Below are 55,258 nucleotides of genomic sequence, written 5' to 3'. Positions count from 1 at the left end.
CGGGCTCCCGCGCTGGCGGCCGCTCAACGGCGCGGCGAGCCTCGTCGACCCGGACGGAACGCTCAGCGACGATCCGCTGGCCCTCGGAGCCCGCGGCGAGGCCCGGGACGTCATCGGGGAGGCGGAGGCGCAACTGCACTGGATGCGCGACCGAGGCCCCATGCCCGAGGCGGCCGACTCCCACGCCGGCACGCTCTACGGCCTGCACGGCCGATCGTGGCTCGCCGAGGCGCTCGACTGGTGCGCGCGCCACGGCCTGGCCTTCCGGCTGCCCCGTGACCCGGAGCCGTACTTCGGCGGGCCGCTCCCACCGCCGCTCGCGGCGGCGCACGAGCGCGCCGTCGCCCACGCCGACGCGCTCGGCGTGTCCATCCCGCAGACGATCGCGACCAACCGCCGCACGGCACACGAACTCGGCGCCTACGAGCGGCTGCGGGCGGACTACCTCCGCCGGCTCGCGGCCCTCCCCGAGGGCACCAGCGAGTTGTTCCTGCACCCGTCCCGCGAGGACGCGGTCACGGGACCGGACGGCATCGTGCGGACCTGGGAGGCGCGGCTGCTGCGCGACCCGGCGTGGCACGACGCCCTCGAACGTGAGGGTGTCGAGGTCGTCGCGGGCTGGTGGACCTGACCCATGAACTAGTCGCCGGTTTCCTTCCGTGCCGATGTCAAGAAGCTCTCGACCGCTCCGACCAACGGGCGAGAAGTCGAGAGAACGGAAATTACGGATATGCGAATCAACCGGGCATGGCTGGGACTGCTCCTCCTCATGGTGCCGACATTGGCCTGCTGCTGGTCGGGGTCGGGGTCGGGGTCGGCGTCGGCGGTGCGGGCGCCCTGCCGCTGGTGATGATCGGCATCACCGTGCTGGCACTGGGCACCGGCCCGCTGTTCGCGCTGGGCACCGGGCTGGTCATGGGGTCCGTACCGCCGCAGCGTGCCGGATCGGCGGCGTCGATGTCGGAGACCGGCAACTACTTCGGCGGCTCCCTCGGCTTCGCGCTGCTCGGTGTGATGGCCGCGGTGGTCTACCGCAGCGGGACGGACGGCACGTCCGACTCACTCGCCGGCGCGGTCGCCGCCGCCGGGCGTCTTCCCGCCGGCCAGGGCGCGGAGCTGCTGCACACGGCGCGGGAGGCGTTCACCGCCGCCCTCCACGTCACCGGCGTGGTCGCCGCGGTCATCTTCGCGGGGCTGGCCGTGCTGACGCTGACCATGCGCCCGGCGGCCCGGACCACCCAGGCCGCACTTCCCGACTACGAGACGGCCCGCTCATAGCCCGCAACCCGGTCGCCGGCGACCGGGATGGCAGGTTCGTCCAACGCGAAACCGCGCAGGGATTCACTGGGCCGGCCGCGTGCGAGTCGTGGTCCGGCCCAGTGAGCCTGGCCGTCAGGCGACGGTCACGCGGTCGATGTCGGGAGCCCAGCCCGTGGGGTTGGCGATGGTCAGGCTGTTGGACGAGCCCGAGTTGAGGGACAGGGTGGCGGTGACGGTTCCGACGGTGTTCCAGCCGCCGGTCGAGGGGGCGCTGACGGTGACGGGGGCGCCGCCGCCGGCCGCGATGGTGAAGGTGCGGGCCTCCGCCGTGGTGTAGGCGATGGTGATGGTCCTGGTCCCGCCGGTGCCGCCGGCGACGCCGTTGACCTTGAGGGTGTCGCCGTTGCCGATGTAGCCGACCTTGGCGCCGCCGGAGCAGGCCGTGCAGGCGGCGGTCACGGCGCCGCCGGTCAGGGTGTTGCCCGCGGCCTCCGCCTCGTACTGGGCCGCCGTGCCGCCGGTGCCGACGGTGACCGGGCCGAGGCCGAGCCAGCCGTCGGCGCCCTGGGTGGCGTTGGCGAAGCGGAGCTTCTTGGCGTTGGCGGAGACGGTTTCCAGCGGGTTCTTCACCCGCAGGACCCACTGGTAGCTCCCGTTGGGCACGCCGGAGAGGTTCACGCCGGTCTGGAAGTACTGCGGGTAGCCGTAGTCCCGGTAGGTCGGGTCCGAGCCCACGCCCCAGTCGGGGAACGCGCGGATCTTCAGCGGCATGACCGTGCGCAGGTCCCAGGGCGTGTCGAAGGTCTTGACCACGCTCCCGGCGCTGTTCTTCAGCCCGAGGGTGACCGTCCACGGGTAGTAGAACGGCGCCACGCCGTTGTTGCTGATCCGGACGCCCACGTTCGTGGTTCCGCTCGCGGTGTTCTTGAAGTAGGCGTTGCCGACGGTGAGGTCGTAGCCCATGAGCCGGACGGCCGCCGCGACGTTCGGGTCGCTCGGCGAGTAGCTCTGGCTCCCTTCGTTGATCTTCCAGGTGGTGTGCTCCAGCTCGATGCAGGCCTTCATGTCGTCCACCTGGCCGGAGCCGCCCGGCCAGGACACGAACGCCGAGGGCTGGATCTCGGGCCGCACCTCGCCGCCCATCGAGGCGGTGATCCACTTGTTCTCCGCGCCCGCGCTGAGTGCCCGCTGGAGCTGGGCCCAGCCGGCCCCGCCGAGCGACTGCGGCAGCGTGACGCCTGCTAGCGGCGAGCCCTCCCGGTAGCAGAAGGAGTCGTCGTGGTAGCCGATGTCCCGGTTCGTCGCCGCGCCCGCCGCCGCGTCGGGGTAGCGCAGCTCCAGCTTGGTCTTGCCGAAGGCGTTGTCGTACGCCTGAAGGATCTGCGCGGCGTGCGCGTCCGTCGGCATGTAGTTCGGGAGGCCGTCGGCGGTGTCGGTGTCGTACGGCCAGGTGTGCCACTCACCCCACAGCCCGATCAGGCCCAGGTGGATGAAGCCGATGCGGGGGTCGCCGTCGTAGCGGGCGCCGAACGCCGCGACGAAGCCGCTCAGCGCGCTGAGCAGGTAGGCGTTGTCGTAGTCGGGGCTCGTCGTGCCCCAGGAGCTGTTGGTCCGGTACGTGACGTGCCCGTCGAAGCAGTGCGGGATGGCGTTGCCCGGGTGGCTCCCGCTGCCGCCGGGATACTCCAGGTACAGCCGCACGGCCGCCTGGTTGCCGTACGAGGCGATCTCGTTGAGCGCGTCGTCGATGATCGACCAGTTGTACTTCGAGCAGTCGGCCGCGTCGGTCATCACCTCTGACAGGCCGAAATAGCTCCACGTGAGGGAGCGCGGGTAGCCGGTGTTCTGGTCACTCCCGGGCGAGTAGAAGCGGGCGAACCCCTTGAGCGGATTGTCCAGCGGCGAGGACGCGGACGCCAGCGGATGCGCCTGGAGCGCCGGGTCGGGTGAAGCGGGGGCCGAGGGCCGGGGCGGCACTCCGCCGGGGACCGGCGCGAGCGCCCACGCCTGGGCGGTGGGCAACAGGGCCAGCGCGACGGCGGCGAGGGCCGCGAGAACGGCCCGGTGAAGCCGCCGCGATGGCAGAACAAGGGCAGGCATGACTGAGGAACCTCCGAGATACGTGGACGGCCGAAGCCTGCCGCGGGCCGCTGAGGACCCGCCGCATGGGGGTTGACGTGGGACGGAATGGTTCGGGGGCGCTGCCGTACGCTCGCCAAGATATGAGGAGCTATTGACAAACTTCCGATGCCTTACATCATTATTCGGGAGTCACCCCGTGGCAAGAGGGCAATTTCACCGAGCGCCGAGGACGATGATGAGAACGATGCGGACCGCGGAACGGTCGCAGGTCGCCGAGCCGAGCGATGCCGGCGAACCCCGGCGAAGACGGACCCGGCCGCGTGACGATCGCCGGGCCGCGTGGATCTTCCTGATCCCCGCGCTCGCCGGTTTCGTGATCTTCTACGGCTACCCGACCGTCCGCGGGATCTGGTACTCCCTGACCGACTACAACCTGCTCACGGACCCCGCCTACGTCGGCGCGGACAACTACGCCCACCTCGCCACCGACCCGCAGTTCTGGCACTCGCTCGCGGTCACCCTCTACTACGTCGTGATCAACATCGGCTCACAGATGTTGCTCGGGCTGCTCCTGGCCGCGCTCATGCACCGCCTCACCCGGTCGGTGGTGCTCCGCGCGATGTTGCTGCTGCCGTGGCTGGTGCCGAACGTCACCGTCGGCCTGCTCTGGATGTGGCTCCTCGACGCCGACCTCGGCTTCGTCAACCACCTGATGAAGGCGCTCGGTCTCGGCACGGTCGGCTTCTTCGTCTCGCCCGACTGGGCCATGCCGACGATCGGAATGGTCAACACCTGGGCCTACACCGGCTACACCGCGCTCCTGCTGTACGCCGGCATGTTGCAGATCCCGCCGCACCTGTACGAGAGCGCCGCCATCGACGGCGCCGGCGAACCGCGCATGTTCCGCTCGATCACGCTGCCGATGTTGCGGCCCGTCCTCGCCCTGGTGCTGGTGGTGTCGCTGATCGGCTCGTTCCAGATCTTCGACACGGTCGCCGTGGCCGCGGGCGGCAGAGGCGCGACCAGCGCGATCAGAGTCATCTACTACTTCATCTACCAGCAGGCCTTCCAGTACTTCCACATGGGCTACGCCTCGGCGGCGGCACTCGTGCTCGCGCTCATCCTCGGCGTGCTCACGGTCGTGCAGATGCGGCTGCTGCGGGCCTCCCGCTCGGACCTGGCCTGAGGAGGCACACCACCTTGCGGCGCATCACCGACATCGGCCGGCTGCCGGCCTGGGTCACCCTGGCCGTGGCCCTCGTGCTCACCGTGTTCCCCTTCTACTGGATGGTCCGTACGGCGCTCACCCCGGCCGCCGACCTCTACGCCGACAGCGCCGCCCTGTTCCCGCGGCACCCGACGATGGTGAACTTCCTGCGCATCCTCGGGCTCACCAGCCAGGAGGAGGCCCGCGCGGCGGGCGGGTCAGGCGCGCGGATCGACTTCGCCCGCTACCTGCTCAACTCGGTCGTCTACAGCGGCCTGATCGCGACGTTGCAGACGTACTTCTGCGCGATGGCCGGGTACGCGTTCGCCCGGCTGCGCTTCCCCGGGCGCGAGTTCGTCTTCGGCGTCCTGATCGCCGCGCTCATGGTGCCGCCGATCTTCACGCTGCTGCCCAACTTCGTGCTGGTCAAGAACCTCGACCTGATCAACACCTTCGCCGGGATGGTGGCCCCGACGATCCTGATGACCCCGTTCGCGGTCTTCTTCCTGCGGCAGTTCTTCCTGTCCATCCCGCGCGACGTGGAGGAGGCGGCCCGGCTGGACGGCAACGGCCCGTGGGGCATCTTCTGGCGCATCGTGCTGCCGATGAGCCGCGGGCCGCTGATCACCATCGGGCTCACCACGACGGTCTGGGCGTGGAAGGACTACCTGTGGCCGCTGCTGGTCGGGCGCGAGGAGCAGACCCGCCTCCTCACCGTCGCGCTCGGCGTCTTCCTGCAGCAGTCGCCCAACACCCGCCCGGACTGGACCGGGCTCATGGCCGGCTCGACCCTCTCGGTCCTGCCGGTCCTGCTCGTGCTGATCTTCCTCGGCCGGCGGCTGGTCCAGTCGCTCAACTTCTCCGGCATCAAATAACCCCCCGTAAGAGAGGCATCGACCCATGAACACCACCAAGCGTGCGGGCCTGGCACTGCTGGCGCTGGCGCTCGCCGGCACGCTCGCCGCGTGCGGGTCAGGCGGCGACGCGCAGGACGACGCGGCCGGCGGCAACGTCACGATCGACTACTGGCTCTGGGACGACAACCAGCAGGCGTCCTACCAGGCCTGCGCCGATGCCTTTCACACGGCCAACCCGAACATCACCGTCAAGATCACCCAGACGGCGTGGGCCCAGTACTGGCAGAACCTCACCACCCAGCTCGCCGCCGGCCAGGCCCCGGACGTGTGGACCGACCACGGCTCCTACTACCCGCAGTTCGTCGGCAGCGGGCAGATCCTCGACATCCAGCCGTTCGCCGACCGGGACAAGGTGGACCTGACCCAGTACCAGGAGGGCCTGGCCGACCTGTGGGTGAAGGACGGCAAGCGGTTCGGCCTTCCCAAGGACTGGGACACCGTGGCGCTCGTCTACAACACCACGATGCTCGCCGACCAGAAGGTCAAGGCGGAGGAGATGGCCAACCTCACCTGGAACCCCGCCGACGGTGGCACGCTCCAGCAGGTCATCGCCAAGCTCACGGTCGACGAGAGCGGGCACAACGGCCTCGACCCGGCGTTCGACAAGAACAAGGTCAAGGTCTACGGCTTCCTGCCCGAGTGGGCGGACGGCTCCCAGGGACAGAACGGCTGGGGCGACCTGGCCGTGGCCAACGGATGGACCTACCTGGACAAGAACCCCTGGGGAACTCGGTACAAGTACGACGACCCCAAGCTCGCCCAGGTCATCGACTGGTTCAAGCAGCTCACCGACAAGGGGTACGCGCCGAAGTTCGACAAGCAGTCCACCCTGGGCAGGGACGCCGTGCTCAACGCCGGCAAGGGCGCGATGTCCTTCGCCGGGTCGTGGACGATCAACACCTTCCTCGGTGCCGCCGCCGAGCAGAAGTTCGCCCTCGCCCCGATGCCCCTCGGGCCGGTCGGCGCGCGCAAGACCGCCATCAACGGCCTGTCCGACGCGATCTTCGCCGGTACGCGGCATCAGGAGGAGGCCTGGAAGTGGGTCAAGTTCCTCGGCTCGGCCGACTGCCAGAACATCGTCGCGGGCAACGCCGTCGTCTTCCCCGCGATCAAGGCGGCGACCGACAAGGCCGCGGCCGCCCACGAGGCCAAGAGACATGACGTGAAGGCCTACCTCGACGCGACGAAGACCGAGGGCGGCACGTTCCTGCTGCCCATCACCGACCACGGCAACGAGGTGAGCCAGATCGTGCAGGATGCCATCCAGTCGATCGTCCTCGGCCAGATCGGCACCGCCGAAGGCCTGAAGCAGGCCAACGACCAGGTCAACGCGTTGTTCACCTGATCACACCGACGTACGGAGAAAGGAGCATTCATGCCGCTGCTCGTTGAGCTGGCAGGCCGTACCGTAGCCCTTGAGCCGACCGGTTCCGAGCCGCCCCAGAAGATCGAGGGCGGGGTCGTGCTGCCACCCGGCCGGGTGGCCGTGCTGCACGGCCTCGGCGACGCGCTGTTCTACCGGCACGGGCAGAACTCGTGGAGCCCGTGCGGCTGGCGGCGGCTGTCCGAGCCGCCGCTGCGCATCGCCGACCCGCGCCGCCGCGTCACCGCGGACGACACCGTATGGGACGACCCGTCCCGCCACCACTCCTCGGCCGTCGCCGCCCTGCAGGGCGACGACGGGCGGGTCCTGCTGCTCGGCGCGCTCGGCCTCGGCACCCCGCGCCTGGCCGCCGACCGCGACACGCTCGCCGGCTGGTACGAGGACGACGGGGCGCCGTGGTTCCTCGCGTACGGGGAAGAGGAGGAGGTCTTCGGCGCCTACACCCGCGCGCTCGCCGCCCGCCTCGGCAGCGGCGAACGGCGCGCGGGCAACGTCTGGTGCAGCTGGTACGCCTACTACGAGGGCATCACCGAGACGGGGCTGGCCAAGGACATCGTCGCGCTGAACGGGCTGCCCTTCGACGTGGTGCAGGTCGACGACGGCTGGGAGGAGATGGTCGGCGACTGGGAGCCGAACGCCAAGTTCCCGTCCGGGATGCGCGCGCTCGCCGGCCGGATCGCCGACGCCGGGCTGACCCCGGGGTTGTGGCTGGCTCCGTTCATCGTGCTGCCGGGCTCGCGCACCGCCCGCGAGCGGCCCGAACTGCTGCTGCGGGACGAGCGGGGCGAGCCCGTGGTCGCCGGCTACAACTGGGGGACCGGCTACTGGGCGCTGGACCTGTCCAGGGCCGACGCGCTCGACCACGTGGAGCGGCTCATCCACCGGGTCGTGCACGAGTGGGGCTTCGGCTACCTCAAGCTCGACTTCATCAACGCGGGCGCCGTCCCCGGCGTACGGCAGGGCGGGGCGGGACGTGAGCAGGTCTACCGCGAGGCGCTGGAGCTGATCCGGCGGACGGCGGGGGAGGAGGTGTACCTGCTGGGCAGCGGCGCGATCCTGCTGCCCTCGCTCGGCCTGCTCGACGGGCTGCGCAGCGGGCCTGACGTGGCGCCGATGTGGCAGAACTACGCCAGCGAGGACCCGTCCGACGCGATGGCGCGCAACGCCGTCGTCAACACGCTGCACCGGCTGTGGCACGCGCCGCTGGCCGAGGTCGACCCGGACGTCGTGTACTTCCGCAGCCGCCTCAACCTGCTCAGCGACCAGCAGCTCGGCTGGCTGCGCGACCTGGCCACGGTGTGCGGCTTCCGGGCGGTGTCCGACCCGCCCGGGTGGCTGCGCCCGGAGGAGCTGGCGGACATGACGGCGTACCTGTCGGCCAGGCCCGCCGTCGTGCGCAAGAGCCGGTACGTGTTCGCCGTCGACGGCCGTGAGGTGGACTTCGGCCCGGCCGTCGAACCCGACGGGCAGTGGTATCCGATCTCCTGACTTCGCATTACCCTTTCGTAAAGAGCGAAGCGTAATTAAGGAGACCAAGGGGGAGACGGTGACCGAGCAGCTCACGACCGGGACGGACGTGACCCGGATGCGGGAGCTCAACGCGCTCAGCATCGTCCGGGCACTGCGGGGCAACCCGCCGTCCACCGTCACGGAGCTGGCCGGCCGCACCGGATTGTCCAGGCCGGGCGCGGACGTCATCGTGCAGGGCCTGGTCGCCGACGGCTGGATCACCGTCGTGGAGCCCGACGGCAGCAGCGTCGTCGGGCGTCCCGCCCGCCGCTATCGGTTCAACGCCGGCACCGGGCACGTGCTCGGCGTCGACGTCGGCGCGCACAAGGTGCTGGCCATGCTCGCCGACCTGGACGGCACCGTCGCGTGGACCAGCCGGCTGCCGGTCGACCCCGGCGCGGACCCGGCGGCGAGGCTCGCCGTCGTCGACGCGGCCGTGGACGAGTGCCTGGCCGCGGCGAGCCTGCGCCCGGAGGAGCTCTGGGCGATCACCGTAGGGGTGACAGGGCCGGTCGACGCCAGTGGCCGCACCACGTTGTTCACGCCGCTGCCGGGGTGGGCCAGTGTGAAGCCGGCCGAGCACCTGGCCGCGCGCTTCTCCTGCCCGATCCAGGTGGAGAACGACTGCAAGCTGGCCGCGCTCGCCGAGCGCTGGCAAGGGGCGGCCAGCGACGCCGACGACATCGTCTACCTGCTGGCGGGCATGCGCACCGGCGCCGGGCTGATCGTCGACGGCACGCTGCGCCGCGGCTACGGCGGCGCCGCCGGCGAGATCGGCGCGCTGCGCGCCGTCCGCTGGCTCACCGCGCCCTCCCACCTGCAGAAGTGCGCCAGCCTGCCCGCGGGCATCGACACCGACGACGCGGCCGCCTGGGTGTTCGCCGCCGCCCGCGCCGGGGACAAGGCGGCCAGGACCGCCGTCCGCCGCTACACCCGCGACCTCGCAGTCGGCACCGCCGCACTGGTCCTCACCCTCGACCCGCAGGTCGTCATCTTCGGCGGCGGCTTCTCCCGCTCCGCCGATCTCATCCTCGACCAGCTGGCCCGCGAGCTGCGCCGCACCTGCCTGCGCGTCCCCGAGATCCGCGCCTCCACCCTCGGCGCCGAGAGCGTCGCCCTGGGCGCCCTGCGCCTGGCCCTCGACGAGGTGGACGCCCGCCTGTTCGGCGAGCGGCTGTCCACGCCGGTCGCCCCGCGCGCCTGACCGGATCTCTCAGTGGGGTGCCGTGAACTCGCCGCTGTTGGCCGCCCTGGCAGGTAGCAGCAGGGCGGTGACGACCACGGCCACGGACAACACCGCGCCGATGATGAAGGCCAGCCGCATGCCGCCGAGGGCGGCGAGCGCCTCGGTGGCTCCCGCGGACCGCAGGGCATCGGCCCGCACGCTCATCACGGTGATCGCGAACGCGGTGCCGAGGGCCGCCGCGACCTGCTGCAGCGTGCTCAGGATCGAGCTGCCGTGGGAGTAGAGCCGCGGGGGGACCGCTCCGAGCCCGAGGGTGAACACCGGGGTGAAGGTCGCGGCCAGGCTCACCATCAGCAGCGCGTGCAGGCCGAGGATCTGCCAGAAGGGCATGGTCATCGAGACCTGGGTGAAGCCGGTGAGCGCGAGCATGATCCCGATCGCGCCGGGGACGACCAGCACCCGGCCGCCGAACTTGTCGAACAGGCGGCCGACGACCGGACCGAGCAGGCCCATCGCGAGGCCGCCCGGCATCACCAGGAGCCCGGTCTCCAGGGCGCTGAGCCCGCGGACGCTCTGCAGGTAGAGCGGCAGCAGGATCATCGAGCCGAGCATCGCCATGAAGGCCACCGCCATCATGATCAGCGCGACCGTGTAGGTGCGGTGGCGCAGCGTGCGCAGGTCCAGCAGCGGCACGCCGCGCTTCTGCAACGCCAACTGGCGGAAGACGAAGACGGCGATGGTGACCAGCCCGGCCGCCACGATCGCGGCGGCGACGCGGACGTCACCGCCCTCGAACCGGCTGAGCCCGTAGACCAGGCCGCCGAAGCCGGCCGCGGCGCTCACCACGCTGAACCAGTCGATGGTGCCGGTGCGGGGCTCGCCGATGTTCTCGAGCTGCTTCAGGCCGCGCCACGTGATCACGGCGGCGATGGGGAGCACCACGGCGAACAGCAGGCGCCAGGACCCGAACTGGAGGATCACCCCGGAGACCGTCGGGCCCATCGCCGGCGCGACCGAGATGGCCAGGCTGACGTTGCCCATCACCCGGCCCCGGTCCTCCTCCGGCACCACCTGCATCAGCGTGGTCATCAGCAGCGGCATCATCACGGCCGTCCCGCACGCCTGGACGATGCGGGCGCCCAGCAGCACCTCGAACGACGGCGCGACGATGGCCAGCGCCGTGCCGAGCAGGAACAGGCCCATCGCGGTGGCGTAGGCGCTCCGGGTGGACACCCGCTGCAGGAACCACCCGGTGATCGGGATGACCGCGGCCATGGTCAGCATGAAGGCGGTCGAGAGCCACTGCGCGGTCTGCTCGGTGATGTTCAACGCGCCCATCAGCCGCGGGATCGCATTGATCATGATCGTCTCATTGAGGATGACCACGAACGTGGCCAGCACCAGCAGCCGGATCACGGGCGGGGTGCGACCCGGGGCGGCGGCCGCGGGCCTGGCGAGTGAGTCGGGCTGTGAGCTGGGCACGGCACCTCGATCGGGGTCGTCGGGCGAAACGCGGCTATCGCCGGCGTTCCGGCCTTCGGTCTCACAAGAAGTTGTGGTCATACACAGACTGACCGGCACCACTGACAGAACTCATCGACCGAACCCAACATTGCGGCAAGAGATGCGAAATGTCACCTGGTTTTCACCGGCGGTGAACAGGGCGAAGTGCCGCTAGGAGAACCAGTTGGCGCCGAGCTCCTGGATGGTCCTGCTGCCCCTGGGCACCAGCAGCGCCTCGCTCAGCACCTGGTTGACGCTCTTGGTGTCATTGACCATCGCGAACAGGAAGAACGAGCCGTTGTCCGCCGTACGGAAGCCGAAGACCGAGCCATGGCCGGCGAACGCGACGTACATCCCCTTGTTCACCGCGGGGAACGCCTTGCGGCTGTAGCTGTTCCTGGCCAGGCGGTAGCCGGAGTCGCCCTCCTTCTTCCGCTTGTTGTTCCAGAAGTTCAGGTACTCCTCGGCCACGGAGCCCGCCATGGCGTTGTCCATGTCGGTGATGTAACCGCCGGCGTCGAGCCGCGGCTTGGGCATCCGCTGTCCCCAGTGAATCGGGGCCGCGACGGCCAGCTTGAAGGACTTCCCGGGGGAGCGGAAGAACGCGAGCACGTGCGGGCGGGCATAACCCTTGGTGTCCTTGTAGGTCGCCTGCGCGATGAACCAGTCACCGATCGGCGGCTGCCGCTCCGGCCTGGGCAGGTAGACCGCCGGGGCGGCGGTCAGGTTGATCGGCTTGTGCTCCGTCTTCCACCCGAAGTCCTCGTGGTTGCGTTCGAGCACGCCCTCGTGCAGCGCCCCCTCGATGAACAGCGCGTCGAGCAGGGAGTTCTGCTTCCACCACTTGCGCTTCTTGAGCATCGCGTTGTACGCGCCCACCCACTTGCGCATGGCCTGCCCGGCCTGGGGGATGGTCAGCGCCGCCCTGGTCGCGGAGGGAGTGGGAGTGCTCGGCGACGGAGACGGTGACGTGGTCGGCGACGGGGTTTTCGACGTGGCTTTCGACGGGGCCGACGCCGGCGTGGGCAGGCGGAGCAGTCCGGGGATCGCACCGCAGCCGGACAGGATCAGGACAAGAGCCACGATCAGTGGCATTCCACGCACTGGAACCGACCTCCATCAAAGACACGACCGAAAGAGAACATATCGGACGCCCGGATACGGCTGCGCGGGTAAGGGCGAGCCAGGCGCCCTCGCCGTCGAGGAGCGCCTGGCCGCCGGATCGAGGGCTCAGACGGTGCGCTTGGCCCAGAAGTGCCCGCCGATCGGCCCGAACAGCGACAGCGGCGCCTGGACCGACGCGCTCTGCCCCAGGTGCGTGAGGGTGGCGACGTTCTTGGTCGGCAGCGTGCCGCCAGGGCCTTGCACCGCGGTGGGGTGGAACCACTTCTGGCTGTCGCTGTTGTTACAGACGGCCACGACCACCTCCACCGTGTTCCTGGCGGTCAGACACAGTGGAGAGCCCCCGTTCTCCAGGCTGGCCCGCAGCGTGTAGATGAAGGCGGGCTGCCCGCCGCCGGACGAGACGGTCGCCGTCTGCGCCCACACCAGCGGGGCCTACCGCGGGGTGGAGCGGCGGAGGGAGTCGAGCACAGGGCAGGTGCCGTGCGCGAGGTAGTGCAGTGCCGAGCCGCCCCCGGTGGAGCGCGGCCCCTGCCAGGGCAGTTCGGCGGTGGTGTCCCCGCCCAGCAGCAGCGCGTCCACGCCCGGCGCGCCGAACGCCGCCAGCAGGGCGTCGGCGGTGTCGCGGAAGCCGTCGGTGTAGCGGCACGGCGTGCCCGCGAGCAGCGCCCGCCCGCCCGCGGCGGCCAGCGCGTCTAAGCGGGCGCGGACGCCCAGCTCCAGCACGAAGTCCACGATCATGTGCCCCGCCGGTACGCCCTCCGCGATCGGGACGATCCGCCCCCGCGCACCCAGAACCGGCATCCGCCCCCGCGCGCTCAGAGCCGGTCCCTCGGCCGATCCCTCCGCCGGTCCCACGGCCGGTTCCTCCGCCGGTCCCATGGCCGATCCTTTAGCCGGCCCATTGGTCGGCCCCTCGGCCGGTGCCACGATGACCTCGGACGGGACGTACAGCTCGGCCCGGTTCGCGCGGCCGAGCACGGTGCGCGCCACCTGTGCGCACTGCTCCGGCCGGTCGCCGAGGGCGGAGCGGCCGATGTCGTGCCCGAGCACGCGCAGCACCGTGTTGAGCACCACGCCGCCCGGGATGACGAGATCGTAGGTCCTGGTGAGGGCCTCCAGGCCGATCAGCGTCTTTTCCGGCTTGACCCCGCCGACCACGGCGACCGAGAGCCGGTGCGGGACGATGCCGGCCCAGGGCGCGAGCAGCGTCGGCTCGCTGACCAGGCTGCCGGCGGCGAAAGCGGGCAGCCGGTCGAGGAGGCCGGCGTTCGAGGCGTGCGCGCGGTGGGCCTTGGAGAAGCCGCCCACCGCGACGAGTTCGCCCAGCCGGGCGAAGCGCCGGGCCAGCGCGGGATCGTTGCGCTCCTCCCCGGCGTGCGCCCGGGTGTTGCCGAACACCGCGATCTCGCCGTCGCGCAGGGCCCGCGCCTGCCGCGCCGCCCCGGCCGAGGCGTTGCCGGGTACGTAACGCACCGGCCGGCCCAGCCGGGCGCCCAGGTAGCGGGCGGCGAAGTCCAGCGCCTCGGCGCTCCCGTCGCCGTGCCTGCCCTGGTGGGACAGCAGGGCGACGCGGCAGCCCGCGGCCGCCAGCAGGTCGAGGTCCGCCAGCTCGGCGTCGATCCTGGAGGTGTCCGGCAGGTCGCGGCCGACGTTGAAGCCCGCCGAGTAGATCCACCGCTCTCCCCGCCGCAGGCGCCGTTCGCGCAGGAGCGGCACCCCGCGCAGCGAGTCAGAGGGCATAGTGGCGCAGCCCCCAGGTCTCCTCCATCCCCAGCATCACGTTCATGTTCTGGATGGCCGAGCCGGCGGCGCCCTTGACCAGGTTGTCGGTGACGGCGACGACCTTGGCGATGGACCGGTCGGCGTCGTGATCGAGCCCGATGTGGCAGTAGTTGGAGCCGGTCACCGATCCGGGCGCCGGGTAGACGTCGTAGTCCTTGTCGTTCCGCGCGCCCTGCTTGGGCAGGTCGTTGACGAGCACGAAGGGCTCCTTGTCATGGCCGGCGCCGTAGAACGCCACGTACGTGCGGAGCAGCTCGTCCCGGTCCCACGTCCCGCGCAGCCGGAGGCTGGCCTGCAGGTGGATGCCGCGGGCGAAGGGGCCGTGCGCCGTGTTGAGGTCCACCGGCACCGGCACCCCGGCCAGGGCGGTGAAGTACGCCTCCAGCTCGGGCCCGTGCCGGTGCCCCTCCAGGTTGTAGGAGAGCATCGAGCCGGTCATCTCGGCGTGCATCACGGCCTGCTTCGGGGAGCTGCCCGCGCCCGTGGTGCCGTTGACCGCGTGGATCGAGACGAGGCCGTCAGGGGCCAGGTGGCCACCGGCGAGCAGCGGGGCGAGGCCGAGGATCGCGGTGATCGCGTAGCAGCCTGGGTTGGCGACCAGCCGGGCGTGCCGCAGGCGGTCCCTGTTCAGCTCCGTGACCCCGTACACGGCCTCGGTCAGCAGTTTGCTGTCGCTGTGCTCCTCGCCGTACACCCGCCGGTACTCGGCGGGGTCGGCGAAGCGGAAGTCGGCGCCGAGGTCGATGACCGGCACGCCCAGGTCGGTGTAGTGACGCGCGGACCGCATCGCCTCTCCCGCGGGCGCGCAGAAGAAGACCGCGTCCAGCTCGGCGGCGCGCTCGGCGAGCCGTTCCTGGCGGACGAACTCCAGCCCGCTGCCGAGGAGGTTGGGGTGGGCACGGGCGAAGCACTGCCCGCCCCGCGAGACGGGCACGATCTCCGTCACGGCGGGGTGGCCGAGCAGCAGGCGGCACAACTCCCCGCCGGCGTGGCCGGCCGCGCCGACGACGCCGACCGTGAGCCCGGCCGATGGTGAGCGGTTCATGGGAGGCTCCTCAGCACAGCTGGTTCGCGACCGCGCCGCCGTCCAGCGCGGTGATGATGGAATCGGCCACGATGTCGCCGATGAGCCGCTGGACGTCCACGGACATGGCGCCGATGTGCGGGGTGAGGACGACGTTGTCGAGCGCGGCCAGCGCGCCCGCGTCGCCCTCCTGGGTGAACACGTCGAGTGCGGCGCCGGCGATCGTTCCGTCCCGCAACGCGGCGGCCAGCGCGTCCTCGTCCACCACGTCCCCGCGGGAGACGTTGACGAGGTAGGCGGAGCGCCGCATCGCGTGCAGTTCGGGCGCCGCGATCAGATGCCGGGTACGCGCGGTCAGCGGCACCGCCAGGCAGACCACGTCCGACTCGCGCAGCAGCGCCGGCAGCTCGACGAGGCGCGTCCCCTGCCGGGCCAGCGCACGCCGCCGCTCCTCGCCGCCGTGCTCGGCCGCGGCCAGCGTGCGCATCGAGAAGCCCTGGGCCAGGGCCGCGATCCTGGAGCCGATGCCGCCGTACCCGACGACGCCGAGTGTCCTGCCGGCGAGCTGCGGGCCGGCGAGCGCGGGCTTGTCCCAGACGCCGGCCCGCACCTGCCGGTCCGCCAGCGCGATCTTCCTGGTCAGCGCGAGGGTGAGGCCGAGGGCGAGCTCCGCGACGGCCTCCGCCGACGCGCCGGGGACGTTGAACACCCGCACCCCGGCATCGCGGGCGGCGGCGAGATCGATGTTGTCCGTCCCCGAGCCCGCCCTGGCCACCACCCGCAGCCGCCGGGCCGCCGTCAGCACCTCCGCCGACAGCCGCGCGCCGCTGCGCAGCACGATCGCGTCGGCGTCGCCGACGAGCCCGATCAGCTCCTTTCTGCCCGGCTGCAGCCGCACCACCACCTCGAACGTGTCGCGAAGCCGGTCCAGGGCGTGCGCGTCGATCGGGTCCAGGACCAGGATCCGGCCCTTCATCGCGGCCCCGGCTTTCCGGGCGGGTCGCCCAGCACCTTCTCCACCGTCGTCATTCCTTCCGTCAGCTCCGCTTCGGTGATGGTGAGGGCGGGCGAGAACCGCAGCACCCGGCCGCCGACCACCGTGATCAGCACGTTCCTGGCCCGCAGCTCGGCGACCACCGCGTCGGGATCGACGCCGTCGGCCAGCTCCAGCCCCTGCAGCAGCCCGCGTCCTCTGGCGGCCACCGCGGCGGGCGTCCCGGCGTCGGAGACCAGGTGGTCCAGCCGCTCCCTGAGCATCCGCCCGGCCGACTCGGCGTTCTCGACGAGCTTCTCGTGATCGAAGACCTCGAGGACGGCCAGCGCCGCCGCGCAGGCCAGCGGGTTGCCGCCGAAGGTGCTGGCATGGCTTCCCGGCGGCAGCCCCCCGGCCAGCCGCTCCGCCGCCAGCACCGCGCCCATCGGAAACCCGCCCGCGATCCCCTTGGCCACCGAGCAGGCGTCCGGCACGGCCCCGCTCCACTCGTGCGACAGGAACCGGCCGGTCCTGCCGTATCCCGTCTGCACCTCGTCGAGGAAGAGCAGCGCACCCGCCTCGTCGCAGATCCGCCGCACCCCGGCGAGGTAGCCGTCGGCGGCCTCAACGATGCCGGCCTCGGCCTGGATGGTCTCCAGGACCACGGCGGCCGTGTCCGCGCCGACCACCGCCCGCAGGGCGTCGAGATCGTTGTACGGCACGTGCCGCACGCACCCGGCCATCGGCTCCATCCCGATCCTGTACCTGGCCTGCCCCGTGAGGCTGAGCGAGCCGAGCGTGCGGCCGTGGTAGCCGGTCCTGGAGGAGACGATCGTGGTCCGCAGGAAGTCGCCGCGCTCGAAGTGGTGGCGGCGGGCCAGCTTGATGAGGGTCTCGTTCGCCTCAGTGCCGCTGTTGACGAAGAACGAGCGCGGGAAGGCTGTTCTGCGGCGGAGCTCGGCGGCCAGGCGGACGGCGGGCTCGGTGGTGAACAGGTTGGAGGCGTGCATGAGGCGGGTGGCCTGGCGGGAGATCGCATTCAGCAGTGTGGGATGGCCGTGCCCGATCGAGGTGACGGCGACGCCGCCGCTGAGGTCCAGGTAGGCGGTGCCGTCCAGGTCGTACACGTGGCGCCCCTGGCCGCGTTCGAGCACCAGCGAAGGCGGCCGGTAGGCGCCCAGGGCGGTCGTGCCGGCGGCCGCCAGGAGATCGTTCTGCCGGGTCACGCGGCCACCACCGTGAAGAGCTCGTGCGCCTTGCCCAGGTTCGCCGCCACGTCCTCGGGAGAGTCGCCGGTGACGACCGCGTACCCGAGGTTCTGGCCGCCGAGCTCCGACGGGGCGTCGATGTGGTCGCCCGGGGCCCGCCACACCTGCGCGTCGACGACGTCGGGGAGCGTCATCAGCTCCCGCGCGGAGCTGATCCGGCTGATCCGCCCGCGCGCCCCGGACACCAGGAACCATCCGCCGGCGTACTGGTGCGAGCGGATGTCGGGCCGGTAATCGGGGTCGATCTCGCTGCGCGCCCACACGTACGGCAGGCTGATCCCGAAGGCGGCCCGATACATGGGCACCGCCCACGCGCCGGGCATGCGCGCCGCGGTCTCGCCGAAGACCAGGCTCCCGTCCTGGCGGAGGAAGAACTCGGTGTGCGTGACGCCGGTCCGCATGCCCAGCCCCGTCACCACCGCGCGGGCGGCGTCGAGCAGCGCGTTGTGCGGCCCGGCGGGCGCCCCGGCGAGCGCGACGCTGCCGACCGGATAGTCGTGATAGTTGTCCAGCAGCGTGTGCGTGTAACGCGACACCGCCTCGAACAACACCTCGCCCTCCCGCAGGAGGATGTCGACGTGGTACTGCTCGCCGGCCACGAACGACTCGGCCCGGTAGTCGTGCCTGCGGTCCCTGATCAGCCCCCACACCTCGCCGAGCTCCGCGCGGGTGCGGACCTTGTGGGTCCCGCGGCAGGAGATGCCGTCGTACGGCTTCAGCACGAGCGGGTAACCCACCTCCCGCGCGAACCGCTCGATCGTGCCCAGGGTGTGCGGCATCGCCCAGGACGCCGTCGCGATCCCCAGCTCGGCGACCCGGGCCGTCATCGCGTCCTTGTCACGGAAGTGCACGCTGTGCTCCGGGCGCAGGCCCTTGATGCCGGCGTGCTCGCGCAGGGCCGCCGCGAGCTCCACGTCGTGTTCCGTCGTGGACAGCAGTCGCAGTACGGGGTGGCGGGCGGCGATGGCCGACACCTCCCCGGCCAGCACCTCCTCGTGACCGGGCCCCGGATCGTAGTGGCGGTAGCCGTCCACCGGCGCGTCCGCCAGCGGGGTGCCGCGCGGCGCGAGGCAGAAGGACAGGCACCCGGCGTCGCGGGCGGCGCGGGCGAAGTCCTCCAGGATCTCCCGGTGGAGCGGCTTGCTCTCGCGGTACAGGAAGACGACCGCTGCTCGACGTGTCATGTGCTCTCCGTTTCTCACGCGTTGATCTCCTGCCATTCCTGCAGCCGCTGCAGCGTGAAGATCTCCTGTACGGGGACGATCCGCCTCTCCAGATGCGCCGACGATCCCTGCTCCCTGATCGACCGGAAGGTGCTGCGCAAGGACTCCACCGTGGCGCGCAACCCCTGGTTGGCGTAGATCACGACGGAGACGCCCGCCTTCGCGATGTCGTCCGCGTGCCAGTCGGGGTAGGTGGTCGGCACGATCACCACGGGGCACAGGTCATCCCATTCCTCCAGGAACCGGCGTATCTCCGCATTGGTCCCGGCCTTGGAGTGCACCAGCACCGCGTCGGCGCCGGCCTGCGCGTAGGCGCGGCAGCGCCGCACCGCCTCATCCACTCCCAGGCCGCTGATCAGGGCCTCGGTGCGGGCGATCACATAGAAGCCAGGGGTGGACTGCGCGGCCTTGGCGGTCGCGATCTTGTGCGCGAACGCGTCCATGTCCAGGAGGGTCTGCTCGGCGACGGCGAAGCTGTTGATCTTGGGGAACAGCTTGTCCTCGATGCAGATGGCGGTGATGCCTGCCCTCTCGTACTCGTGCACCATGTGGGCGACGTTCATGCTGTTGCCGAAGCCGGTGTCACAGTCGGCGACGACGGGCACCGGAATCGCCTTCTGGATGTTGGCCGCGGCCTCCAGATACTCGGTCATCGTCAGCAGGCTCGCGTCGGGGAGCCCTCTGGCCGCCGAGATCTCGAAGCTCGACGCCCACACGGCGTCGAAGCCCGCCTCACCGGCGAGCAGACCGCCCAGGGCGGAGTGCACGCCGGCCACGCGGACCAGGTCACCACGCTCCATGACGCGGCGGAACGGTACGTACGACTGCTTGATCATGTGTGTTTCCCATCTGTACGGATGACCGGCGGGAGCGGTACATGGCCAGGCTCAGGTGCCTGCCGATCGCGCCGAGAACAACGAAGAGGACGGCCAGCGCCAGCCAGCCGATGCCGCCGAGCCCGGCGACCAGCCAGGTCACCAGCGCGGGACCGGCCGTCTGCCGGAGCCCTTTGCGCAGGGAGAAGATCCCCTGGTGCTCGCCCTGCCGGCCAGGCGGCGGCAGCTCGAAGGAGAGCGTGAAGGAGCCCGCCGTCTGCAGCAGCTCGCCGGCCACGAGGAGCAGGCAGGCCACGGCCAGCGCCCACCCGGCCGCGGCCGTCACCACGGAGCCGCTGACCGCGGCGACGGCGCAGGCGGCGCCGAGGAGGATCCCGGCCAGGAGCTGGAGCCTGCCCGCGTCGGGAACCGTCGCGGTGCGGCGTCCCGCGGCGACCTGGAAGAGCACGACGGCGGTCGTGTTCAGCGCCAGCAGCAGCGAGTTCAGGCTGGCCGGCAGGTCCGTGTGGGTGACGATCCACAGCGGGAAGCCCAGCGTCATGATGACGACGTGCAGCTCCATCCCGCCGTTGACCAGCGTCAGCAGGACGAACCTGGGATCCGGCCGGACCCGCCGCCCGGCGGCCGGCTCGGTCCGGCTCACCCTGGCGCCGTTGGGCTTGGCCGGGGTGGCTCTGTCGCCGTGCGGCTTGGCCGGGGTGGCTCTGTCGCCGTGCGGCTTGGCCGGGTTGGCTCTGGCGCCGTCCGGCAGACGTGCCGCGATGGCCGCGCAGGCGAGCTGGGCGGCCGCCGTGGCCAGGACGACCACGTAGAACGCCGCCCGCGTGGCGGTGACCAGCGCGCCGGCCGCCAGTGCCGCCCCGGCCACGAAGCCGAGGTTGTAGATGCTGCGCAACTGCCCTCGTACCTTGGCCGCGTCCTTCCCCCCGACGGCGAAGGTGAGCGTCGCGCGCAGCGGGTCGGCCGCTCCCTCGCACACCGCGATCAGGCTGCTCACGATCAGGAAGGGCAGGATGGAGCCGACACCCGCGTACAGCGCGAACAGCGGCCCCGACACGACGTAGGACACGATGAGCAGCCGCCGGGCGCCGACCCGGTCGGCGAGCCGGCCCACCGGCACGCTGACCAGCACCCCGCACAACCCCGCGACGCTCAGCGCCACGCCTACCTGCCCCGCCTCCATCCCCGCCACGGTCGTGAAGAACACGACACCGGAGGCCAGGAAGACGCCCGTTCCCATGGACTGCACGCAGGTCAGGGCGGCCAGCACCCGTGGCGGGCCGGCGGCGGGCAACAGCTCAAGCAACCACTTCCTGACCCCCACCGTCGCCTACCCCCTCGTCCCTCCTGGAACGATCCCGTCGGGGATCAGCCTCCATCGTCGAAAGGCGAACCGCTGTCCCCAAGGTTCGGGATGGCGGCAGGTGGCGGGTTGCGGTGAGACTGTCGACAGGCCCCTGTCCATATGGCGCGGCGAGGTCCGCCCGGGGTGCCAAGCCCGGCGGGCTCGGCACGGGCACGCCTTCGTCTGCCGTTCGGGGCATCGGCCGCCTCCTTTCTCGCGAAACCGCAAGGCTCACAAACGGGATTGCAAAACCGTTGCGGCTGCGATTGCGGAGAGCGGAGGGCGGTGGTGAGCACGGAGGTGCCAGGTGCGGCGGCTACTCGGTGCCGGCCACGCCGATCAGATGCCCCTCCGGGTCGGTGAACCGGCCGATGACGAGCGTCCCCGGCGTGCCCTCGGGGCCCATCAGGCGCTTGCCGCCCAGGCTCTCGGCCTTCCTGAGCGCCTCCTCCACGTTGGGCACGCCGACGTAGAACAGCACGTGGCCCTCATAGCCCACGCCGCCGCCGACGCCCCCGTTGATGCCCCCACCGTCCCCGGTCGTGCTCCCGTCCACGAACCCGTAGTGGCCCGGCGCGGAGACCTGCTCGGTGGCCGCGTCGCCGGTGTGGAACTCCCAGCCGAACAGGTCGCCGTAGTACTCGCGCAGCTTCGCCGGGTCGCGGCCGATGATCTCGAAGTGCACCACAGGCTGTCCCATATCGGTCCTCTCTCCATGTTGTCGGTCCATGTAGGGACACGAGCGGGCACCGGAACTCATCGGTGGCCGTGGCCCGCGCCCGAGCGACTGCGCGGCCAGGTCGAGGAGAACCTGCGCCAGCTGGGCCGTGACCAGCTCGCCGGCCGCAGGGGTCGCACGTGCCGGCCATCCCGGGCACCGGCGATCCCGGCCACCTGGTCGTCAACGTCGCGGCCGGGGCGCTGCGGTTGTCGGAGGAGGAGATGGCGGCGATCGACCGCGTTCAGGAGGATGAGCGGTAACTCGCCCGCCCCGGGGATGACTTTCTCCTGCTGAGAAATGGTCAATCGTCGAATGGAGACGTTCCGGAACGGCTTTGTGCGGATATATCGCGGACGTGCCGATGGCCCCGTGAACGTGCCAGGCCCGGCGTGGGATAGTTACTCGGAGATGCCTGCATTACGTCCGCTTCCGGCCCATTCTCGCTCGTCGGCCTGGGAGTCCGGCGTGGTACGTATCTCGCCCATCCGCGTTCCCGAGGACGCGTACGAGATGACAGTGACCGACTGGCTGGAGATTCAGGTGGAGGGCGAGATGGCAGATGTGGACGTATGGGTGTATGCGCTGTCCAGCGTGGAAGGAACTCAGCAGCGGGTAACGGTCCACCTGTACGGAGGCCAGTCGCTCAAAGGAGCCGTCGTCGAGTTGGACCGCTCGCGTAACACCGTCGTACTCGACGAATACGCGCAGGGATCGGCCGCGACGCGACACGAATCCCCCGTGCACACGATCCTGCTGACAGCGGTCCAAGCCGTCACCGTCCACAAACAGGATTAGGCGAAGGCGCCGAACCTGGGTCAGCTGGTGGGGGTGGCTTGCCGGGTGTAGGAGACGAGACGGTCGATCTCGGTGTAGCCGGCCGCCACGAAGAGGTCCTGGTCCGGCTCCGGGTCGCCGGCGGCGTACAGGATGGTCTCGGAGGCTCCGTGCTCGCCCAGGATGGTGCCGACCTCTCGCAGCAGCGCGCGTTCGAGCAGCGCGTCCGTGTGCCGGGTGTCGCCGCCGAACCACCACACGACGCCGTGGCCGTCCACCGGCTCCTCGACGACGAGTTCGGCTGAGCAGTCGTCGCCGTGGGCCTTGAGCCACCATCCCGGGGGTGTCATGCTGCTGACCACCTCGACCCGCAGGTGGGCGGCGGTGTCGATCTCGGGTGGCGCCGAACGGCGCAGGTATCGCCAGGAAGCGCGTCCGGTGAAGCCGGCGTGTTCGAGCACCTTGGCGGTGACGGGACGGCGACCCGTGGGCAGGGCTCCCAGGCCGAGGCCCGGCGCGGAGGTGAAGGCGTCGATGGCCTTCCTGCCGCCGAGGGCGCGCAGGGTGTGGTCGACGAGGGTTTCGACGACGTCCAGGACCTCTCGCCCGTGCAGCCACAAGATCTGGCCGGTGTTGTGGTGCCTGTGCGTGGCGTAGGACACCGCACCGGCGACCTGGCCGTCCGCGTCCATCAGAACGTCCGTCCTGGGGTGCTGAAGCCCTGCCCAGGGGGCGGGGTCGCGGTGCGAGGTCCCGGCCAGGGCTTCGTCGAGCGTGGCGGGCGTGCACACCAGCTGGCCGGGCAGGCGGTCGGCGTCGGCCAGCGAGAGCACGGCCTCCCGGTCCGAGGCGCGGTAGGGGCGCATGCGCAGGCTTCTGTACACGGGAGAGCGGCAGTAGGCGAGGATCTCGCTCGCCGACAACGTGTTGCCCGTCCGCGCCGCGGTCGCCATCGCGGCCGTGGCGATGGGCGCGGAGGTGTCCGGCGGGATGACCAGGAGCAGGAATCCGTCCTGGTCGTCGAGGATCACGTGGATCACGTCGGACGTCGCCGGCAGGCCGCTGACCCGCAGGAAACGACCGTCGATGAGAAGGTGCGCCGGGACGTCGTCCCATGAGGTCAGGTCGAGCCGGACCCGCAGGACGGGGCCGAGCCGGTCCTGCAGGAGGTTGACCAGGGCGGACAGTTCACGGCTGAGATCGGTGGAGCAGGGCCACCAGGCTCCGTCGAGTGTTCCGTCCCGGGTCAGTGTCGGCTCCAGGAACACCCGGGCCGGCCGGAGAGCGGTGGGCGCGATGAGGTGAGGTTGATTCGGCAACTGGTGTGCCGCCTGTCTCCGGTGCGAAGCACCGGCTGCGCCCGAGGCGATGCCGACACGGTTGCCTGCATGCGGAAGTCTCAGGTGAACTCACCATACGCCTCCCCTTACGCCTTGAACGACCACGCGTGGGGAGAGGAAACGTGCCCCTCGACGAACCGAGGGGCGCGCCCCGCTACAACTTCTCGAGCTTGGCGTACGGCGCGGTGAGCCGGTACGTCTCCGAGCCGAAGTCGACGACCACGGCAACGTTCTGGTGGACGGCGATGACCCGGCCGAGACCGTACTTGTCGTGGCTCACCCGGTCTCCCGCGGCGAACTGCTCGATCGGGGGCGGAGGCACGTCGGGGACGTTGAAGGGGCTGGCAGGCAGGCGTCGCCGGGCTGCGGCTTGATGAGGCCTCATTGGGACAATTATGGTCGCTATCGGTAGATAAAGCGACCTATAACGTAAGATCCTAGTGGATGTCACCCCGCTGCGGTCTGGGCGCGGAGGCGGGACGCCCTCCCCGGCGCCGGGGAGGTCTCGCGGGCGCGGCGGCGATGACCTTGGGGCCGGTTAATCGGTAAACGTAAAGCGGCTTAATATTCTTTACCGCGTATTTGGTACTACTTCCATATGCGAGGCCGCGTCGACCTGACCGTGCCGGTAAACAGGCAGGCTCCACTCCAGCCCGGTCATGTGCAGAAGGTCCCTGGTATGTGTGCTCGGCCGCGTCAGGGCCAGGACGATGTCCATCGCTCTGGCCCTGCGCTGGATGCCGACCAGCACCCCGAAGCCGGACATGTCGCGGAAGGAGATGTCGGACAGGTCGCAGATGAGGGTGCTCTCGCTGGTGGGCAGGGCCGCGAGCAGGCGGCGGCGCATGGCCTCGCTGGAGAAGATGTCGATGTCGCCGTGCAGCTGAATGATGGTGGCGCCGGGTTTGTGAGGTGTGGACGTCATGACGGGCCGCCTGCCTCGGTGCTCGGAGAGGACCGATAGTCGACTATCGCCGTGGGCGACGTCGGCTCGATTGCCGGCATACGGGGGCCCCGGTGCAAGGAGCTTACGCCGTCATGTCCAGATGCGCCCCTGACCGTTGAACAGCGCTCCAGCCTGGTTCGACGTCGATCGCCGTGGGGCGTGTGCCGTCATAGGGCGTCGCACGGATCGATCTGTAGGGTTGGACGATCAACGCGGCATCGAGAGGGCGGGCGTCATGGATCTTTCTGGCGTGGGCGTGTGGAGTCATCACCTGCGTTACGGCGATCAGGGCGAGGCCGCGGAAGCGGCGGCCGAGCTCGAAGAGCTGGGATTTCGCGCACTCTGGATGCCGGACGCCGGCGGGCCGGTCTTCGACGCCGTGGGCAACCTGCTGACCGCGACCAGCCGGATCGTCGTGGCCACCGGGATCCTGAACCTGTGGATGCACGCGCCCGCCGACGTCGCCACGTCCTTCGCCGCGCTCTCCTCGGCCCACGGTGACCGGTTCCTGATGGGCATCGGCGTGAGCCACGCCGTGGCGGTCGACGCGAGGGAGCCTGGGCGCTACCGCAAGCCGCTGGCGGCGATGAAGACCTTCCTCGACGAGCTCGACCAGGCCGACCCGCCGGTGCCCGCCGAGCGCCGGGTGCTGGCCGCGCTCGGCCCGAAGATGCTGAGCCTCGCGGCCGAACGGGCGCGCGGGGTCCATCCCTACCTGGTCACGACCGAGCACACCCGGCGTACGCGCGAGATCCTGGGCGAGGGCCCGCTCCTGCTCCCGGAACAGACGGTGATCCTCTGCTCGGGCGCGGAGGAGGCGCGCGAGCTCGGAACCGACTGGTTGCGGCGCTATCTCGACCTGCCCAACTACGCCAACAACCTGCTGCGTCTCGGGTTCTCGGCCGAGGACCTGGCGTCGGTGAGCGACCGCCTGTTCGACGCCGTGATCGCGTGGGGCGACGAAGAGGCGATCAAGCGCCGGGTGGACGAGCACCGCGCGGCCGGCGCCGACCACGTGTGCGTGCAGGTGATCACCGCCGACCCGAACGCCTTCCCCCGGGAGCAGTGGCGCCGCCTCGCCGCCGCACTCGGCTGAGCGATGGTTACCTCGTGATTACCAGGTAAGGAAAAAGTGCGATATAGGCGGGTGAGGCGCAGGGGTGCATGCTGATCCCCATGACCATCATCAGTCATGTGGACTATGCCCCCTTTCCCGCCGACCCGCACAACTACAAGCCGGACTCCCGCTATTCTCTGGTGCTCGATCCGGTTCGCCAGGACGGCGCCTACGTGAAGGAATTGGTGCTGAATTTCGAACACCTCGCCTCGGGCGAGATGATCCCGATTCACGTGCACACCAATGAAGAAGTCCTCATCGTGGACGAGGGCGAGGCGGAAGCCCATTACGACGGAGAATGGCAGCCGGTGGGGCCGGGCGCCGTCATTCTGGTGCCGTCCGGCGTCGCGCACGGATTTCGCAACACGTCAGGGGGGCGCGTCAAGCTGCACGCCGTGTTCGCCGGTCACGTGGTCGGTACGCGGCTCCTGGAGCGCAGCCCGGCGCCCGGCACGGAGAACGAGCCGCTGCCTCCGCCGTCCCTCATCGATTTTCGCGGCCAGGCGGGCGGGTGAGAGCGCTCGCCTGCTCGGCTCGGGCGTCATAGCCGGTGCGGGCCGCGTCGATCTCGTCAAGGTGGGCCTCGGCCCAGGTGACGAGACTGCCCACCGCGTCGAGCAGGGCGTGTCCCATCGGGGTGAGCGTGTATTCCACGCGCGGCGGCATGACCGCGTGGACGGTGCGCGTGATGATGCCGTCGCGCTCCAATTCCCGCAGGGTGACGGTCAGCATGCGATGGCTTATGCCGTCTATGGCACGGCGGAGCTCGGTGAATCGCCTGGTCTCCGTGCCGAGCTCGGATATCACGGGCAGCGACCATTTGTCGCCGACCCTGTCGAGCATTTCCCTGGCCCGGCAGGCCGCCTCGCTGTGAGCTGATCCCATGGCCATTCCCTCTGCTTCGAGGCCGGTTTCCCGGCGCCGGGCTTTCCCGAACATCTCACCACGAGGCAGTGTGCGTGCGTTGGAGACCGCCCGTGCGCGCATTGGCGACTCCCTCGCTCCGAGCGCCTCTACCGTTGCCCACAGTGACAGAGGTGTCACGGATGGAGATCGCCATGGTGGAGCCGCGTACCTAGAGGAGAGCTCGGAAATGCGTACCGACATGCTGATCGGGGGCGAGTGGTCCCCAGGTGGAGGCCCCGTCTTCACCTCCCTCAACCCCGCCACCGGAAAGGTGCTCGCCGAGCTGCGCGAGGCGACGGAGCCGGACGTCGACGCCGCGGTGCGCGCCGCCGCCGCGGCGTTCGACTCGGCCGAGTGGGGTGGGCTGCTGCCCGCGGCGCGGGCGAAACTCCTGCTGCGGGTCGCGGACCTGCTGGAGGAGCACACGGAGGAGATCGCCCGGCTGGAGACCCAGGACCAGGGACAGCCGTTCAACGTGAGCGCGGGCTTCTCCGTGCCCAACGCCGTGGAGCACTTCCGCTACTACGCCGGCTGGGTCACCAAGATCACCGGCGTCACCGTGCCGTTGTCCGTGCCGGACGTCGACTATCGCAGCCGCCGCGAACCGCTGGGCGTCTGCGGGCTGATCACGCCGTGGAACTTCCCCCTGATGATCCTGGTGTGGAAGCTCGCGCCGGCGCTCGCGGCGGGCAACACCGTGGTGATCAAGCCCGCCGAGCAGACGCCGCTGTCCACGCTGCGGCTGGCCGAGCTCATCCAGGAGGCCGGGGTCCCGGCCGGCGTGGTCAACGTCGTCACCGGCGGCCCGGACGTGGGCCGCGCGCTCGTACGGCACCCGCGGGTGAAGAAGATCTCCTTCACCGGCTCCACGAAGGTCGGCAGGGACATCGGCGCCGAGTGCGGCCGGACGCTGAAGAAGGCGTCCCTGGAGCTCGGGGGCAAGGCGCCGAGCATCATCGCGCAGGACGCCGACCTCGACGCGGCACTCCAGGGCAACCTGCTGGGCGGGCTGTTCAACTCGGGTCAGGTCTGCGCCGCCTACACCCGCTTCTACGTCGACGCCAAACGGCACGACGAGTTCGCCCACAAGCTCGCCGGGGCCGCGAGCACACTGCGCCTGGGCGACGGCCTCGACCCGGAGGTGCACCTCGGCCCCCTGGTCTCGGCCGAGCAGGTCGAGCAGGTGGAGCGCTATGTCTCCCTCGGCAGGAAGGAGGGCGCCGAGCTGCTGACCGGGGGAGAGCGGCCGGGCGGTGAGCTGGCCGGCGGCTTCTTCTACGAGCCGACCGTCTTCGCGGGAGTCCGGCAGGACATGCGCATCGCCCGCGAGGAGATCTTCGGCCCGGTCCTGACCGTCCTGCCCTACGACGACCCGGAGGAGCTGGCCGTGCTCGCCAACGACAGCGACTACGGCCTGGCCGCCGCCATCTGGTCCCGCGACATCGGCACCGCCAACCGGCTCGCCCGGCAGGTGAAGGCCGGCACCGTGTGGATCAACATGATGCAGGGCCTGGACGCCGCGGCCGCCTGGGGCGGCATGAAGGCCTCCGGCCTCGGCCGGGAGATGGGCTGGGAGGCCATCACGGCCTACACCGAGGTGAAGAGCATCTGGACCAACCTCGCCTGACGCTCACGCGCGAACCCGGTGCCGTGGGCGTCGGCCCGCACGGTCACGGCACCGTTCCATGGCGTGTCCTCACGGCGGAGTACGCGCGCCCCTTCTGATCTCGGCCGCGCTCCGCCCGTACTCCTTGCGCAGGGCGCGGCTGAGGTGGGTGGCGTCGAAGATCCCCCAGCGGGCGGCGATCAGGGCGACACTGCGGCAGGCGAGGGCGGGATCGGCCAGGTCACGCCGAATGCGGTCCAGGCGCTGCCCCCGGATCCAGGACGCCAGCGTGACGCTGCGCCCGTTGAGCACCTTGTGCAGGTAGCGGAGCGAGATGTGGTGGGCGCGGGCCACCGACTCCGGAGTCAGCTCCGGATCGTGCAGACGGCCCAGGCAGTACGTGAGCAGCCGGTCGGCGAGGTCGTCCTGGGCGGGCGCCACCACCGGCTGTTCGGCCAGCGCCGACAGGACGATGGACACCAGCGCGTTGGCCAGGTGCGGACCGCCGCCGCCGATCGTGCCGAGCTCCCCGGCCGTGTCCCGCAGCAGCGTCGCCGCCAGCCGCCGGCCGCCGCCGTCGGTCGGCACCACCGACGCCGTCCGCGTGGGCAGCCGGTCGGCGTGCGCGCCGAACAGCGGGCGCGGGATGCCGAGCACGACGATGTCGAACGGATCCCAGAACCGCAGCTCGTACGGCCGGGTCGTCTCGTAGAGCACGAGGTCGCCGGCGCCTGGCAGGCATTGGCGGCCGTCCTGCTGGACGCCCGCGCGGCCCTTCCCGTGCAGCGCCACCTTGATCAGCTCGCGATCGGCGGACCCGATGAGGGCCCTGGTGCGCCGCACGACGCAGGGGCCGCCGGTGATCCGCGTGATCAGGACGCCGCCGGGCCGGGCGCCGCACAGGGTGCCGCCCGCTCCCGGCGCGGCCGGGTGGATGCGCATGGGCGCGAATGCCTCGGAGGCCAGCTGCTCGAAGCGCTCCACCTGCTCGTTCCCTGTGGTGCGGGTGTGCGGGAGAGAGGGCACGGGGCTGACTCCTCTTCCTCTTCGTGCGCGGGCGGCGCGGTGTCGTCGTGGTGTTGACGCGCGCCGCGGACTCCCTTTGGCCAGTCTGTTCCTCGCCCGCCGGTCTGTCCACGAACAGGACGTGCGGCCGGACGGCGCCTGCGGTTGAAGGTGCGGGTGCGGTGAGGGAGGCTGTCGCGAGTGCGATGGCCAGGCGGCTGGGGGAGCGCAGGCGGGGGGCGGCGCTCCAGGCTTTCGTGGATGCTATGGCAGACCCGTGGATCAAGCCGCTGATGCCGCGGAACTTAGGTATTCAGGCTGGAATGTGCGAAAGGTAGGGTGAGGGCTTGTGACGACGTTTCGGATCAGCGAGGCCGCCGCGTTGCTCGGGGTCAGCTCCGACACCGTCCGCCGCTGGGTGGACGCGGGCCGGCTGCGGGCCGAGCGTGACGAGCACGGCCACCGGCAGGTGAACGGGGCCGACCTGGCCATGTTCGCCCGCGGCCAGGTCGAGGCCGTGGACGGCGCCCGTTCCTCGGCGCGTAATCGCTTTCGCGGGATCGTCACCGAGGTGATCCGGGACGCGGTGATGGCGCAGGTGGAGATCGCCGCGGGGCCGTTCCGGGTGGTGTCGCTGATGAGCCGCCAGGCAGCCGATGAGCTGGGCCTGGAGGTGGGGGTGGTGGCGGTCGCCGTGATCAAGTCCACCAACGTCGTCGTGGAGATCCCCGGCCACGAACGCGTGGCCAGTAGCCTGTGAGGAGCCCTCCTTTGGTGTTCAGTCGTTTTTCCCGGTGGGCCGTGGCCCTTCCCGTCGCGCTGGCGCTCGCGGGCCTGTCCGGTTGCGGCTCCGGCGAACCCGCCGCCTCCACGACGTCAGCCTCCTCGCCGGCCTCCGCCGCCGCCAAAGAGGTGACGGTGTTCGCGGCGGCGTCGCTGACCGGGACGTTCACCGAGCTCGGCAAGACCTTCGAGGCCGCGCATCCGGGCACCACGGTGAAGTTCAACTTCGGCTCCAGCGCGACGCTGGCGCAGCAGATCGTCCAGGGGGCACCGGCCGACGTGTTCGCCGCCGCGAGCCCGGCCACCATGAAGACCGTGACCGATGCCTCCCTGGCGAGTTCGCCGACCACGTTCGTGCGCAACAAGCTGCAGATCGCCGTGCCGAAGGACAACCCGGCCAAGGTGGATGAGCTGAAGGACCTGACCGACGCCAAGGTGAAGGTGGCGCTCTGCGCCGAGCAGGTGCCGTGCGGGGCGGCGGCCGTCAAGGCGCTGGACGCGGCCGGGCTGAAGGTCACCCCGGTCACCTTGGAGCAGGACGTCAAGGCCACCCTGACGAAGGTGGAGCTGGGTGAGGTGGACGCGGCGCTGGTCTACAAGACCGACGTGATCGCCTCTGGCGGGAAGGTGCAGGGGATCGAGTTCCCCGAGGCGGACCAGGCGATCAACGACTACCCGATCGCGACCGTGGCCAAGGCTCCGGCCGGTGACGCGGCCAAGCAGTTCGTCGATCTGGTGTTGTCGCAGCCGGGCAAGGACGTGCTGACCAAGGCCGGCTTCGAGGCGCCCTGACCCGCATGGTCACCTTCAAACGCGCAGAACCGGTGGACCCTCGCGAGGTGTCCACCGGTCACCCGGCGTCGTCCGATCGGGGCCGTCCGCCCTGGATGTTGCTGCTGCCCGCGCTGCTCGGGCTGGCGTTCCTGGTGCTGCCGCTGGCCGGGCTGCTGATCCGGGCACCGTGGTCCACCCTGCTGGAGCGGCTGGCCGAGCCCCAGGTGCTGGAGGCGCTGCGGCTGTCGCTGATGTGCGCCACCGTCGCCACCGTGCTCTGCCTGCTGCTGGGCGTGCCGCTGGCCTGGCTGCTGGCCCGGGTCGACTTCCCCGGCCGGCGCCTGGTCCGGGCCCTGGTGACCGTGCCGCTGGTGCTGCCGCCCGTGGTCGGCGGCGTCGCGCTGCTGCTGGTGCTCGGGCGGCGCGGCCTGGTCGGGCAGTGGCTGGAGGCGTCCTTCGGGATCACACTGCCGTTCACCACGATCGGCGTGATCGTCGCCGAGGCGTTCGTGGCGATGCCGTTCCTGGTCATCAGCGTCGAGGGCGCGCTGCGCGCCGCCGACCGGCGCTTCGAGGAGGCCGCCGCCACGCTGGGCGCCTCGCGCTGGACGGTGTTCCGCCGCGTCACGCTGCCGCTCATCATGCCCGGCGTGGTGGCGGGGGCGGTGTTGTGCTGGGCGCGGGCGCTGGGCGAGTTCGGCGCCACCATCACCTTCGCGGGCAACTTCCCCGGCACCACGCGGACCATGCCGCTGGCGGTCTACCTGGCGCTGGAGACCGAGCCGGAGGCCGCCATCGTGCTCAGCCTCGTCCTGCTGGCCGTCTCGGTGATCATTCTGGCCAGCCTGCGCGACCGGTGGGTGAGCGCGCCATGACCCTCGACGCCCGGCTCATCGTCAACCGGCCCGCCTTCACCCTCGACCTCGCGCTCAAGGTCGCCGCCGGTGAGGTCGTCGCGCTGCTCGGCCCGAACGGCGCGGGCAAGACCACCGCCCTGCGTACCCTGGCCGGGCTCACGCCGCTGTCGCGGGGCGAGATCGTCCTCGACGGGAACCCTCTGCACACGCTGCCCACCGAGCAGCGGCCGATCGGCGTGGTCTTCCAGGACTACCTGCTCTTCCCGCATCTGTCCGCGCTGGACAACGTCGCCTTCGGCGCGCGGTGCCAGGGCGTGCAGAAGGCGGAGGCCCGCCGCGCCGCCGCCGTCCTCCTCGATCGCGTCGGCCTGGCGGAGCATGCCTCGGCCAAACCCCGGCAGTTGTCAGGGGGGCAGGCGCAGCGGGTCGCGCTGGCCAGGGCGCTGGCCGTACGGCCACGGCTGCTCCTGCTGGACGAGCCGCTGGCCGCGCTCGACGCCCACACCCGGCTGGAGATCCGTTCGCACCTGCGCCGTCACCTGAGCGATTTCGACGGCGCAACCCTGCTGGTCACCCATGACCCCCTCGACGCGATGGTGCTGGCCGACCGGCTGATCGTCATCGAGAACGGCTCCATCGTGCAGCAGGGCGCGCCCGCCGAGGTGGCCCGCCGGCCGCGCACCGACTACGTCGCCCGCCTCGTCGGGCTCAACCTGTACCGCGGCCTGGCCGACGGGGCGCGGGTCGAGGTCGGCCAGCTGCTGTTCAGCACGTCGGAACGGCTGGAGGGGGCCGCGTTCGTGGCCTTCCCGCCGGCCGCCGTGGCGCTGTACAGGACCCGGCCGGACGGCAGCCCGCGCAACGTCTGGCAGGCGCGCATCGAGGGCATCGAACGGCACGGCGACAATGTCCGCGTCCACCTCGACGGCCCCATCACCGCCTTCGCCGACATCACCCCGGCCGCCGTCGCCGACCTCGACCTGACCCCCGGTCAGCAGGTGTGGGCATCGGTCAAGGCCACCGAGACCCACGCGTATCCGGCATGAGCACCACGGACAGCGTCCATGAGCGCAACGCCATCTGCCTGGGCGGCCCCTGCCACGGCCTGCTCACCCACATCGATCAGGACATCGGCATCCTGGCCATACCCGTGCCGCGCCGCTCGCCCGACCAGCCCGAGGCTCGCGCCCGCTACCGCATCACCCGGGAGCGGGTGCGCTACTGCGGGCAGGACGAGCCGTACATCGCCCTGCACTGGGCCGACCCGCCGTGTTCCTGCGGCCTGGACCCATGATCGGCGCGCGGGCGGCCGGTTTCTAACGCGCCCGGGTGCTGTAGGAGTGGGCGCCGGCCCCGGCCAGGCCGCCGCCCTCGACGATGAGGTACTCCTCACGGATCGGGGTGCCCTCCAGCCACGATTCGAGGATCTCGCGGGTGCCGGCGGCGTAGCGGGCCTGGGCCGACAGGGACGAGCCGGAGATGTGCGGGGTCATGCCGTGGTGCGGCATCGTCCGCCAGGGGTGGTCGGCGGGGGCGGGCTGGGGGTACCAGACGTCGCCGGCGTACCCGGCGAGTTGCCCGCTCTCCAGGGCGCGGACGATCGCGTCGCGGTCGGCGATCTTGGCGCGGGCGGTGTTGATCAGGTACGCGCCGCGCTTCATGGACGCGATCAGCTCGTCACCGAACAACCCCTCGGTCTCCGGGTGCAGCGGCGCGTTGACGGTCACCACGTCGCAGTGGGGCACCATGGCGGCGGCGTCGGGGTGGAAGGTGAGCCCGAGCTCCTCCTCGACCTCGCGCGGCAGTCGGTGCCGGTCGGTGTAGTGCAGGTGCACGTCGAACGGCTTGAGCCGGCGCAGGACCGCGGTCCCGATGCGGCCGGCGGCGACGGTGCCGACGTGCATGCCCTCCAGGTCGTAGGAGCGGCTGACACAGTCGGCGATCTTCCAGTCGCCGTCCAGCACGGTCTGGTGGGAGGGCAGGTAGTTCCGTACCAAAGAGAGGATCATCATCACCACATGCTCGGCCACGCTGATGCTGTTGCAGTACGTGACCTCCGCGACGGTGATGCCGCGGGTGATGGCGGCGTCGAGGTCGACGTGGTCGGAGCCGATGCCGGCGGTGACGGCCAGCTTCAGCTTGGGGGCGCGGGCGATGCGCTCGGCCGTCAGGTACGCGGGCCAGAACGGCTGGGAGATGACCACGTCGGCGTCGGCCAGCTCGCGGTCGAACTCCGAGTCGTCGCCGTCCTTGTCGGAGGTGACCACCAGGGTGTGGCCGCGCTCCTCCAGGAAGCGGCGCAGCCCCAGCTCCCCGGACACGCTACCGAGCAGGTGCCCGGGGGTGAAGTCGATGCCCTTGGGGCTGGGCAGCGTCTGCCCGCCCGGATAGCCGGTGAGCGCGGGCAGACCGTCGCGCGCGTAAGTGGTCGGGTTGCCGTCGATCGGGTCGTCGTAGAGCACGCACAACACCTTGGCCATGATTCCTGCTCCTCGTCGGTCGGGGTCACCTCACTGTCCGCCGATGGGTCTTCGCAGGTCAAAGCGTTTGTGTCTATCGGGTGATAGGCGCCGTCTATGCCAGGTGGTCACGGGCGAGCCGGTCGAACACCTCACGCAGATCGAGGTCGCGGGCGAGGTCCAGCACGGCCCTGGCCATCGCCGACTCCGGGCCCGTCCCGGCCACGACGAGCCCCACCCGCGGCTCCCGGGCCGCCCGCTCCAGCCGGACCACCCGCATGCCCTCGGGGACACCGAACATGTGCAGCCAGGCGTGCGCGATGACGCTGGACCAGCGGTGCGTCGCCACGTGCGCGAACAGGGCGGAGACGGTGTCGGTCTCGATCGCGGGCACGGCCACCGCTCCGGCCTGGCGGAAGTTGGCGTCCAGGATGCGGCGGTTGCGCATCTCGGGGGCGAGCAGGCACAGCGGCAGCGCGGCGACCTCCGCCCAGCGCGCCACCCGCCGGTCGGCCAGCTCGCCGTCGGACGGGGTGAGCAGCAGGTAGCGCTCCTCGTACAGCGGGCTGGAGCGCACGTCGCCCAGATCCTCCTCGTCGTCGAGGTACGTCATCGCCATGTCGATCTCGAAGTCGGCCAGCCGCCGCGCGATCTCCCGGGACGACAATGACGTCAGCAGCACCCGTACATGCGGATATCGCTCGCAGAACGGCGTGGTCAGCAACGAGGCGGCGGTCAGCGCGGTCGGGATCGCCCCCATCCGCAACGTTCCCGACAACCCCTCGCGCATCCGGGACAGGTCCTGGCGCAGCGCCTCGGCGTCGGCCAGGATGCGGTGCGCCCACAACACCACCCGCTCGCCCTCCGGCGTCAGCCCGGCGAAGCGTTGCCCGCGCAGGACGAGCGGCACGTCCAGCTCGCGTTCCAGCTTGCGGATGGCCGCCGACAACGACGGTTGCGACACGTGACAGGCCGCGGCGGCGCGGGCGAAATGCCGCTCCCTGGCCAGGGCCACCAGATACTCCAACTGGCGCAACAGCACGTCACAGGATGTCGCGTTCGTACCTTCCGCGTCCATCCCCCGCGGTGCGCTGGGCCGCCTTCAGCAGCCCCAGCCGCTGGGGTGTCCGGTGACGGGCATGTCCGCATCCGGTGCGGGTGATAGCGTCTGGCGGGTCATTCGCGCGTGTTGTGGAGCTTTCCGTGGTTGATGAGAGTCCGGTCGTACGGCGGTCACTGTTCTTGCACGCACCGATCCGGCGCAGGCCACGGCAGATGCTGGAGCAGATGTCGCAACTGGTCGACGAGGGCACACCGCCGGACGGGCCCGAGGGGCCGGTGGCCGTGCTGGAACGCCGTCTGGCCGACCTGCTCGGCAAGGAAGCCGCGCTGTTCTTTCCCAGCGGAACGATGGCGCAGCAGGTCGCGCTGCGGATTCACGCCGAAAGGAGCGGACGCCGTACCTTCGCCGCTCACCCGCAGTCGCATCTGGACGTGTGGGAGCAGCAGGGCTACAACGCCGTCCACGGCCTGCGGTTCCACCGCACCGGTGACCCCTTCGAGCTGATGACGGCACAGGACCTGGCGGCGGTCGGCGAGCCGGTGGCCGCCGTGGTGTGGGAGCTGCCGCAGCGCGACCTGGGCGGTGTGCTGCCCGAATGGGATGACCTGTGCGGGCAGGTCGCGCTGGTGCGGGCCTCCGGCGCGGCCACGCACCTGGACGGCGCACGGCTCTGGGAGGCCCAGACGTATTATCGGCGGCCCTTCGACCAGATCGCGGGCCTGTTCGACTCGGTGTACGTCTCCCTCTACAAGAGCCTGCAGGGCGTCCGGGGCGCCGTGCTCGCCACGGACGCGGACACGGTGCGCGCCGCTGAGGTGTGGCGGCAGCGACTCGGCGGCGGGATCGCCGACGCCTGGCCGCTCGCCCTGGCCGCCATGGTCGGCCTCGACACCGTGGCCGCGCGTATGCCCGCCTACCGCGAGCACGCGATCGCCGTCGCCGCGGCGATCAACGCCGACGGCGCCGCCCGCGCCCACCCCGATCCGCCCCAGACGCCGCTCTTCCACATCCACCTGCCGGCTCCCAGACGCGCGGTCGAGCGGGCCGGGTCGGCCCTGCTCGCCGAGCAGGGCGTCCAGCTCTGGGGACGGGTGCGCTCCGCCCCCGATCCGTCCCGCTCCAGCTTCGAGGTCACGGTCGGTGAGAACGCGATGGAGTTCACGCCGGAGGAGGTGGCGGCCTTCATCCGCGACGTCCTGGCCCGGGCGCGGATCTACGCGTGAACGACAAGAGGTGATCATCGCGGTGGTCGTGCCGGATGAGCGCTCACCCGCTCTGGGGAGATTCACGACCAGGACCACCGCCGGCGGACGTCACAGGAGCGGGAGCAGGTCCCGCGCGTCCGGGTGGGTGTCGAGGGTCATGACCTGGTCCACCAGGCGTTCCCTGCCAGGCGCGAGGCCGTGGAACTTGGCGAGCAACCGCTCGTCGGAGAGCGGGTTGGCGGGGGAGCCGAGCGGGGCGCTCACCCTGGCCCGCCGGACGGCGCCCGAGGTCGTGGTGACGGTCAGCGTCGGCTCGTCGATGCCGCCCATCTCCGGGTCCACCTCCAGGTCGATGAGGTTCATGAGCTCGGCGGCCCGGGGGTCGGCGCGCCGTTCGGGGGCGTAGGCGGCCAGGTCGGCGTCGCCGTACAGGATTCTGGCGGCGATGCCGTACGGCAGGCTCAGCTGCGCGCGGGGGAGGGTGGCGACGTCGCGACCGCCGCACATGCCGGCCACGAGCGGGCTCAGGCGCACGTGGATGCGGGCGATCTCGCCGGCGTGCAGGTCCAGGCCGCCGATCGCGTCGATGGAGGAGTGGGTGCTGCGGCAGGACGCGTACGGCTTGATGGAGCAGCGCGAGATCCGCCACGCCGTGCCGAGGTCGCGCGTCAGTGCGCCGGGGTCGGCCCCGGGGCCCGCGTACGTCCGCAGGAAGCCGCCCCACACGTCGTCGAAGATCCGGCCGGGGCCGTTCGTGCCGGACGCGGCCAGCAGCGCGGCGGTCAGGCCGCCCTCGGCGGCGCGGCCCGCGTGCAGCCGCTTGCTCGCCGCGCCGTCGTGCACGAAGGCCCACAGGCCGCCGGAGAAGCCGGCCGCCAGCCCCAGCGCGTGGGCGGCTCGCGCGCTGTCCAGCCCCAGCAGCCGCGTGCTTGCCGCCGCCGCGCCGAAGGTGCCGCAGGTGCCCGTCGAGTGCCAGCCGGCCTCGTTGTGCGCGGCGTAACCGCCACACGCCTCCAGCGTACGGCGGGCCACGTCGTACCCCAGGACGACCGCCTCCAGCAGCTCGGAGCCGCTGACCGGGCGGTCGGCGAGGCTGAGGCAGGCCAGCGCGGCGGGCACCACCACGGCCCCCGAATGATCGCAGCCGCCGGTGTCGTCGAGTTCGAGCGCGTGCGCCGCGACGCCGTTGAGCAGTGCCGCGTCGCGTGGCGCCACGCTCAGCCCGGTCCCCCAGACGGGTGCGTTCCCGGGACCGGCCAGGCCGGGGGCGGGGGTGGAGACCCCGGCCAGAGCGGCACCCAGCGTGTCGAGGAGGTGCCGCTTGGCCCGCTCGACCACGTCGGGCGGCAACGGCGGGGGCTTGGCGACGAGGTCGGCGAGCGGGAGGAGCGGCGTCATGAGGTCAGCTCCGCGAAGAGGTCGGCGAGCGGGAGGAGGAGTGGTGTCATGAGGTCAGCTCCGCGAAGACGTCGGCGGGATGGCCGGGTTCGTTGCCCGTGCGGGTGGCGCGCCAGTGGTCGGCCACCTGACTGCCGGTCGCGAACCACACGCCGGGCCGCTCGCGCATGACCGACAGCAGCGAGCGCAGGAGGGCGATGCGGCCGGGCGTGCCGATCACCTCGGGCTGCAGGCGCAGCACGTAGCAGAGGCCGAAGCGGTGGTAGGCGTCGAACTCCTGGGTCCAGTTCTCCAGCACGGCGGCGTAGGGGGCGATGCGCGACTGCCCGGTGGGGAAGGGCGGGTCGAGGTTGAACATGAAGTAGGGGTGGTCCTCCAGTTCGTGCTGGAGCGGGATCTCCACCAGGCCGGAGGGGTGGAAGTACGGCAGGTCGTCGCCCCGCCACGAGGAGGACCAGTCGATGCCCAGCGCGGGCAGCCCGGCCGCGAGCCCCGGCTTCCATTCGCCGATCGGGGTGCGGAAGCCGCGCGGGAGCGAGCCGGTCACCTCGGCCAGCGCGTCCTGGCCGCGCCTGATCGCGTCGAGCTGCCCGGCGAGGTCGAGCGGGTCGAAGTCCTCGTGCGCGTGGCCGTGGTTGGCGATCTCGTGGCCGGCCTGAAGGACCTCGCGGATCAGCCCCGCGTGCAGGCCGGGCACGAACCACGTCGACGGCACCCCGTCCAGCGCCCCGAGCAGCCGTTCGACGCCGCGGGTCGCGCCGTACCTGCCGACGGACAGGGTTTTGACGCGGTCGTGAGTGCTCGGGTCGGCGGCCAGGATCGCCAGCTCGGCGTCGAGGTCAACGGTGATCAGCACGGCGCAGCGCGCCTCATCCGGCCAGGTCATGTGCTCACTGATGACCTCGGCAGGCTCAGTCATGTCGCTCCTTCCACCAGGTGGCCACGTCCCTGCCGGTGGCGAACCAGACGTCGTCGTGCCCGCGCATGTGCTCGAACAGCCGCTCCAGCAGCAGGATCCGGCCCGGCTTGCCGGACACCTTGGGATGCCACAGCGTGCTCAGGCACAGCCCCTCCGCGTGGTAGCCGTCGAACTCCCGCTTGTAGTTGTCGAGCGTCGAGCCGTAGCCCGCGATGCGGTCCAGCCCGGCCGGGTAGTCGGGGCGGCGGGTGTAGGCGAGGTAGGCGTAGTCGTCCATGTCCCAGCGGACCGGGATCTCCACCAGCCCGCCGGGGTGCAGGTAGGGGCGGTCGTCGCCGCGCATCGAGCTGGAGTAGAGGAACCCCTCCTCGGCCAGGATCCGCGCGGTCACCGGCGACCAGTCGCCCGACGGTGTGCGGAAGCCGACCGCCTCGACGCCGAGCACGTCCATGAAGATCGCCTGGCTGCGCGTGAGGATCTCGCGCTGCTCGGCCTCGGTCCTGCCGTAGTACGGCTCGTGCCGGTAGCCGTGGTGCGCCATCTCGTGCCCGCGTTCCACGATCGTGCGGCATCGCTCCGGCCAGGTCTCCACTACCCAGGCGGGCGTGTAGAAGGTGGCGGGCAGCTCGAAGGCGTCCAGCAGGTCGAGGATCCTGGGCAGCGCCCGCCACGGCCCGTAAGAACCGAGCGTGAAATATTCGGGCTTGTCCCAGATGCTGCCGTCCAGCATCGCGCCGCCCGTCGGCCCGTCGAGGTCGAAGGCCAGCGACACGCAGGACTTCTTCTGGTGCGGCCAGCGGCTCACGGGCGGCACGACCTCATTTGGCGGTTCCGTTGAGGGTGACCTGCTTGATGGCGTTGTCCTTGAGGCCCCACTTGTCGAGCAGGCGACCGTAGGTGCCGTCCGTCATGAGGGCGCCGAGTGCCTTGACCACCGCGTCGCGCAGGCGCGGGTCCTGCTTGCCGAATCCCATGGCCTGGTTGACCTCGGTGAAGGGGTCGCCGATGACGTTGAACTTGCCGGGATCCTGCTTGGCGATGTAGGGGAGGGTCTCGCTGCCCTGGACCGCGGCGTCGAGCCTGCCCTGGGTGAGCTGGGTACGCGCGTCCGCGGAGCCCTCCGTGCCGACCACCTTGACCGGCTTGCCTGAGCAGTTCTGCTCGCTCCACTTCTTGATCTCGCCGGGGAAGGAGGTGCGGCGGCTGGCGCCCACGGTCTTGCCGCACAGGTCCTTCGGATCGGCGACCTTGGAGGTGGAGAAGAACTGCGCGCCCGAGCTCATGTAGCCGACGAGGTCGAGCGTCTTGCGGCGTTCGGGCAGATCGCTCATCCCCGAGAGGATCATGTCGATCCGCCCGGTGGTGACCGCGCTCTGCAACTGCTCGAAGGAGGTCTCCTGCCACTGGATCGTGACGCCGAGCTGTTTGCCGATGGCGTTGCCGAGATCGATGTCGAAGCCGGTGAGCTGGTTGGTCGAGGGGTCCTTGAACTCCAGCGGCGGGTAGTTGGGGACGTTGCCGACCACCACGGTCTTGGACTCGGCGATCTTCGGGGGGAGCCCGCCGTCCGAGGCGGGCTTGAGGTCCTTCGGCGCCTGCGCGGTGCAGGCGGTCACGGCCACGGCGAGGCAGGCGAGGAGGGCGATGGGACGAGACAAAACGGAACTCCTAGAGAACTGCTGAGAGGAAGGTCTTCGTACGCTCATGGGTGGGGTTGACCAGGACCTGGTCGGGGGTTCCCGTCTCGATGACGCGGCCGTCGTCCATGAACACGACCTGGTTCGCGACCTCTTTGGCAAACCCCAGCTCGTGGGTGACGACGACCATGGTCATGCCGGAGCCGGCCAGGTCGCGCATGACCGCCAGCACCTCGCCGACCAGCTCGGGGTCGAGCGCCGAGGTGGGCTCGTCGAACAACATCAGCCGCGGCCGCATCGCCAGCGCGCGGGCGATCGCGACCCGCTGCTGCTGCCCGCCCGACAGGGTCGAGGGGTAGGCGCCGGCCTTGTCCTTCAACCCCACCCGCTCCAGCAGCTCCAGCGCGCGGGTCTGGGCGGTGTCGCGCGATTCGCGCAGCACCCTGATCGGGCCCTCGACCACGTTCTCCAGCGCGGTCATGTGCGGGAACAGGTTGAAGCGCTGGAACACCATCCCGATCGGCCGCCGTTGCCGGGCGATCTGGGCGTCGCTGAGCTGGTGCAGCCTCCCGTCGCGCTCCACGTACCCGAGCAGCTCGCCGTCGACCCAGGCGGCGCCCTCGTCGATCGTCTCCAGCTGGTTGATACAGCGCAGGAACGTGCTCTTACCCGATCCGGACGGCCCGATGACGCACAACACCTCGCCCGTGGCCACCTCCAGCGAGATGCCCTTGAGCACGTGGTTGGCGCCGAAGCGCTTGTGCACGTCGACCGCTTTGATCATTTCTTCACCCCTCGGGAGAAGCGGCGCTCGACGACCAGTTGGCCCAGGCTGAGGATGCTGACCACGATCAGGTACCAGAACGTCGCCACGAACAGCAGCTCCATGACGCGGTTGTTGGCGTAGTAGATGTTCTGGGCGCTGTGCAGCACCTCCTGGTACTGGATCGCGCTGGCCAGCGACGTGAGCTTCACCATGCTGATGAACTCGTTGCCGATCGGCGGCAGGATGACCCGCATCGCCTGCGGCAGCACGATCCTGCGCAGCGTCTGGAAGCGCGTCATCCCGATCGCCTGCGCGGCCTCGGTCTGCCCCTGGTCGACCGAGAGGATGCCGCCGCGCACCACCTCGGCGGTGTAGGCGCCCTGGCAGATGCCCAGCCCGAGCAGCGCGGCGACGAACGGGGTCATCAGGTCGACCGTGCGCGCCTCGACGATGCCGGGGATGACGAAGTAGGGGAAGACCAGCGCCAGGTTGAACCAGAGGAACAACTGCAGCAACTGCGGCGTGCCGCGGAAGATCCACGTGTAGAGGTACGAGACGCCGCGGGTGACCGGGTTCTGCGACATCCGCATCACCGCGAACAACACGCCCAGGGCCAGCCCGACGATCATGGCCAGCACGGCCATGACGATGGTGTTGACCACGCCGGTCAGGATGGCCTTCGCGGTCAGGTACTGCCCGACGACGCTCCACTCGATCTGCCCGCCGGCGAACGAGACGACGATCGCCACGAGGACGGCCACCACGACGATCGCCGCCACGTACCGGCCGTAGTGTTTGCGCGCCACCCGGGGCAGGTGGGCGACATCTGTGGACATGGGGGATCTCCTCACGAGCGAGAGGTCAGCGCGGGTGACAACACCCACAGGACTCGGGTGACCTCGTCGCCGGGGTTGACGAAGGTGTGGGGGGTGTCGCCGGGGAACAGGAACGAGTCGCCCTCGCGCATCTCGACCCGCTCGCCCGAGGCCTCGATCGTGAACAGCCCGTTGAGGACGTGCACGAACTCGATGTCGACGGGAAGCGAGTACGGCTCGTGGCCCGACCCGCCGCCCGGCTCGATCTCGCTGAGCAGGACCAGCAGCCGGCTCTCGTCCTTCGGCGTCAGCTGGTACTCGGTCATGCCGTTGCCGCCGAACTCGAGCCAGGCCCGGCTCTCCGACCTGACCAGCCGCCCGCCCGAGCCGTCGAACAGGTCGGCCACGTCCAGGTCGAGCGCCTTGCACAGGCGCAGCAGGGAGGCGACCGAGATGGACACCTGGCCGCGCTCGAACCTGGACAGGAAACCCTTGGTGAGCCCGGCCCGCTCGGCCACCTCGGTCAGGCTGAGCCTGCGCCGGCGCCGTAGCTCGCGGGCCCGCGGGCCGAGACCGGGCGAGTCCGGAATCGAGATCACGTCGCGGGTCCCCGGTATTCGCGTGCCCAGGCGCGTTGCCGCGCCAGCACGCCGGTGAGACGGTCGATCTGCTCAAGGACCCGCTCAGGTGAGGTGGCGCCGTAGCCGGTGCGCGCGGCGAGGGCCGCCTCGACGGTGAGGTGCGGACGCACCTCCGGCGTCAGCCGCACGTCCACCGCGGCCAGGTCCGCCTCCGACAGCTCGTGCAGGTCCAGACCCTTGTCCTCGCACGTTCGCACGAGCGCGCCGGTGATCTCGTGGGCCTGGCTGAACGGCACGCCGCGGCGCGAGAGCCAGTCGGCCACCTCGGTGGCCAGCGTGAAGCCCTCGGTCGCCTGCCTGCGCAGCTCGTCGACGTTAACCGACAGCGTGCGCACCAGCCCGGCCATGGCCGGCAGCACGATCACCAGGGTGTCCACGGTGTCGAAGACGGCCGCCTTGTCCTCGGACAGATCCCTGTTGTAGGCCAGCGGCATCGCCTTCAGCGTCGCCATCAGGCCGTTGAGATTGCCGAGCAGGCGGCCCGCCTTGCCCCTGGTGAGCTCGGCGATGTCGGGGTTCTTCTTCTGCGGCATGATCGAGCTGCCGGTGGCGAAGGAGTCGTGCAGCTCCACCCAGCGGAACTGGCGCGAGGCCCAGGTGCAGACCTCCTCGGCCAGCCGCGACAGGTTCACCCCCAGCATCGAGGTGGCGAACAGGAACTCGGCCACGTGGTCGCGGCCGGCGACGGCGTCGATGGAGTTCTCGCACGGCCCGTCGTAACTCAGCTCCGCCGCCGACAACTCCGGATGTACGGCTATCGCCGACCCGGCCAGCGCCGCCGAGCCCAGCGGGGAGAAGGCGGTGCGCCGGTCCCAGTCCAGGAGCCGGTCGGCGTCGCGGGCGAACGCCTGCGCGTGGGCCAGCAACTGGTGCCCGAACACGATCGGCTGGGCGGGCTGCAGATGCGTGAAGCCGGGCGCCGTGGTGCGGACGTGCGCGCGGGCCTGCTCCATCAGGGCGTCCTGCAGTCCGGCCAGCGCCAGCACCAGCTTCCTGGCGTGATCGCGCAGGTAGAGCCGCAGGTCGTTGGCCGTCTGGTCGTTGCGCGAGCGGCCGGCGCGCACCTTGCCGCCCACCTCGCCCAGCCGCTCGACCAGGACCCGTTCCAGGAAGGTGTGCACGTCCTCGTCGGAGTCGTTCGGGCCGACGCGACCGGCGCGTACGTCCTCGTCCAGCGTGTCGATCTCGGCCAGCAGCCGCTCCGCCTCGGCCTCGTCGAGGATCTCGGCCCTGAGCAGCTCACGGACGTGGGAGCGCGAGCCCGCCAGGTCGTAAGGGGACATGCGGAAGTAGCTGTCGGGCGCCCGGGACAGGGCGAGCAGGGACGGGTCGGCAGGCGAGCGGAAGCGTCCACCCCAGAGCTGTTCGGACAACGCGGTTGCCTTCCGGTAAACGAGGTTTTCCGACATAGTGGTCTGCGTTGCCAAGGGTGTCAATAGCGCCTTTTGTGCCGAAATATGCTGTTTACAAGGGGAGTTTCATGTCTCAGGGACCCGTCGACGCCTCGCGCGTGCCACGCTTCGCAGGGCCCGACACCTATGCCCGGTTGCCCCGCCTCGACCAGGTGGAGCGGGCCGATGTCGCGATCGTGGGCGTGCCGTTCGACAGCGGGGTCTCCTACCGTCCCGGCGCCCGCTTCGGCCCGGCCGCGGTGCGTCAGGGCAGCAAGCTGATCAGGCCGTACAACCCCGCGCTGGACGTCTCACCGTTCGCCGACCTGCAGGTCGCCGATGCCGGGGACATCGCCTGCAACCCGTTCGACATCGGCCAGGCCATCGACACGATCGAGCAGGCCGCCGGGGAGTTCGACGCCAAACTCGTCACCATCGGCGGCGACCACACCATCGCGCTGCCGCTCCTGCGTGCCGCGCACCGCAAGCACGGGCCGCTGGCGCTGCTGCACTTCGACGCCCACCTGGACACCTGGGACACCTACTTCGGCGCCGAGTACACCCACGGCACGCCGTTCCGCCGCGCGGTGGAGGAGGGCATCCTCGACACCGAGGCACTCAGCCACGTCGGCATCAGGGGACCGCTGTACGGCAAGGCCGACCTGGCCGAGGACCGCAGGCTCGGCTTCGGCATCGTCACCTCGGCCGACGTCATGCGGCGCGGCCCCGACGAGATCGCCGACGCCCTGCGCCAGCGGATCGGCGACCGCCCGCTCTACATCTCCGTCGACATCGACACGCTCGACCCGGCCCACGCCCCTGGCACCGGCACCCCGGAGGCGGGCGGTCTGACCAGCCGCGAACTGCTGGAGATCCTGCGCGGGCTGTCGGGCTGCAACCTGGTCGGCGCCGACGTGGTGGAGGTGGCCCCCGCCTACGACCACGCCGAGATCACCTCGATCGCGGCCGCGCACGTCGCCTACGACCTGATCAGCCTGTTCGCGCTGGGGAAGCGGGCATGAGGACCGGGGGAGACCTGGTCGCGGAGAGCCTGGTCGCGCTCGGGGCCACGACCGTGTTCGGCGAGCCGGGCCAGCACGCGCTCGCCCTGTTCGACGCGCTGCGCCGCGCGCCGCTGCGATACGTCGGATGCCGTACGGAACTGGGCGTCGCCTTCGCCGCCGACGGCCATGCCAGGGCCACCGGGACGGTGACCCCGTTCATGGTCTCCACCGGCCCCGGCGCGCTGGCGACCCTGCCCGCCCTGATGGAGTCGCGCCTGGCCTGCGCGCCCGTGGTCGGGATCTCCAGCCAGATCCCGTCCGACGGGCTGGGCGGCCGCCGGAAGGGATACCTCCACGAGCTGCCCGACCAGGCGGCCTCCTTCCGCGGCGTGGCCACATCGGTCCAGGTCGTGCGGGCGGCCTCGCAGATTCCCTCCGCCCTGGCCCAGGCCTGGGAGGCGGCGCTCAGCGTGCCGCAGGGTCCCGCGTGGGTGGAGATTCCGCAGGACATCCTGCTCGCGCCCACGGACATCCCGCCGGTGGCCGACCTGAGCGTGCGTCCGCGCACGCCGCTGCCCCGCGCCGAGCTGGTACGGCAGGCCGTACAGGAGCTCGACTCCGCGTCGAACCCCGTCATCCTGGCCGGTGGCGGGGTCTCCCTGTCCGGGGCGGGGCCAGAGCTGCTCGCCCTGGCCGAGCGGCTGCGCTCGCCGGTGGCGACCACGTTCGCCGCGAAGGGCGTCTTCCCCCGCGAGCACCCGCTGTCGCTGCGCTCGTGGCTGGAGGACCGGTTCGTCACCGAGTTCCTCGAAGAGGCGGACGTGCTGCTGGTCGCGGGTTCCGGGCTGGGGGAGCTGTCCAGCAACTACCACACGATGCGCCCGCGGGGCCGCGTCATCCACATCGAGGCCGACGCGGGCAAGCTGGAAGCCAACACGAGCGGTTCGCTCGCCGTGCACGCCGATGCCAGGGCGACGCTGGGTACGCTCGCCGTGCACGCCGATGCCAAGGCGACGCTGGGCGCGCTCGCCGCGGCGGTGCGGCCCAGGCAGGGCGACGGTCGCGCGGAAGCGGCCGTGGCTGACGTGCTGCGGCGCGTACACGATCGGCTCAGCGGCCACGAGCAGGAGTTCGCGCTCCTGGAGGCGATCCCGTCCGGCGTGTTGTCGTTCTGGGACATGACCATCCTCACCTACTGGGCGTGGTCGGCCTTCCCCGGCCACATGTGGTCGGCGCAGGGAGCGGGCGGCCTCGGGTACGCGCTGCCCGCCGCGGTCGGCGCGGCGGCCTCGGGACAGCGCGCGCTCGCGATCTCGGGCGACGGCGGCGCGATGTACGGCCTGGCCGAGCTCGCCACCATGCGCCAGCACGACCTGGACGTCACCTGGCTGATCGTCGACGACGGGGGCTACGGCATCCTGCGCGAGTACATGACCGGCGCGTTCGGCACCCCCACCGGCACCGAGCTGGCCAGGCCGGACTTCGCCGGCCTGGCCGCCTCGTTCGGGGTCCCCGCGCGCGTCGCCACGCCCGAGTCCCTGGCCGGGCAGCTCGCCGCCGCCCTGGCCGAACCGGGCCCGAACGTCGTGGTCCTGCACGCCCGCCCTCGCATGTTCGCCCAAACCTAGCCCTGACGCTGTCCGCGCAACCGGACGGCGCCCTCGCATGTTCGCCCCGACCTAGCCCTGGCGCTGTCCGCGGAACCGGACGGCAACCCCCACGCCGGACGCTCCATCGGCGTTCCAGTTCCGAACCGCCGTCTCGAAGCGGAACGGGCCGGAACGGCGAAGGCCCCGGCGGGGTGAATCCGCCGGGGCCCGAGCTGGTCCGTGCCTACGCGGTGCGAACCCGCTCAGGCAGGGACCTCTGAGGCAGGTTGAAGCCTTTGACGAACAACCACACGGGCAGGACCAGGACTTCGAACAGCCCGCCCGGGGCCAGCACGATCATGCCCGGTGCCGTGTCCATGTCCAGGAGACCGAGGAACTCCAGCGGCACCCCCAGCAGGAGCAGCGCGTAGCCGACGAGCCCGAGGACCGCGATGGGCTGAGGGACGATTCTCGAGACGAACAGCAGATAGGTGAACACCAGGCCGCCGATGGACGTGGGAATGTATATCCACAACATCGAGTTGGGCACGGCCTCCAACTGAGTCAGCAGGTAGATGCCGCACGCGGTGGAGACCGCTAACTCGGCGACCCTCAGCAACGGGTACCAAAGGGCCAGCTTCTGGTTGAAGCCCTTGAGGACCCGATACATGAGGAAGCCGATTCCCACCACGGCCAGGCCCGAGCACAGCATGAGCGCCACACCGACCGTCAGCGCCGTTCTGTCGGGGTTGCCGTTGACGAATGCCTGGGTGAGCGTATTGCCGATCATGGCCGTGATCATCTGCACGATGAACAAAGCACCCACCACGACCGCGATTTTCCTGGTTGTCATGACGTAACTGTCCTTTCCTGGGTTGTCGATCCGCTCAGACGGTGATGGCGACTTTCCCTCGTGCCTTTCCCGCGACGAGGTGGCGCATGGCCTCCGGCACTCGATCCAGCGCGTACGTGCTGCCGATGCTCGGCGTCACCTTGCCCGCCTCGATGAGGTCGGCGAGCCGTTCGAGGTCGGCGGTGCGCTCCGTGGAGATGAACCCGGCCATCCGCGGGCCCGCGAACCGCGACAGCACCACGGCGCCCCACTGCCGGCCCATGCCTCCCGTCAGGGAGTCCCCGCCCTCACCGCCGACGAGGACGGCCGTTCCGGTGGGCTTGAGCGCGCGGCGGAGCCGTGACAGGGCGGGGCGCCCCGCGATGTCGACGATCAGGTCGTAGCGGTGGCCACCGTCGGCGAAGTCGTCACGGGTGTAGTCGATGACGTGGTCGGCGCCGAGGGAGCGCACCAGGTCGAGCTTCGCGGTGCCGCACACGCCGGTGACCTCCGCCCCGCAGGACTTGGCCAGTTGCACGGCGTAGCTGCCGACCCCGCCCGAAGCACCGGTGATCAACACCTTCTGTCCCCGCTGGACACGGCCGACGTCGCACACACCCCGCAGGGCGGTGATCGCCGAGACCGGAACCACCGCGGCCTGCTCGAAGGTGGTGTTCGCCGGCTTGCGGGCCAGTCTGTCCTCCCGGGCCACGGTGTACTCGGCGAACGAGCCCTTGCCGACCCCGAACACCTCGTCACCGGGGGCGAACCTGGTCACCGCGGAACCGACCGCGACGACCGTGCCGGCGACATCCATCCCGGGCACCGGTTTCTTCGGCCCGCGGAACCCGAAGGCGAGACGGATCAGGTACGGCCGGCCCGTCATCACGTGCCAGGTGCCCCGGTCGAGCCCGGCCGCGTGCACCCGCAGGAGCACCGTGTCGTCGGTGACCTCCGGCCGGGGGATCCGCGCGAGGCGGAAGACGTCGGCCGAGCCGTAGGCGTCCTGCACGATCGCCCGCATCGTGCCATCCGTCGTGGCCCCGCTGTCGCCGCCGGTCGCCTCGTGCCGCTGGTGAGATTCCATGACTGCTTCCCTTCGTACGATGGTGGTGTTCACGTCGCTGCCCCGCCCACAGGTCCTGCCTGGATGCCGCCGAGGGGCGCGATGGAGATCACTTCGATGTTGACCGACGTCAGATGGGCCAGGACTCCGTGCAGGTGGGAGGGGTCACCGATGTCGCCGACGAGACGGGTGACACCGTCGCGCGCATGGTCGATGGTGAAGTCGTCGAGGAGTGGCCGCAGGAGCCGATCGCTGACTCGGCCTCGGATCACGATCTCGTAGGTGGTTGGCTGGGACATGGCTCGATCATCACGGCGGCAGGCATGACGCGGCCTCACACGGTTCGCCATCTCACCCGGGTGAGGTCCCGGATGTAGGGTCTGGAACGTGAGCGTGGTAGAGGGGACGAGCCTGGCGGCCACGAAGCTGCGCCCACCGGTTCCGCCAGGCCGGTTCGTTCGCCGCTCACGGCTCGACGACATCCTCGACTCCGGCGTCGACGGCCACGCCCGCCTGGTCCTGGTGAGCGCTCCGGCCGGCTCGGGCAAGTCGACCCTGCTGGCGTCGTGGTTGAGCGGCCGGCCGGAAGCCGTCGCGTGGCTGCAGGCGGAGGAGAGCGACTCCGATCCGGCCCGGTTCTGGTCCTACCTGGTCGAAGCCGTCGGGCAGGCTCACCCGGCCGCCGCCATCGACCTCAAGCCGGTCGTGGCCGGCTCGAACGGTGACGACCTCGTCGTTGTGACCGCTCTCGTGAACGCTCTCGCCGCGGTCGCCGGCCCGCTCGTCGTCGTCATCGACGACTACCACCTGATCGACAACGGCAGCGTGCAGCGGGGCATGGAACGCCTCATCGACCTGTGCCCGCACCAGGTCACCATCGTGCTCTCCACCCGGATCGATCCGCCCTTCCGGCTCGGCCGGTTACGGGTACGCGACCAGATCGCGGAGATCCGGGGCGCCGACTTACGCTTCGACACCGACGAGGCCTCCGGCCTGCTGGGCTCGCTCGACCGGGCGCTGCTCGATCAGCTCTGTGGCCGTACCGAAGGCTGGGCCGCCGGACTCGTGCTCGCGGGTCTCTCCCTCGAACGGGTCACCGACCCCGGCGAGTTCGTCGAAGCGTTCCGGGGTGACGATCAGTTCGTCGTCGAATATCTCCGCGACGAGTTCCTCGCCACCGTCGACGCGAACGATCGCCGGCGCCTCCTGGAGACCTCGATCCTCGAACAGCTCAGTGGCGCCCTGGTCGATGCCGTCACCGGCGCGACCGGCGGTGCGCGATGGCTGAGCGACACCGCGGCCGTGAACCAGCTGCTGATCGGGCTCGACCGCACCCGCACCTGGTTCCGCTACCACCACCTCTTCCGCGATCTGCTCCGCCTCGAAGCACAGCAGGCCTTCCCCGAGCGGATACCCGGCCTGCACGCCCGCGCCGCGGCCTGGTTCGAATCCCAGGGCGACCACGGCCAGGCCATCGTTCATCGGCTCGCCGCCGGTGACGCCCACAAAGCGGCGCGCCTCCTGCTCATCCATGGGCAGCGGCTGCTCGCCGGCGGCCAGACCGAAACCCTCCGGGGTTTCCTCGAACAACTCGGCGACGTGGCGAAGACCCTGACGTGGTGCGCTCTGTTCTACGGCTGGTGCGAATACATCGACGGTCGTTATTCGCGTTCGGAGAGCTGGCTCGACACCATGGCCGACGTGGCGCCGGAGGGCTTCGACCACACCCCGGCGATCTCCCTGCGCATGAACATCTCGCTCGCCCGAGGCGACGTCGCCACCGCGCTCGCCACCGCCCGGCAGGTGAGCGCGACCGATCAGCTGATGTCGTACTCGTGCGATCTCGCGACCGCCACCGGTGCGGCCTACGCCTGGGCGGGGCTCGCCGACGAAGCCAGGCGGGCCCTGCGGTTCGCCGCGGAGAAGGCCGCTGCGGAACGATTCAGGACGGCACACGTCCTGGCCCTCGTCTACCAGGCCATCGTGGAGTTCGACTCCGCGGCGAGCGCTCAGACCGCCGCGTCCACGGCGATAGACACCGCGCAGGAGTTCGGGCTGGCCGCCTACCACGGGGTCGCGCCCGCGTACGCGATCCGGGCCCGAACCGGTGATGACCCCGCTCGCGCGCACGCGGACGCGACGCACGCCCTGAACCTGGCCAGACGGTCGTCCACCGACCTGGCTCTCGGTTTCGTCCTGACGGCCTGCGGCGACACGCTCATCGGCTTGGGCGATGCCGCCGGAGAGCCGCTCCTCGCGGAAGCCCGGTCCATCTTCGCCCGATGCCCCGACCCCGGCGTCGCCGGGCGATACCTGGCCCGTACCGAATCCCGCCACGGTCTCGCCGAGGCGGGAAACGGTCGAGCGGCGGCGCTCGTCGAGCAACTGACCGAGCGGGAGATGGCCGTGCTGCGGTATCTGCCGGCGGAGATGTCGCAACGCGACATCGCGTCTGAGCTGTTCGTGACGCTCAACACCGTGAAGACGCACTGCCGGGCGATCTACCGCAAACTCGGCGTCGGTGACCGCAAAGCCGCGGTCCAGGCCGCACGCGAGGCGGATCTCCTCTAGCCCGGCACCTGTGTCGTGTGTCACACCAGCTGAGACGCACGTCACATCCGGATTCCTGTCACACCTGGCCCAGGCTGCCCGGTCAACCGTGTGTATCAGGACACGTGGCGATTCCGAGTGCCCGTGAGGCTCCTTTCCCCTCCGCTTGAAGGAGAAGACTCATGTCCCAGCCTCTCCCGTTCGTCATCGATCCCACCGGTGCCGACAGGAACGCCGAGTACCGGGCCCTGCGGGCTCGTGGCCCGGCCACCCCCGTGGACATCCTCGGCCTGCGCGCCTGGGCGGTCACCGATCCCGCCGTTCTCAAGACCATGCTCACCAGCCCCGATGTCTCCAAGAACGGCCGCATCCACTATCCGGCCTTCCAGCAGACGGTCAGCACGTGGCCGCTCGCCCTGTGGATCGAGGTGCAGAGCATGCTCTCCGCGTACGGCGCCGACCACCGCAGGCTACGGCGGATGGTCGCCCCCGCCTTCGGCGCACGCCGCATCGCCAAGCTGAGGCCGATCATCCGATCCCTGGTCACGGAGCTGCTCGACGACCTCGCCGAGGTGCCCGCCGGCCAGGTGGTGGACCTGCGTGAGCGACTGGCCTACCCGCTGCCCATCGCCGTGATCGGCCACCTGATGGGCGTGCCGGAAGACCAGCGGGACCATTTCCGCAAGCTCGTCGACAACGTCTTCGACAGCACTCTGACGCCTGAGGAGGCCCAGGCCAACGCCGCCCGTCTCTTCGAGAGCACCGACCACCTGATCGCCACCAAGCGCGCCGATCCCGGCGACGACATGACCTCCCTCCTCATCGCGATGCTGACCTCCCCCGATCAGCTTCACCTCGTCCGGACCGGCCGGGCCACCTGGGAGGACGTGGTGGAGGAGACCCTCCGCCACGAGCCCGCCATCAAGTACCTGCCGCCGCGCTTCGCCGTCACCGACGTCAAGCTGCCCGACGGGCAGATCATCTCCGCGGGGTCGCGGAGGCCCTGCGTCAGCTCTTCGAGCGTTTCCCCGCCCTGTCGCTCGCGGCACCGGCCGAGGCGTTGCGGCCGGTGCCACCCTCATCAGCAACGGTCACCAGGAACTTCCCGTACACCTGCGCGCCATCGAGTAGAGCGCCCGCCAGGGCAGGTGTCGATCAGCCCTTGTCGCTGCCCTCGTTCGCGCCGCGGACGAACCTGCGCTGGAAGATCACGAAGATCACCGCGACCGGGATCGTCGCCAGCAGCGCCGCCCCCAGCTTGAGCGGATACTGCGTGCCACCCCCCAGCGACCCGCTGACCAGGTCGGCCAGCCCGCGAGGCAGCGTGAACAGCGCCGGATCCTGGACCGCGACCAGCGTGTGCGGGAATTCGTTCCATGACCCCTGGAAGGAGATGATCGTCAGCGTGATCAGCGCCGGCCGCGCCATCGGCAGCACCACCGACCAGAACGTGCGGAACGCGCCCGCGCCGTCGATCCGCGCCGCCTCCTCCACCCCCGCCGGGATCGAGTCGAAGAACTGCTTCATGATGAACACGCCCGCCGCGTCCACGATCACCGGGAGGATCAACGCCAGATAGCTGTCATACATCCCCAACTGGTTGAGGACCAGAAATTTCGGGATAAAGAGTACGACGCCGGGGACTGCCATCACCGCGATGACCGCCCCGAACAGCGCCGAGCGCCCGCGGAAGCGCAACCTGGACAGCGCGTACCCGGCCAGCGAGGCCAGGAACACCCGCCCGACCGTCAGCACGACCGTCACCAGCAGCGAGTTGCCCAGCCACACCGGCAGATCGGTGCCGCTGAACACCCGCTCGAACCCCGCCAGCGTCACCGGATGCGGGATGGGCGAGAGCGGGGAGGCGGCGGCGTCCGGCTCGGTCTTGAACGAGTTCGCGATCTGGATGACGAACGGGTAGACGAACACCAGCGCGAAGAAGATCAGGATCGCGTAGCCGGTGAAGGTGCTCGCGAGCTTGCGCACCTCAGCTCCTCCTCTCCCGCATTACGCGGCGCTGGAACAGCGTCAGCAGCACGATGATGAGGAACAACACGAACGAGATCGCCGTCCCGGCCCCGTAGTCGAAATCGCGGAACGCCGTCCGGTACGACAGGAACGCCGGGGTCAGCGTGGTCTTGGCCGGATCGCCCTTGCTCATGACGTAGATCTGGTCGAACACCTGCCAGCTCCCGATCAGCCCGAGCGTCAGCACCAGGAACATCGTCGGCCTGAGCATCGGCAGCGTCACGTACCGGAACCGCTGCCACCGTCCGGCCCCGTCGAGCGTGGCCGCCTCCTCCAGCGTCACCGGGACGTCCTGCAGCGCCGCCAGGAACATCAGCATGAACGTGCCCGACGTCGTCCACACGACCAGCGCGATGATCGCGCACATCGCCACGCTCGGCCCCGACAGCCACTCCCACCACGACAGGCCGAACGGCCCTGCCCCGGCGAGCGCCGCCGGCGGCGTGTCCATGCCGAGCAGCAGGTGCAGAACCCCTCTGGCGTCGGAGAACCACTGCGGCCCCTGGATGCCGAAGAAGCCGAGCAACTGCGTGAGCGCCCCCGTGTTGCTGAAGATGAACAGGAACACCACGCTGATCGCCACCGAACTGGTGACCGACGGGAAGTAGAACGCGCTCCTGAAGAACGACTTGCCCTTGAGCAGACGGCTGTTCACGATCAGGGCCAGGCCCAGCGCCAGCGCCGTCTGCAGCGGCACGACGATCGCCACGTAGTAGACGTTGTTCCTAATGCTGATCATGAAGTTCTCGCGGGCCAGGTCGTCCCGGGTGAACAACCGGCTGTAGTTGTCCAGCCCGACGAACGGCACGCCGCTCTTGAACGGGCTGCCCTGGCCGTTCCACGAGGTGAGGCTGACCCACATCGCCATCAGGATCGGCAGCAGCAGGAACACCCCGAGGATCACCACGACCGGCGCGACGAACAGCCATCCCGTCGCGTCGTCCCTGGCACGGCCCCGGCGCATCAGTCGCCCAGCGCGGACTGCGTGTTCTTCTGCAGCCTGGCCAGCAGCGCCTTCGGGTCCTGCGAGGTGAGCTCCTGGAGCCCCGCGTCGAAGTCGGCCAGGACGCTGTCCATCTTGGCGGCGTTCACCGGGCCCTGGGCGTAGGCGGCGCCGTCCACGAACGCCGTGTCGGCGGGGAACTCCTTGATGTAGGCGTCCTTGGCCGACTGCCGCGACGGCATGACCCCGAACGCCTTGGCGAACGTGAGCTGCTGGTCGGCCTTGGTCATCGCCTCGACGAAGGCGATCGCCGCCGTCTTGTTGGCGCTCTTGGCCGCGATGCCCCAGCAGTTCGTGAACGACAGCGTGCCCTGCTCGGCCCCGGCGGGCAGCGGGTGGGCCGTGTACTGGATGTCCGGGTAGTCGGCCTTCAGCGCGCCCTTGATCCAGTTGCCCTCGATCGTCATCGCGGCCTTGCCCTTGCCGAACGCCTCGCCGGGCCACGACGCGCCGAGCTGCTTGGGGTATTCGGCCAGCTTGTCCTTGAGCAGCGTCTTGACGTACTCCAGGGCCTTGAGGTTCTCGGGGCTGTCACCGGTGGCCTGCTTGCCGTCGGCGCTGGTGATCCAGCCGCCGGCCTGCACCATGAACACGCCGATCCGGTCGCGGGTTTCGCCGATCGCCAGGGGGGTGATGTCCTTGGCCTTGAGCTTGCCGGCCACCTCGGTGAGTTGTTCCCAGGTGGTCGGCACGTCGGACGCCGCCAGGCCCGCCTTCTTCCACAGGCCGTCGTTGACGATCAGCGCCAGCGTGGAGAAGTCCTTCGGCGCGCAGTAGAACGTGCCGTCCCGGGTGAACGTGGTGCGCAGGCTCGGGTAGAAGTCGTCCGGGTTCGAGATCTTGTCCCCGTACGGCTCCAGCGCGCCGACGCTGGCGTAGTCGGCGAACCGCGCGGCGTCCACGTAGAAGACGTCGGGCGGGGTGCCGCCGGCGAACGCCTGGCCGAGCTGCTGGTGGATGTCCTGCGCCGGGGTGACCGTGGCTTGGTTGCCGCTCGCCTTCGCCCACGCGTCCGCGGCCTGCTTGACCGCGGTCGTCTCCGGATCGCCCGAGGAGGCGATGAGGATCCGCAGCGAGGCGGGGCCGCTGCTCTGCGGCGCGGCCGCCGGTTTGTCGTCGAAGCCGCTGCCGCACGCGGTCGCGGCCAGCGCCAGTGCGGCGATTGCCGCCAGGGGGAGGAGTTTCATCGCGTGTCCTTTCACGCTGTACGCCGGATGACCAGGGAAGGCTCAAGCAGCACGTGATCCGGCTTGTCCGGGCTGTCGTCGTCGAGGAGTCGCGTCAATACGCGGACGCAGCGCGCGGCGGCGTCCGACAGCGGCTGGCTGAGGCTGGTCAGGCCGATCGCGGCCGCCACCGGCGTGTCGTCGAACCCGATCACGGGCACCGGCCCGGCCTGCAAAGCGCCCAGGGCGACGGAGTCGCTCACGCACACGAGG

At 70.6% G+C, this 55,258-nt stretch carries 56 protein-coding genes (2 of these 56 cut by a window edge); 22 read left to right on the top strand and 34 right to left on the bottom strand.

What is annotated here, in order from left to right; genetic code table 11:
• Positions 1-631 carry the 3' portion of a carbohydrate deacetylase gene (locus ACFPZ3_RS28310; RefSeq protein ID WP_379517283.1) on the top strand. It extends 200 nt beyond the left edge of the window, so only the last 631 of its 831 coding nucleotides appear in the window; its start codon lies off the left edge, out of view; its stop codon occupies positions 629-631.
• A 116-nt stretch (positions 632-747) separates the two neighbouring features.
• Positions 748-1,278 carry an MFS transporter gene (locus ACFPZ3_RS28305; protein ID WP_379517282.1) on the top strand — a complete coding sequence of 177 codons (531 nt, stop codon included), beginning with the start codon at positions 748-750 and terminating at the stop codon, positions 1,276-1,278.
• Between the two features lie 114 nt (positions 1,279-1,392).
• Here the strand turns inward: ACFPZ3_RS28305 and ACFPZ3_RS28300 are convergent, their stop codons facing one another.
• Positions 1,393-3,360 carry a carbohydrate-binding protein gene (locus ACFPZ3_RS28300; RefSeq protein WP_379517281.1) on the bottom strand — a complete coding sequence of 656 codons (1,968 nt, stop codon included), beginning with the start codon at positions 3,358-3,360 and terminating at the stop codon, positions 1,393-1,395.
• Positions 3,361-3,586: 226 nt separating this feature from the next.
• Between ACFPZ3_RS28300 and ACFPZ3_RS28295 the strand changes: the two genes are divergently transcribed.
• Genes ACFPZ3_RS28295 through ACFPZ3_RS28275 form a run of 5 tightly spaced genes read left to right on the top strand, consistent with a single transcriptional unit; the run spans position 3,587 to position 9,563 of the window.
• Complete coding sequence (locus ACFPZ3_RS28295) at positions 3,587-4,528, top strand: carbohydrate ABC transporter permease (protein WP_379517280.1); 942 nt, start codon at positions 3,587-3,589, stop codon at positions 4,526-4,528.
• Positions 4,529-4,542: 14 nt separating this feature from the next.
• A complete protein-coding gene (locus ACFPZ3_RS28290; protein WP_379517279.1) occupies positions 4,543-5,424 on the top strand; it encodes a carbohydrate ABC transporter permease in 882 nt (293 codons plus the stop codon).
• Between the two features lie 25 nt (positions 5,425-5,449).
• Entirely contained in the window at positions 5,450-6,811 is a 1,362-nt protein-coding gene (locus ACFPZ3_RS28285) for an ABC transporter substrate-binding protein (protein WP_379517278.1), read from the top strand.
• Positions 6,812-6,841: 30 nt separating this feature from the next.
• A complete protein-coding gene (locus ACFPZ3_RS28280) occupies positions 6,842-8,338 on the top strand; it encodes a glycoside hydrolase family 36 protein (RefSeq protein ID WP_379517277.1) in 1,497 nt (498 codons plus the stop codon).
• 58 nt (positions 8,339-8,396) lie between these two features.
• A complete protein-coding gene (locus tag ACFPZ3_RS28275; protein WP_379517276.1) occupies positions 8,397-9,563 on the top strand; it encodes an ROK family transcriptional regulator in 1,167 nt (388 codons plus the stop codon).
• 9 nt (positions 9,564-9,572) lie between these two features.
• Here the strand turns inward: ACFPZ3_RS28275 and ACFPZ3_RS28270 are convergent, their stop codons facing one another.
• The 11 genes from ACFPZ3_RS28270 to ACFPZ3_RS28220 all read right to left on the bottom strand — a co-directional run bounded on the left by ACFPZ3_RS28270 (position 9,573) and on the right by ACFPZ3_RS28220 (position 21,324).
• Positions 9,573-11,027 carry an MDR family MFS transporter gene (locus ACFPZ3_RS28270; protein ID WP_379517275.1) on the bottom strand — a complete coding sequence of 485 codons (1,455 nt, stop codon included), beginning with the start codon at positions 11,025-11,027 and terminating at the stop codon, positions 9,573-9,575.
• Between the two features lie 192 nt (positions 11,028-11,219).
• Positions 11,220-12,143 (bottom strand): DUF8094 domain-containing protein, encoded by a 924-nt coding sequence (locus ACFPZ3_RS28265; protein ID WP_379517274.1) that lies wholly within the window; start codon positions 12,141-12,143, stop codon positions 11,220-11,222.
• A 135-nt stretch (positions 12,144-12,278) separates the two neighbouring features.
• Positions 12,279-12,596 (bottom strand): hypothetical protein, encoded by a 318-nt coding sequence (locus tag ACFPZ3_RS28260; protein WP_379517273.1) that lies wholly within the window; start codon positions 12,594-12,596, stop codon positions 12,279-12,281.
• A 9-nt stretch (positions 12,597-12,605) separates the two neighbouring features.
• A complete protein-coding gene (gene pgk, locus ACFPZ3_RS28255; RefSeq protein WP_379517272.1) occupies positions 12,606-13,913 on the bottom strand; it encodes a phosphoglycerate kinase in 1,308 nt (435 codons plus the stop codon).
• Positions 13,903-15,000 (bottom strand): N-acetyl-gamma-glutamyl-phosphate reductase, encoded by a 1,098-nt coding sequence (argC, locus tag ACFPZ3_RS28250; RefSeq protein ID WP_379517271.1) that lies wholly within the window; start codon positions 14,998-15,000, stop codon positions 13,903-13,905. The genes pgk and argC overlap by 11 nt, the downstream gene beginning before the upstream one ends.
• 10 nt (positions 15,001-15,010) lie before the next feature.
• The gene (locus ACFPZ3_RS28245) at positions 15,011-15,955 is read right to left on the bottom strand and encodes an NAD(P)-dependent oxidoreductase (protein ID WP_379517270.1); all 945 of its coding nucleotides are present in this window, start codon (positions 15,953-15,955) and stop codon (positions 15,011-15,013) included.
• On the bottom strand, positions 15,952-17,178 hold the full coding sequence (locus tag ACFPZ3_RS28240) for an aspartate aminotransferase family protein (protein ID WP_379517269.1): 1,227 nt from the start codon (positions 17,176-17,178) through the stop codon (positions 15,952-15,954). The genes ACFPZ3_RS28245 and ACFPZ3_RS28240 overlap by 4 nt, the downstream gene beginning before the upstream one ends.
• Entirely contained in the window at positions 17,175-18,404 is a 1,230-nt protein-coding gene (locus ACFPZ3_RS28235; RefSeq protein WP_379517268.1) for an ATP-grasp domain-containing protein, read from the bottom strand. The genes ACFPZ3_RS28240 and ACFPZ3_RS28235 overlap by 4 nt, the downstream gene beginning before the upstream one ends.
• 14 nt (positions 18,405-18,418) lie before the next feature.
• Entirely contained in the window at positions 18,419-19,279 is an 861-nt protein-coding gene (locus ACFPZ3_RS28230; protein ID WP_379517267.1) for an isocitrate lyase/phosphoenolpyruvate mutase family protein, read from the bottom strand.
• The gene (locus ACFPZ3_RS28225) at positions 19,230-20,585 is read right to left on the bottom strand and encodes an MFS transporter (protein ID WP_379517266.1); all 1,356 of its coding nucleotides are present in this window, start codon (positions 20,583-20,585) and stop codon (positions 19,230-19,232) included. Before ACFPZ3_RS28225 ends, ACFPZ3_RS28230 begins: the two co-directional genes overlap by 50 nt.
• A 355-nt stretch (positions 20,586-20,940) precedes the next feature.
• Positions 20,941-21,324 (bottom strand): VOC family protein, encoded by a 384-nt coding sequence (locus ACFPZ3_RS28220; protein WP_379517265.1) that lies wholly within the window; start codon positions 21,322-21,324, stop codon positions 20,941-20,943.
• Positions 21,325-21,482: 158 nt separating this feature from the next.
• Here ACFPZ3_RS28220 and ACFPZ3_RS28215 point away from each other — a divergent pair, with 158 nt between their 5' ends.
• Positions 21,483-21,605: a hypothetical protein gene (locus ACFPZ3_RS28215; protein ID WP_379517264.1), complete on the top strand. Its 123-nt coding sequence runs from the start codon at positions 21,483-21,485 to the stop codon at positions 21,603-21,605.
• 205 nt (positions 21,606-21,810) lie between these two features.
• The gene (locus ACFPZ3_RS28210) at positions 21,811-22,140 is read left to right on the top strand and encodes a hypothetical protein (protein ID WP_379517263.1); all 330 of its coding nucleotides are present in this window, start codon (positions 21,811-21,813) and stop codon (positions 22,138-22,140) included.
• A gap of 20 nt (positions 22,141-22,160) precedes the next feature.
• Here the strand turns inward: ACFPZ3_RS28210 and ACFPZ3_RS28205 are convergent, their stop codons facing one another.
• From ACFPZ3_RS28205 to ACFPZ3_RS28195, 3 genes are all read right to left on the bottom strand, one after another.
• Positions 22,161-23,438: a DUF5994 family protein gene (locus tag ACFPZ3_RS28205; protein WP_379517262.1), complete on the bottom strand. Its 1,278-nt coding sequence runs from the start codon at positions 23,436-23,438 to the stop codon at positions 22,161-22,163.
• Between the two features lie 175 nt (positions 23,439-23,613).
• Positions 23,614-23,844, bottom strand: coding sequence for a hypothetical protein (locus ACFPZ3_RS28200; RefSeq protein WP_379517261.1), 231 nt, complete (start codon positions 23,842-23,844; stop codon positions 23,614-23,616).
• Positions 23,845-24,030: 186 nt separating this feature from the next.
• Positions 24,031-24,384 (bottom strand): STAS domain-containing protein, encoded by a 354-nt coding sequence (locus ACFPZ3_RS28195; protein WP_379517260.1) that lies wholly within the window; start codon positions 24,382-24,384, stop codon positions 24,031-24,033.
• A 256-nt stretch (positions 24,385-24,640) separates the two neighbouring features.
• Between ACFPZ3_RS28195 and ACFPZ3_RS28190 the strand changes: the two genes are divergently transcribed.
• Together ACFPZ3_RS28190 and ACFPZ3_RS28185 are read left to right on the top strand one after the other, a co-directional pair.
• Positions 24,641-25,501: an LLM class F420-dependent oxidoreductase gene (locus ACFPZ3_RS28190; protein WP_379517259.1), complete on the top strand. Its 861-nt coding sequence runs from the start codon at positions 24,641-24,643 to the stop codon at positions 25,499-25,501.
• 80 nt (positions 25,502-25,581) lie between these two features.
• Positions 25,582-26,037: a cupin domain-containing protein gene (locus ACFPZ3_RS28185; RefSeq protein WP_379517258.1), complete on the top strand. Its 456-nt coding sequence runs from the start codon at positions 25,582-25,584 to the stop codon at positions 26,035-26,037.
• On the opposite strand, the gene ACFPZ3_RS28180 is transcribed toward ACFPZ3_RS28185, so the two are convergent.
• Complete coding sequence (locus ACFPZ3_RS28180) at positions 26,006-26,407, bottom strand: winged helix-turn-helix transcriptional regulator (protein ID WP_379517257.1); 402 nt, start codon at positions 26,405-26,407, stop codon at positions 26,006-26,008. The two genes, ACFPZ3_RS28185 and ACFPZ3_RS28180, sit on opposite strands and share 32 nt — an antisense overlap.
• A gap of 208 nt (positions 26,408-26,615) precedes the next feature.
• On the opposite strand from ACFPZ3_RS28180, the gene ACFPZ3_RS28175 reads away from it, so the two are divergent.
• On the top strand, positions 26,616-28,055 hold the full coding sequence (locus ACFPZ3_RS28175; RefSeq protein ID WP_379517256.1) for an aldehyde dehydrogenase family protein: 1,440 nt from the start codon (positions 26,616-26,618) through the stop codon (positions 28,053-28,055).
• 69 nt (positions 28,056-28,124) lie between these two features.
• Here the strand turns inward: ACFPZ3_RS28175 and ACFPZ3_RS28170 are convergent, their stop codons facing one another.
• Positions 28,125-29,060, bottom strand: a complete 936-nt coding sequence (locus tag ACFPZ3_RS28170; protein WP_379517255.1) for an AraC-like ligand-binding domain-containing protein — start codon at positions 29,058-29,060, stop codon at positions 28,125-28,127.
• 328 nt (positions 29,061-29,388) lie between these two features.
• Here ACFPZ3_RS28170 and ACFPZ3_RS28165 point away from each other — a divergent pair, with 328 nt between their 5' ends.
• The 5 genes from ACFPZ3_RS28165 to ACFPZ3_RS28145 all read left to right on the top strand — a co-directional run bounded on the left by ACFPZ3_RS28165 (position 29,389) and on the right by ACFPZ3_RS28145 (position 32,747).
• A complete protein-coding gene (locus tag ACFPZ3_RS28165; RefSeq protein ID WP_379517254.1) occupies positions 29,389-29,799 on the top strand; it encodes a TOBE domain-containing protein in 411 nt (136 codons plus the stop codon).
• 11 nt (positions 29,800-29,810) lie between these two features.
• Positions 29,811-30,614 (top strand): molybdate ABC transporter substrate-binding protein, encoded by an 804-nt coding sequence (gene modA, locus ACFPZ3_RS28160; RefSeq protein ID WP_379517253.1) that lies wholly within the window; start codon positions 29,811-29,813, stop codon positions 30,612-30,614.
• 95 nt (positions 30,615-30,709) lie between these two features.
• Entirely contained in the window at positions 30,710-31,471 is a 762-nt protein-coding gene (locus ACFPZ3_RS28155; RefSeq protein WP_379517476.1) for an ABC transporter permease, read from the top strand.
• Positions 31,468-32,499, top strand: coding sequence for an ABC transporter ATP-binding protein (locus tag ACFPZ3_RS28150; RefSeq protein ID WP_379517252.1), 1,032 nt, complete (start codon positions 31,468-31,470; stop codon positions 32,497-32,499). The genes ACFPZ3_RS28155 and ACFPZ3_RS28150 overlap by 4 nt, the downstream gene beginning before the upstream one ends.
• Positions 32,496-32,747, top strand: a complete 252-nt coding sequence (locus ACFPZ3_RS28145) for a hypothetical protein (protein WP_379517251.1) — start codon at positions 32,496-32,498, stop codon at positions 32,745-32,747. Before ACFPZ3_RS28150 ends, ACFPZ3_RS28145 begins: the two co-directional genes overlap by 4 nt.
• A 22-nt stretch (positions 32,748-32,769) precedes the next feature.
• Here ACFPZ3_RS28145 and ACFPZ3_RS28140 read toward each other — a convergent pair whose 3' ends face one another.
• On the bottom strand, positions 32,770-33,933 hold the full coding sequence (locus ACFPZ3_RS28140) for an NAD-dependent formate dehydrogenase (protein WP_379517250.1): 1,164 nt from the start codon (positions 33,931-33,933) through the stop codon (positions 32,770-32,772).
• A 94-nt stretch (positions 33,934-34,027) separates the two neighbouring features.
• Complete coding sequence (locus tag ACFPZ3_RS28135; protein WP_379517249.1) at positions 34,028-34,954, bottom strand: LysR family transcriptional regulator; 927 nt, start codon at positions 34,952-34,954, stop codon at positions 34,028-34,030.
• A gap of 161 nt (positions 34,955-35,115) precedes the next feature.
• On the opposite strand from ACFPZ3_RS28135, the gene ACFPZ3_RS28130 reads away from it, so the two are divergent.
• Positions 35,116-36,198, top strand: coding sequence for a threonine aldolase family protein (locus tag ACFPZ3_RS28130; protein WP_379517248.1), 1,083 nt, complete (start codon positions 35,116-35,118; stop codon positions 36,196-36,198).
• A 90-nt stretch (positions 36,199-36,288) separates the two neighbouring features.
• Here the strand turns inward: ACFPZ3_RS28130 and ACFPZ3_RS28125 are convergent, their stop codons facing one another.
• The 8 genes from ACFPZ3_RS28125 to argH are packed head-to-tail and all read right to left on the bottom strand — an operon-like array spanning position 36,289 to position 43,729.
• Positions 36,289-37,578, bottom strand: coding sequence for an MmgE/PrpD family protein (locus ACFPZ3_RS28125; RefSeq protein WP_379517247.1), 1,290 nt, complete (start codon positions 37,576-37,578; stop codon positions 36,289-36,291).
• A gap of 46 nt (positions 37,579-37,624) precedes the next feature.
• Complete coding sequence (locus ACFPZ3_RS28120; RefSeq protein ID WP_379517246.1) at positions 37,625-38,497, bottom strand: polysaccharide deacetylase family protein; 873 nt, start codon at positions 38,495-38,497, stop codon at positions 37,625-37,627.
• Positions 38,490-39,302: a polysaccharide deacetylase family protein gene (locus ACFPZ3_RS28115; RefSeq protein WP_379517245.1), complete on the bottom strand. Its 813-nt coding sequence runs from the start codon at positions 39,300-39,302 to the stop codon at positions 38,490-38,492. Before ACFPZ3_RS28115 ends, ACFPZ3_RS28120 begins: the two co-directional genes overlap by 8 nt.
• Positions 39,303-39,315: 13 nt before the next feature.
• Positions 39,316-40,155, bottom strand: coding sequence for an ABC transporter substrate-binding protein (locus ACFPZ3_RS28110; protein WP_379517244.1), 840 nt, complete (start codon positions 40,153-40,155; stop codon positions 39,316-39,318).
• A gap of 10 nt (positions 40,156-40,165) precedes the next feature.
• On the bottom strand, positions 40,166-40,918 hold the full coding sequence (locus ACFPZ3_RS28105; RefSeq protein ID WP_379517243.1) for an amino acid ABC transporter ATP-binding protein: 753 nt from the start codon (positions 40,916-40,918) through the stop codon (positions 40,166-40,168).
• Positions 40,915-41,736 (bottom strand): amino acid ABC transporter permease, encoded by an 822-nt coding sequence (locus ACFPZ3_RS28100; protein WP_379517242.1) that lies wholly within the window; start codon positions 41,734-41,736, stop codon positions 40,915-40,917. The genes ACFPZ3_RS28105 and ACFPZ3_RS28100 overlap by 4 nt, the downstream gene beginning before the upstream one ends.
• An 11-nt stretch (positions 41,737-41,747) precedes the next feature.
• Positions 41,748-42,314: a helix-turn-helix domain-containing protein gene (locus tag ACFPZ3_RS28095; RefSeq protein ID WP_379517241.1), complete on the bottom strand. Its 567-nt coding sequence runs from the start codon at positions 42,312-42,314 to the stop codon at positions 41,748-41,750.
• A complete protein-coding gene (argH, locus tag ACFPZ3_RS28090) occupies positions 42,311-43,729 on the bottom strand; it encodes an argininosuccinate lyase (protein WP_379517240.1) in 1,419 nt (472 codons plus the stop codon). Before argH ends, ACFPZ3_RS28095 begins: the two co-directional genes overlap by 4 nt.
• A gap of 107 nt (positions 43,730-43,836) precedes the next feature.
• Here argH and speB point away from each other — a divergent pair, with 107 nt between their 5' ends.
• Positions 43,837-44,769 carry an agmatinase gene (speB, locus tag ACFPZ3_RS28085; protein WP_379517239.1) on the top strand — a complete coding sequence of 311 codons (933 nt, stop codon included), beginning with the start codon at positions 43,837-43,839 and terminating at the stop codon, positions 44,767-44,769.
• Positions 44,766-46,379 (top strand): thiamine pyrophosphate-binding protein, encoded by a 1,614-nt coding sequence (locus tag ACFPZ3_RS28080; protein ID WP_379517238.1) that lies wholly within the window; start codon positions 44,766-44,768, stop codon positions 46,377-46,379. The genes speB and ACFPZ3_RS28080 overlap by 4 nt, the downstream gene beginning before the upstream one ends.
• Before the next feature lie 205 nt (positions 46,380-46,584).
• Here the strand turns inward: ACFPZ3_RS28080 and ACFPZ3_RS28075 are convergent, their stop codons facing one another.
• The 3 genes from ACFPZ3_RS28075 to ACFPZ3_RS28065 are packed head-to-tail and all read right to left on the bottom strand — an operon-like array spanning position 46,585 to position 48,537.
• Positions 46,585-47,193, bottom strand: a complete 609-nt coding sequence (locus ACFPZ3_RS28075) for a DUF4386 domain-containing protein (RefSeq protein ID WP_379517237.1) — start codon at positions 47,191-47,193, stop codon at positions 46,585-46,587.
• 34 nt (positions 47,194-47,227) lie between these two features.
• Entirely contained in the window at positions 47,228-48,259 is a 1,032-nt protein-coding gene (locus ACFPZ3_RS28070) for an NAD(P)-dependent alcohol dehydrogenase (RefSeq protein WP_379517236.1), read from the bottom strand.
• Between the two features lie 29 nt (positions 48,260-48,288).
• Positions 48,289-48,537, bottom strand: coding sequence for a hypothetical protein (locus ACFPZ3_RS28065; RefSeq protein WP_379517235.1), 249 nt, complete (start codon positions 48,535-48,537; stop codon positions 48,289-48,291).
• Positions 48,538-48,625: 88 nt separating this feature from the next.
• On the opposite strand from ACFPZ3_RS28065, the gene ACFPZ3_RS28060 reads away from it, so the two are divergent.
• Both ACFPZ3_RS28060 and ACFPZ3_RS28055 read left to right on the top strand, forming a co-directional pair.
• Positions 48,626-50,809, top strand: a complete 2,184-nt coding sequence (locus ACFPZ3_RS28060) for a winged helix-turn-helix domain-containing protein (RefSeq protein ID WP_379517234.1) — start codon at positions 48,626-48,628, stop codon at positions 50,807-50,809.
• 161 nt (positions 50,810-50,970) lie between these two features.
• Positions 50,971-52,050, top strand: coding sequence for a cytochrome P450 family protein (locus tag ACFPZ3_RS28055; RefSeq protein WP_379517233.1), 1,080 nt, complete (start codon positions 50,971-50,973; stop codon positions 52,048-52,050).
• On the opposite strand, the gene ACFPZ3_RS28050 is transcribed toward ACFPZ3_RS28055, so the two are convergent.
• The 4 genes in view from ACFPZ3_RS28050 to ACFPZ3_RS28035 are tightly spaced (at most 11 nt apart) and all read right to left on the bottom strand, a layout consistent with a single transcriptional unit that may run on beyond the window.
• The gene (locus ACFPZ3_RS28050) at positions 51,944-52,774 is read right to left on the bottom strand and encodes a carbohydrate ABC transporter permease (protein WP_379517232.1); all 831 of its coding nucleotides are present in this window, start codon (positions 52,772-52,774) and stop codon (positions 51,944-51,946) included. The two genes, ACFPZ3_RS28055 and ACFPZ3_RS28050, sit on opposite strands and share 107 nt — an antisense overlap.
• A 1-nt stretch (position 52,775) precedes the next feature.
• Positions 52,776-53,780: a carbohydrate ABC transporter permease gene (locus ACFPZ3_RS28045; RefSeq protein WP_379517231.1), complete on the bottom strand. Its 1,005-nt coding sequence runs from the start codon at positions 53,778-53,780 to the stop codon at positions 52,776-52,778.
• Entirely contained in the window at positions 53,780-55,006 is a 1,227-nt protein-coding gene (locus ACFPZ3_RS28040; protein WP_379517230.1) for a sugar ABC transporter substrate-binding protein, read from the bottom strand. The genes ACFPZ3_RS28045 and ACFPZ3_RS28040 overlap by 1 nt, the downstream gene beginning before the upstream one ends.
• A gap of 11 nt (positions 55,007-55,017) precedes the next feature.
• On the bottom strand, positions 55,018-55,258 hold the 3' end of the coding sequence (locus tag ACFPZ3_RS28035) for a LacI family DNA-binding transcriptional regulator (RefSeq protein ID WP_379517229.1). The gene runs 776 nt beyond the window's last position; only the last 241 of its 1,017 coding nucleotides appear in the window; its start codon lies beyond the right edge, outside the window; its stop codon occupies positions 55,018-55,020.

This window comes from Nonomuraea insulae (genome assembly GCF_042656245.1).
This window is presented reverse-complemented; position numbering and strand designations above follow the sequence as displayed.

Bases quoted from the DNA above. Each gene is read 5' to 3' on its own strand.
- ACFPZ3_RS28280 (WP_379517277.1), top strand. From the start codon at position 6,842: ATGCCGCTGCTCGTTGAGCTGGCAGGCCGTACCGTAGCCCTTGAGCCG.
- ACFPZ3_RS28190 (WP_379517259.1), top strand. From the start codon at position 24,641: ATGGATCTTTCTGGCGTGGGCGTGTGGAGTCATCACCTGCGTTACGGC.
- ACFPZ3_RS28200 (WP_379517261.1), bottom strand. From the start codon at position 23,844: ATGAGGCCTCATCAAGCCGCAGCCCGGCGACGCCTGCCTGCCAGCCCC.
- ACFPZ3_RS28065 (WP_379517235.1), bottom strand. From the start codon at position 48,537: ATGTCCCAGCCAACCACCTACGAGATCGTGATCCGAGGCCGAGTCAGC.
- speB (WP_379517239.1), top strand. From the start codon at position 43,837: ATGTCTCAGGGACCCGTCGACGCCTCGCGCGTGCCACGCTTCGCAGGG.
- ACFPZ3_RS28220 (WP_379517265.1), bottom strand. From the start codon at position 21,324: ATGGGACAGCCTGTGGTGCACTTCGAGATCATCGGCCGCGACCCGGCG.
- ACFPZ3_RS28140 (WP_379517250.1), bottom strand. From the start codon at position 33,933: ATGGCCAAGGTGTTGTGCGTGCTCTACGACGACCCGATCGACGGCAAC.
- ACFPZ3_RS28300 (WP_379517281.1), bottom strand. From the start codon at position 3,360: ATGCCTGCCCTTGTTCTGCCATCGCGGCGGCTTCACCGGGCCGTTCTC.
- ACFPZ3_RS28145 (WP_379517251.1), top strand. From the start codon at position 32,496: ATGAGCACCACGGACAGCGTCCATGAGCGCAACGCCATCTGCCTGGGC.
- ACFPZ3_RS28265 (WP_379517274.1), bottom strand. From the start codon at position 12,143: ATGCCACTGATCGTGGCTCTTGTCCTGATCCTGTCCGGCTGCGGTGCG.
- ACFPZ3_RS28105 (WP_379517243.1), bottom strand. From the start codon at position 40,918: ATGATCAAAGCGGTCGACGTGCACAAGCGCTTCGGCGCCAACCACGTG.
- ACFPZ3_RS28080 (WP_379517238.1), top strand. From the start codon at position 44,766: ATGAGGACCGGGGGAGACCTGGTCGCGGAGAGCCTGGTCGCGCTCGGG.
- ACFPZ3_RS28305 (WP_379517282.1), top strand. From the start codon at position 748: ATGGCTGGGACTGCTCCTCCTCATGGTGCCGACATTGGCCTGCTGCTG.
- ACFPZ3_RS28120 (WP_379517246.1), bottom strand. From the start codon at position 38,497: ATGACTGAGCCTGCCGAGGTCATCAGTGAGCACATGACCTGGCCGGAT.
- argC (WP_379517271.1), bottom strand. From the start codon at position 15,000: ATGAACCGCTCACCATCGGCCGGGCTCACGGTCGGCGTCGTCGGCGCG.
- ACFPZ3_RS28180 (WP_379517257.1), bottom strand. From the start codon at position 26,407: ATGGGATCAGCTCACAGCGAGGCGGCCTGCCGGGCCAGGGAAATGCTC.
- ACFPZ3_RS28150 (WP_379517252.1), top strand. From the start codon at position 31,468: ATGACCCTCGACGCCCGGCTCATCGTCAACCGGCCCGCCTTCACCCTC.
- ACFPZ3_RS28185 (WP_379517258.1), top strand. From the start codon at position 25,582: ATGACCATCATCAGTCATGTGGACTATGCCCCCTTTCCCGCCGACCCG.
- ACFPZ3_RS28125 (WP_379517247.1), bottom strand. From the start codon at position 37,578: ATGACGCCGCTCCTCCCGCTCGCCGACCTCGTCGCCAAGCCCCCGCCG.
- ACFPZ3_RS28295 (WP_379517280.1), top strand. From the start codon at position 3,587: ATGCGGACCGCGGAACGGTCGCAGGTCGCCGAGCCGAGCGATGCCGGC.
- ACFPZ3_RS28230 (WP_379517267.1), bottom strand. From the start codon at position 19,279: ATGATCAAGCAGTCGTACGTACCGTTCCGCCGCGTCATGGAGCGTGGT.
- ACFPZ3_RS28040 (WP_379517230.1), bottom strand. From the start codon at position 55,006: ATGAAACTCCTCCCCCTGGCGGCAATCGCCGCACTGGCGCTGGCCGCG.
- ACFPZ3_RS28175 (WP_379517256.1), top strand. From the start codon at position 26,616: ATGCGTACCGACATGCTGATCGGGGGCGAGTGGTCCCCAGGTGGAGGC.
- ACFPZ3_RS28195 (WP_379517260.1), bottom strand. From the start codon at position 24,384: ATGACGTCCACACCTCACAAACCCGGCGCCACCATCATTCAGCTGCAC.
- ACFPZ3_RS28055 (WP_379517233.1), top strand. From the start codon at position 50,971: ATGTCCCAGCCTCTCCCGTTCGTCATCGATCCCACCGGTGCCGACAGG.
- ACFPZ3_RS28075 (WP_379517237.1), bottom strand. From the start codon at position 47,193: ATGACAACCAGGAAAATCGCGGTCGTGGTGGGTGCTTTGTTCATCGTG.
- ACFPZ3_RS28235 (WP_379517268.1), bottom strand. From the start codon at position 18,404: ATGACACGTCGAGCAGCGGTCGTCTTCCTGTACCGCGAGAGCAAGCCG.
- ACFPZ3_RS28245 (WP_379517270.1), bottom strand. From the start codon at position 15,955: ATGAAGGGCCGGATCCTGGTCCTGGACCCGATCGACGCGCACGCCCTG.
- ACFPZ3_RS28100 (WP_379517242.1), bottom strand. From the start codon at position 41,736: ATGTCCACAGATGTCGCCCACCTGCCCCGGGTGGCGCGCAAACACTAC.
- ACFPZ3_RS28285 (WP_379517278.1), top strand. From the start codon at position 5,450: ATGAACACCACCAAGCGTGCGGGCCTGGCACTGCTGGCGCTGGCGCTC.
- ACFPZ3_RS28155 (WP_379517476.1), top strand. From the start codon at position 30,710: ATGTTGCTGCTGCCCGCGCTGCTCGGGCTGGCGTTCCTGGTGCTGCCG.
- ACFPZ3_RS28045 (WP_379517231.1), bottom strand. From the start codon at position 53,780: ATGCGCCGGGGCCGTGCCAGGGACGACGCGACGGGATGGCTGTTCGTC.
- ACFPZ3_RS28070 (WP_379517236.1), bottom strand. From the start codon at position 48,259: ATGGAATCTCACCAGCGGCACGAGGCGACCGGCGGCGACAGCGGGGCC.
- pgk (WP_379517272.1), bottom strand. From the start codon at position 13,913: ATGCCCTCTGACTCGCTGCGCGGGGTGCCGCTCCTGCGCGAACGGCGC.